Source organism: Actinoplanes sp. NPDC000266, assembly GCF_042899005.1.
Classification (GTDB): Bacteria; Actinomycetota; Actinomycetes; order Mycobacteriales; family Micromonosporaceae; genus Actinoplanes.
Map to the genome: position 1 here is coordinate 1 of NZ_JBIAZI010000004.1, position 56,249 is coordinate 56,249.

50 protein-coding genes (1 of these 50 running past the window's edge) are annotated in these 56,249 nt (G+C 69.6%); 19 read left to right on the top strand and 31 right to left on the bottom strand.

Going from position 1 to position 56,249, the window contains the following annotated elements:
• Positions 1-390: 390 nt before the first annotated feature.
• Complete coding sequence (gene tyrS, locus ACFY36_RS16455) at positions 391-1,647, bottom strand: tyrosine--tRNA ligase (RefSeq protein WP_499746815.1); 1,257 nt, start codon at positions 1,645-1,647, stop codon at positions 391-393.
• A gap of 77 nt (positions 1,648-1,724) precedes the next feature.
• On the opposite strand from tyrS, the gene ACFY36_RS16460 reads away from it, so the two are divergent.
• Positions 1,725-2,474, top strand: coding sequence for a polyphosphate kinase 2 family protein (locus ACFY36_RS16460; RefSeq protein ID WP_499746816.1), 750 nt, complete (start codon positions 1,725-1,727; stop codon positions 2,472-2,474).
• On the opposite strand, the gene ACFY36_RS16465 is transcribed toward ACFY36_RS16460, so the two are convergent.
• Entirely contained in the window at positions 2,462-3,367 is a 906-nt protein-coding gene (locus tag ACFY36_RS16465) for a LysR family transcriptional regulator (RefSeq protein WP_499746817.1), read from the bottom strand. The genes ACFY36_RS16460 and ACFY36_RS16465 overlap by 13 nt on opposite strands.
• 67 nt (positions 3,368-3,434) lie before the next feature.
• On the opposite strand from ACFY36_RS16465, the gene ACFY36_RS16470 reads away from it, so the two are divergent.
• Positions 3,435-4,820, top strand: a complete 1,386-nt coding sequence (locus ACFY36_RS16470) for an MFS transporter (RefSeq protein ID WP_499746818.1) — start codon at positions 3,435-3,437, stop codon at positions 4,818-4,820.
• Between the two features lie 11 nt (positions 4,821-4,831).
• Here ACFY36_RS16470 and ACFY36_RS16475 read toward each other — a convergent pair whose 3' ends face one another.
• Genes ACFY36_RS16475 through ACFY36_RS16485 form a run of 3 tightly spaced genes read right to left on the bottom strand, consistent with a single transcriptional unit; the run spans position 4,832 to position 6,593 of the window.
• A complete protein-coding gene (locus ACFY36_RS16475) occupies positions 4,832-5,485 on the bottom strand; it encodes an adenylate kinase family protein (protein ID WP_499746819.1) in 654 nt (217 codons plus the stop codon).
• Between the two features lies 1 nt (position 5,486).
• Entirely contained in the window at positions 5,487-6,092 is a 606-nt protein-coding gene (locus ACFY36_RS16480) for a hypothetical protein (protein ID WP_499746820.1), read from the bottom strand.
• A gap of 24 nt (positions 6,093-6,116) precedes the next feature.
• Positions 6,117-6,593 (bottom strand): type II toxin-antitoxin system PemK/MazF family toxin, encoded by a 477-nt coding sequence (locus tag ACFY36_RS16485; RefSeq protein WP_499747543.1) that lies wholly within the window; start codon positions 6,591-6,593, stop codon positions 6,117-6,119.
• A 31-nt stretch (positions 6,594-6,624) separates the two neighbouring features.
• Here ACFY36_RS16485 and ACFY36_RS16490 point away from each other — a divergent pair, with 31 nt between their 5' ends.
• Positions 6,625-7,212 carry a nucleotidyltransferase domain-containing protein gene (locus ACFY36_RS16490; protein WP_499746821.1) on the top strand — a complete coding sequence of 196 codons (588 nt, stop codon included), beginning with the start codon at positions 6,625-6,627 and terminating at the stop codon, positions 7,210-7,212.
• On the opposite strand, the gene ACFY36_RS16495 is transcribed toward ACFY36_RS16490, so the two are convergent.
• The 3 genes from ACFY36_RS16495 to ACFY36_RS16505 form a co-directional block, all read right to left on the bottom strand.
• Entirely contained in the window at positions 7,209-7,976 is a 768-nt protein-coding gene (locus ACFY36_RS16495) for a CAP domain-containing protein (RefSeq protein WP_499747544.1), read from the bottom strand. The genes ACFY36_RS16490 and ACFY36_RS16495 overlap by 4 nt on opposite strands.
• A 113-nt stretch (positions 7,977-8,089) precedes the next feature.
• Positions 8,090-8,293: a DUF397 domain-containing protein gene (locus ACFY36_RS16500; RefSeq protein ID WP_499746822.1), complete on the bottom strand. Its 204-nt coding sequence runs from the start codon at positions 8,291-8,293 to the stop codon at positions 8,090-8,092.
• Positions 8,286-9,161, bottom strand: coding sequence for a helix-turn-helix domain-containing protein (locus ACFY36_RS16505; protein WP_499746823.1), 876 nt, complete (start codon positions 9,159-9,161; stop codon positions 8,286-8,288). Before ACFY36_RS16505 ends, ACFY36_RS16500 begins: the two co-directional genes overlap by 8 nt.
• A gap of 154 nt (positions 9,162-9,315) precedes the next feature.
• On the opposite strand from ACFY36_RS16505, the gene ACFY36_RS16510 reads away from it, so the two are divergent.
• A complete protein-coding gene (locus ACFY36_RS16510) occupies positions 9,316-9,528 on the top strand; it encodes a hypothetical protein (RefSeq protein ID WP_499746824.1) in 213 nt (70 codons plus the stop codon).
• Between the two features lie 13 nt (positions 9,529-9,541).
• Positions 9,542-10,336 (top strand): SAM-dependent methyltransferase, encoded by a 795-nt coding sequence (locus ACFY36_RS16515; protein WP_499746825.1) that lies wholly within the window; start codon positions 9,542-9,544, stop codon positions 10,334-10,336.
• On the opposite strand, the gene ACFY36_RS16520 is transcribed toward ACFY36_RS16515, so the two are convergent.
• Complete coding sequence (locus ACFY36_RS16520) at positions 10,305-11,063, bottom strand: hypothetical protein (RefSeq protein ID WP_499746826.1); 759 nt, start codon at positions 11,061-11,063, stop codon at positions 10,305-10,307. The two genes, ACFY36_RS16515 and ACFY36_RS16520, sit on opposite strands and share 32 nt — an antisense overlap.
• A gap of 32 nt (positions 11,064-11,095) precedes the next feature.
• Between ACFY36_RS16520 and ACFY36_RS16525 the strand changes: the two genes are divergently transcribed.
• Entirely contained in the window at positions 11,096-11,698 is a 603-nt protein-coding gene (locus ACFY36_RS16525; RefSeq protein ID WP_499746827.1) for a DNA-3-methyladenine glycosylase, read from the top strand.
• 20 nt (positions 11,699-11,718) lie between these two features.
• A complete protein-coding gene (locus ACFY36_RS16530; RefSeq protein ID WP_499746828.1) occupies positions 11,719-12,474 on the top strand; it encodes a RibD family protein in 756 nt (251 codons plus the stop codon).
• Here ACFY36_RS16530 and ACFY36_RS16535 read toward each other — a convergent pair.
• Complete coding sequence (locus ACFY36_RS16535) at positions 12,424-12,876, bottom strand: hypothetical protein (RefSeq protein WP_499746829.1); 453 nt, start codon at positions 12,874-12,876, stop codon at positions 12,424-12,426. The two genes, ACFY36_RS16530 and ACFY36_RS16535, sit on opposite strands and share 51 nt — an antisense overlap.
• A 92-nt stretch (positions 12,877-12,968) precedes the next feature.
• Here ACFY36_RS16535 and ACFY36_RS16540 point away from each other — a divergent pair, with 92 nt between their 5' ends.
• Both ACFY36_RS16540 and ACFY36_RS16545 read left to right on the top strand, forming a co-directional pair.
• Positions 12,969-13,523, top strand: a complete 555-nt coding sequence (locus tag ACFY36_RS16540; RefSeq protein ID WP_499746830.1) for a hypothetical protein — start codon at positions 12,969-12,971, stop codon at positions 13,521-13,523.
• A gap of 122 nt (positions 13,524-13,645) precedes the next feature.
• Complete coding sequence (locus tag ACFY36_RS16545) at positions 13,646-14,308, top strand: MBL fold metallo-hydrolase (RefSeq protein WP_499746831.1); 663 nt, start codon at positions 13,646-13,648, stop codon at positions 14,306-14,308.
• Positions 14,309-14,314: 6 nt separating this feature from the next.
• Here the strand turns inward: ACFY36_RS16545 and ACFY36_RS16550 are convergent, their stop codons facing one another.
• The 6 genes from ACFY36_RS16550 to ACFY36_RS16575 all read right to left on the bottom strand — a co-directional run bounded on the left by ACFY36_RS16550 (position 14,315) and on the right by ACFY36_RS16575 (position 19,943).
• Positions 14,315-14,731, bottom strand: coding sequence for a MarR family winged helix-turn-helix transcriptional regulator (locus tag ACFY36_RS16550; protein WP_499746832.1), 417 nt, complete (start codon positions 14,729-14,731; stop codon positions 14,315-14,317).
• A 76-nt stretch (positions 14,732-14,807) separates the two neighbouring features.
• Positions 14,808-15,581: an ABC transporter permease gene (locus ACFY36_RS16555; protein ID WP_499746833.1), complete on the bottom strand. Its 774-nt coding sequence runs from the start codon at positions 15,579-15,581 to the stop codon at positions 14,808-14,810.
• A 38-nt stretch (positions 15,582-15,619) separates the two neighbouring features.
• Positions 15,620-16,459 (bottom strand): ABC transporter permease, encoded by an 840-nt coding sequence (locus ACFY36_RS16560; protein ID WP_499746834.1) that lies wholly within the window; start codon positions 16,457-16,459, stop codon positions 15,620-15,622.
• A 1-nt stretch (position 16,460) separates the two neighbouring features.
• Positions 16,461-17,654 (bottom strand): ABC transporter substrate-binding protein, encoded by a 1,194-nt coding sequence (locus ACFY36_RS16565; RefSeq protein WP_499746835.1) that lies wholly within the window; start codon positions 17,652-17,654, stop codon positions 16,461-16,463.
• A complete protein-coding gene (locus ACFY36_RS16570) occupies positions 17,644-18,669 on the bottom strand; it encodes an ABC transporter ATP-binding protein (protein WP_499746836.1) in 1,026 nt (341 codons plus the stop codon). Before ACFY36_RS16570 ends, ACFY36_RS16565 begins: the two co-directional genes overlap by 11 nt.
• A complete protein-coding gene (locus tag ACFY36_RS16575; RefSeq protein WP_499746837.1) occupies positions 18,666-19,943 on the bottom strand; it encodes an aldehyde dehydrogenase family protein in 1,278 nt (425 codons plus the stop codon). Before ACFY36_RS16575 ends, ACFY36_RS16570 begins: the two co-directional genes overlap by 4 nt.
• A gap of 126 nt (positions 19,944-20,069) precedes the next feature.
• Between ACFY36_RS16575 and ACFY36_RS16580 the strand changes: the two genes are divergently transcribed.
• Positions 20,070-21,560 carry a PucR family transcriptional regulator gene (locus ACFY36_RS16580; RefSeq protein ID WP_499746838.1) on the top strand — a complete coding sequence of 497 codons (1,491 nt, stop codon included), beginning with the start codon at positions 20,070-20,072 and terminating at the stop codon, positions 21,558-21,560.
• Positions 21,561-22,557: 997 nt separating this feature from the next.
• On the opposite strand, the gene ACFY36_RS16585 is transcribed toward ACFY36_RS16580, so the two are convergent.
• On the bottom strand, positions 22,558-24,405 hold the full coding sequence (locus tag ACFY36_RS16585) for a hybrid sensor histidine kinase/response regulator (RefSeq protein WP_499746839.1): 1,848 nt from the start codon (positions 24,403-24,405) through the stop codon (positions 22,558-22,560).
• Between the two features lie 103 nt (positions 24,406-24,508).
• Between ACFY36_RS16585 and ACFY36_RS16590 the strand changes: the two genes are divergently transcribed.
• The 4 genes from ACFY36_RS16590 to ACFY36_RS16605 all read left to right on the top strand — a co-directional run bounded on the left by ACFY36_RS16590 (position 24,509) and on the right by ACFY36_RS16605 (position 30,645).
• Positions 24,509-25,912 (top strand): MFS transporter, encoded by a 1,404-nt coding sequence (locus ACFY36_RS16590; RefSeq protein ID WP_499746840.1) that lies wholly within the window; start codon positions 24,509-24,511, stop codon positions 25,910-25,912.
• 128 nt (positions 25,913-26,040) lie between these two features.
• A complete protein-coding gene (locus tag ACFY36_RS16595; protein WP_499746841.1) occupies positions 26,041-28,437 on the top strand; it encodes a GTP-binding protein in 2,397 nt (798 codons plus the stop codon).
• 39 nt (positions 28,438-28,476) lie between these two features.
• Positions 28,477-29,070: a TetR/AcrR family transcriptional regulator gene (locus ACFY36_RS16600; RefSeq protein WP_499746842.1), complete on the top strand. Its 594-nt coding sequence runs from the start codon at positions 28,477-28,479 to the stop codon at positions 29,068-29,070.
• 144 nt (positions 29,071-29,214) lie between these two features.
• The gene (locus ACFY36_RS16605; protein ID WP_499746843.1) at positions 29,215-30,645 is read left to right on the top strand and encodes an MFS transporter; all 1,431 of its coding nucleotides are present in this window, start codon (positions 29,215-29,217) and stop codon (positions 30,643-30,645) included.
• A gap of 7 nt (positions 30,646-30,652) precedes the next feature.
• On the opposite strand, the gene ACFY36_RS16610 is transcribed toward ACFY36_RS16605, so the two are convergent.
• From ACFY36_RS16610 to ACFY36_RS16620, 3 genes are read right to left on the bottom strand one after another with little or no spacing between them, the layout of a single operon-like run.
• Positions 30,653-32,269, bottom strand: a complete 1,617-nt coding sequence (locus tag ACFY36_RS16610; RefSeq protein WP_499746844.1) for a RecQ family ATP-dependent DNA helicase — start codon at positions 32,267-32,269, stop codon at positions 30,653-30,655.
• A gap of 11 nt (positions 32,270-32,280) precedes the next feature.
• Positions 32,281-33,174: a helix-turn-helix domain-containing protein gene (locus tag ACFY36_RS16615; RefSeq protein WP_499746845.1), complete on the bottom strand. Its 894-nt coding sequence runs from the start codon at positions 33,172-33,174 to the stop codon at positions 32,281-32,283.
• A gap of 34 nt (positions 33,175-33,208) precedes the next feature.
• Positions 33,209-33,448: a hypothetical protein gene (locus ACFY36_RS16620; RefSeq protein WP_499746846.1), complete on the bottom strand. Its 240-nt coding sequence runs from the start codon at positions 33,446-33,448 to the stop codon at positions 33,209-33,211.
• A 341-nt stretch (positions 33,449-33,789) separates the two neighbouring features.
• On the opposite strand from ACFY36_RS16620, the gene ACFY36_RS16625 reads away from it, so the two are divergent.
• On the top strand, positions 33,790-34,116 hold the full coding sequence (locus tag ACFY36_RS16625) for a hypothetical protein (protein WP_499746847.1): 327 nt from the start codon (positions 33,790-33,792) through the stop codon (positions 34,114-34,116).
• Between the two features lie 7 nt (positions 34,117-34,123).
• Here the strand turns inward: ACFY36_RS16625 and ACFY36_RS16630 are convergent, their stop codons facing one another.
• The 5 genes from ACFY36_RS16630 to ACFY36_RS16650 all read right to left on the bottom strand — a co-directional run bounded on the left by ACFY36_RS16630 (position 34,124) and on the right by ACFY36_RS16650 (position 37,547).
• Positions 34,124-35,104: a permease prefix domain 1-containing protein gene (locus ACFY36_RS16630; protein WP_499746848.1), complete on the bottom strand. Its 981-nt coding sequence runs from the start codon at positions 35,102-35,104 to the stop codon at positions 34,124-34,126.
• Complete coding sequence (locus tag ACFY36_RS16635; protein WP_498653690.1) at positions 35,101-35,451, bottom strand: PadR family transcriptional regulator; 351 nt, start codon at positions 35,449-35,451, stop codon at positions 35,101-35,103. The genes ACFY36_RS16630 and ACFY36_RS16635 overlap by 4 nt, the downstream gene beginning before the upstream one ends.
• Positions 35,452-35,569: 118 nt before the next feature.
• Complete coding sequence (locus tag ACFY36_RS16640) at positions 35,570-35,983, bottom strand: CBS domain-containing protein (RefSeq protein ID WP_499746849.1); 414 nt, start codon at positions 35,981-35,983, stop codon at positions 35,570-35,572.
• A gap of 51 nt (positions 35,984-36,034) precedes the next feature.
• Entirely contained in the window at positions 36,035-36,847 is an 813-nt protein-coding gene (locus ACFY36_RS16645) for an NAD(P)H-hydrate dehydratase (RefSeq protein ID WP_499746850.1), read from the bottom strand.
• Complete coding sequence (locus tag ACFY36_RS16650) at positions 36,822-37,547, bottom strand: histidine phosphatase family protein (RefSeq protein ID WP_499746851.1); 726 nt, start codon at positions 37,545-37,547, stop codon at positions 36,822-36,824. The genes ACFY36_RS16645 and ACFY36_RS16650 overlap by 26 nt, the downstream gene beginning before the upstream one ends.
• 779 nt (positions 37,548-38,326) lie before the next feature.
• Here ACFY36_RS16650 and ACFY36_RS16655 point away from each other — a divergent pair.
• Both ACFY36_RS16655 and ACFY36_RS16660 read left to right on the top strand, forming a co-directional pair.
• Positions 38,327-39,259, top strand: coding sequence for a sulfite exporter TauE/SafE family protein (locus ACFY36_RS16655; RefSeq protein ID WP_499746852.1), 933 nt, complete (start codon positions 38,327-38,329; stop codon positions 39,257-39,259).
• 18 nt (positions 39,260-39,277) lie between these two features.
• Complete coding sequence (locus ACFY36_RS16660) at positions 39,278-41,668, top strand: putative bifunctional diguanylate cyclase/phosphodiesterase (RefSeq protein WP_499746853.1); 2,391 nt, start codon at positions 39,278-39,280, stop codon at positions 41,666-41,668.
• Here ACFY36_RS16660 and pulA read toward each other — a convergent pair.
• The 5 genes from pulA to ACFY36_RS16685 are packed head-to-tail and all read right to left on the bottom strand — an operon-like array spanning position 41,625 to position 52,411.
• Complete coding sequence (gene pulA, locus ACFY36_RS16665) at positions 41,625-46,961, bottom strand: pullulanase-type alpha-1,6-glucosidase (protein ID WP_499746854.1); 5,337 nt, start codon at positions 46,959-46,961, stop codon at positions 41,625-41,627. The two genes, ACFY36_RS16660 and pulA, sit on opposite strands and share 44 nt — an antisense overlap.
• A 10-nt stretch (positions 46,962-46,971) precedes the next feature.
• Positions 46,972-48,690, bottom strand: coding sequence for a glycoside hydrolase family 13 protein (locus ACFY36_RS16670; protein WP_499746855.1), 1,719 nt, complete (start codon positions 48,688-48,690; stop codon positions 46,972-46,974).
• Between the two features lie 32 nt (positions 48,691-48,722).
• Positions 48,723-49,565: a sugar ABC transporter permease gene (locus ACFY36_RS16675; RefSeq protein WP_499746856.1), complete on the bottom strand. Its 843-nt coding sequence runs from the start codon at positions 49,563-49,565 to the stop codon at positions 48,723-48,725.
• Positions 49,562-51,139: an ABC transporter permease subunit gene (locus tag ACFY36_RS16680; RefSeq protein WP_499746857.1), complete on the bottom strand. Its 1,578-nt coding sequence runs from the start codon at positions 51,137-51,139 to the stop codon at positions 49,562-49,564. Before ACFY36_RS16680 ends, ACFY36_RS16675 begins: the two co-directional genes overlap by 4 nt.
• Positions 51,140-52,411: a sugar ABC transporter substrate-binding protein gene (locus tag ACFY36_RS16685; RefSeq protein ID WP_499746858.1), complete on the bottom strand. Its 1,272-nt coding sequence runs from the start codon at positions 52,409-52,411 to the stop codon at positions 51,140-51,142. It abuts the gene before it with no gap.
• Between the two features lie 217 nt (positions 52,412-52,628).
• Here ACFY36_RS16685 and ACFY36_RS16690 point away from each other — a divergent pair, with 217 nt between their 5' ends.
• Complete coding sequence (locus ACFY36_RS16690) at positions 52,629-53,678, top strand: LacI family DNA-binding transcriptional regulator (protein WP_499746859.1); 1,050 nt, start codon at positions 52,629-52,631, stop codon at positions 53,676-53,678.
• 840 nt (positions 53,679-54,518) lie between these two features.
• Here ACFY36_RS16690 and ACFY36_RS16695 read toward each other — a convergent pair.
• Positions 54,519-55,529, bottom strand: a complete 1,011-nt coding sequence (locus tag ACFY36_RS16695; RefSeq protein ID WP_499746860.1) for a GNAT family N-acetyltransferase — start codon at positions 55,527-55,529, stop codon at positions 54,519-54,521.
• 148 nt (positions 55,530-55,677) lie between these two features.
• On the opposite strand from ACFY36_RS16695, the gene ACFY36_RS16700 reads away from it, so the two are divergent.
• On the top strand, positions 55,678-56,249 hold the 5' portion of the coding sequence (locus ACFY36_RS16700; protein ID WP_499746861.1) for a polysaccharide deacetylase family protein. It continues 199 nt past the right edge of the window; only the first 572 of its 771 coding nucleotides appear in the window; it begins with the start codon at positions 55,678-55,680; the stop codon falls past the right edge of the window.

Sequence of the window (56,249 nt, forward strand, 5' to 3'; positions counted from 1 at the left end):
CACCGACATCCAAAGACGCCGGCCGGGGTATTACTTAATTGGCACTGGCTTATCAAGCACCCTGTTGAGTTCTCAAAGAACAACCGCTACCCGGTCAATCACCCCGGGGCACTCGCTCAACTTTACTCTCGCTTTTCCGCTTCGTCAACTCCCGGAAATTTTCCGGTAATCGACCAAACAAATCGCTCGAGCCCCGAGAAATTAGCACGGCTATTCGCCGAGCGAATTTCAGGGGTTCCTCCAGGACGGCCGCGCCGGGCCTCTGAAGAGTCCCGCTCGCTCGCCCGTCTCCCTGGCGGCTTGGAAAACATTACAGGCGTCTGAACCCGGATGCCAAATCGGCCCCCTGCGACACCAGTCACAGGAGGCCGATCATGGAAAAACCTAAGGTCAGGCGTCGTACGAGACCCCCGCGAACGACTTCTTCCCCCGGCGAAGCACGAGGAACCGCCCGTGCAACAGCGAGGAAACCGCCGGCACGGCCTCGCCATCGGTGATCCGCTCGTTGTTCACGTACGCCCCGCCCTCGTTGATCGTGCGCCGGGCCTCGTTGGCCGACGCCACGAGACCGGACTCCTTCAGCAGGGTCGTGTACGAGGGCAGCTCCCCCCGGAACGACTGCATCCCCGCCTCGGACAGCGCCGCCTCCAAGGTCGACGGCGACAGCTCCTCCAGCGAGCCCCGCCCGAAGAGCGCCTGCGACGCCGCGATGGCCTGCGACGCCTCCTCCTCACCGTGCACGAGGGCAGTGATCTCCTGTGCCAGAGCACGCTGGGCCAGCCGGGCCTGTGGCCTTTCCGCCGTCGCCTTTTCCAGCTCCTCCAGCTCCTCTCGGCTCTTGAAGCTGAAGTAGCGCAGGTAGTTGTTGACGTCGCGGTCGTCCGAGTTGATCCAGAACTGGTAGAAGGCGTACGGCGTCGTCATCTCCGGGTCGAGCCAGACCGCCCCGCCCTCGGTCTTCCCGAATTTGGTGCCGTCGGCTTTCAGGACCAGCGGCGTCACGAACGCGTGGACCGGGCCGGCCCCGCGCCGGCGTACGAAATCGACTCCGGCCGTGATGTTGCCCCACTGGTCGGAACCGCCGAATTGCAGCGCACAGTCATGACGCACGTGCAATTGGTAGAAGTCGTTGGACTGGAGTAGCTGGTACGCGAACTCGGTGAAGCTGATGCCGCTCTCGAGCCTGTTCTTCACCACGTCGCGGGCGAGCATCTTGTTGATCGGGAAATGCTTGCCGACGTCGCGCAGGAACTCGATGACCGAGGTCGGCCCGGTCCAGTCGAGGTTGTTGACCAGGGTCGCGGCGCTGTCTCCCTCGTACGTCACGAAGGGTGAGAGCTGCGCGCGGATGCGCTCGACCCAGCCCTGCACCACCTCGGGCGGGTTGAGGCTGCGCTCGCTGGACTCCCGCGGGTCGCCGATCTGGCCGGTGGCGCCACCCACCAGCAGCAGCGGCCTGTGCCCGGCCATCTGGAGCCGGCGGGCGGTCATGACCTGCATGAGGTGACCGACGTGCAGGGACGCCGCGGTCGGGTCGAAGCCCACATAGAACGTGATGGACCCGCCGGTCAGTGCGGCGGCCAGGGCGGCCGGGTCGGTCGAGTCCTGAATCAGTCCACGCCACGTCAGGTCGTCTACGAGAGTCACCTCGGCATTGTCCCCCACACGGCGGGCGCGATCACACTGGGTTTCCCTGGCGAAGCGGCACGGGTAGAACTCAAGGAATGAGTCGCCTGGGTAGCGGTGAGCCGCCGATCGAGATCTCCAAGAAGAAGGCTGTGGCCCGGCTGGAGGAGGCGCAGCAGCGTCTGTTGCGCCTGCGTCTGATCCTGGGCGGCCAGATCGGCGAGAAGAAGATCGGACCCCCGCTGACCTGCGTGTTCGAGGGCTGGGACGCGTCCGGTAAGGGCGGCGCCATCAAGCGGCTCGTCGCTCCGCTCGATCCCCGGTTCGTGCGGGTCTCGCAGTTCGCGGCGCCGACGTACGACGAGAAGCGCCACCATTTCCTCTGGCGTTTCTGGCCGAAGCTTCCGGGCTGGGGCGGCATGGCGGTGTTCGACCGTTCCTGGTACGGCCGGGTGCTGGTCGAGCGGGTCGAGGGCTTCGCCACCAAGGAGCAGTGGCAGAGGGCGTACAACGAGATCGTCGAATTTGAAAGGACCCTGACCGCCGAGGGCATGATCATGGTCAAGTTCTGGATGCACGTCTCCTCGGACGAGCAGGCGCGCCGGTTCGAGGACCGGGCGGGTGATCCGTTGCGGCAGTGGAAGCTGACCGACGAGGACTGGCGCAACCGGGAGAAGCGTCCCGCGTACGAGGCCGCGGTGAGCGAGATGCTCGAGCGCTGCGACCCGACCTGGGCCCCGTGGCACGTCATCCAGGGCGACGACAAGCATTACGCCCGCTTCGCCGTGGTCGAGAAGGTGTGCGAGGCCATCGAGGCCGAGCTCACCAAACGCGGCTACGCCTTCTGATCAAAGTCAGACACCGTTTTCCGTACGCGGTCACGAAGCCATCCGTGCTCGCCGTCCGCGTCGTAGCGCTGGTGCCAGGACATGCTGATCGGGATGGGCGGCAGGTCCATCGGCGGATCGAGCGCGACCAGGCCCAGCGCCGCGATGGTGTCACCGCCGAGCCGCCGCGGCATGAGCCCCACCAGGTCGGTGCGGGCCACCACGAACATCGCGGCCGAGAACGTGGGCACGGCCATGGCCACCGACCGCCGCAGCCCGTGCGCGGCGAGGTCGTCGTCGACCGGCCCGGTGAGATGGCCCCGGCGTGACGCGCTGACGTGCTCGGCGGCGGCGAACCGCTCCCTGGTCAGCGGGCCCGGGGCCAGCGGGTGCCCGGGCCTGACCACGGCCACCACGTGGTCGGTGAGCAGCGGTTCGACCCTGATCTCGGGCGGCGTCCGGCCGGCCACTCCGATGTCGAGGTCGGCCACGCCGTCGCGCAGCTCGGAACCCTCGGTGCCCGACCCCTCCCCCAGGAACCGCAGCGCCACGTGCGGCGCCTCGGCCCGCACGCGCGCCAGCAGGGCCGGCCCGATCGAGATGGCGACGTCCGAGGCGAGCAGCGTGAAGGCGCGTTCCAGCGTCGACAGGTCGGGCGCTCCCGGCGGCGTGAAGAGGGCCTGGGCGCGCTCCACGAGAGCGTGCACCTCCGTACGGATGGCCTGGGCCCGGGGTGTGGGAACCATCGACCGGCCGGAGCGGACCAGGATCGGGTCGCCGGTGGCGGCCCGGATCCGGCCCAGGGCGCGGCTGGTGGCCGGCTCGGAGAGATGAAGCCGCCGGGCGGCCCCACCGACGCTGCCCTCCTCGAGCAGCGCGTCCAGCGCGACCAGCAGATTCAGATCCAACTGCATCAGACGCAACTCTCTCTTGCAAAGCTTGCATTTGACGTTAGGTTAGGTCATTTCTACCGTCGAATCCATGCTCAAGAACAAGACTCTGCTGCTCATGTGCGCCGCCGCGGTGACGCTGCAGGCGCTGGTGGCCGGGATCAACCTGGCGCTGCCGCAGCTCGCGGCGAGCGATCTGCACCCCTCCGGGGGCCAGCTCGTCTGGATCGTCGACACGTACGTCATCGTCTTCGCGGCGCTGCTGATCCCGGCCGGCGCGCTCGGCGACCGCTTCGGCCGCAAGGGGGTGCTGATCGCCGGCCTGGTCCTGTTCGCGGTCGCGAACCTGGTCAGCGCGCTCGCCCCGAACGTGGCCGTGCTGGAGGCCGGCCGCGCGCTGTCCGGTGTGGCGGCCGCGCTGGCCCAGCCGGCCACCCTGGCCCTGCTGGTCCACGCGACCGAGCCGAAGCGGCGCCCGCAGGCGATCGCCGTCTGGACGGCGGCGATGGGCATGGGCGGCATGGCCGGCAACCTGATCGCCGGTGTGGTGCTGCGCTGGGCCGGCTGGGCGTCGTTGTTCGCGTTCTTCGTGCCGGTGGCGCTGCTGCTGGCGGCGGGGGTCGCCGCCTTCGTGCCCAAGGCGCCGCGGCACCACGCGAGCCTCGACCCGATCGGCGCCGCGCTGCTCACGGGCGGGGTGTTCGCGCTGCTCTTCGGCATCATCGAGGGGCCGGGGCGCGGGTGGGGCGACGCCGCCGTGCTCGGCGGGTTCGGCCTCGGCCTGCTTCTGGTGACGGTCTTCATCACGTACGCCATGAAGGCCCGTGACCCTCTGCTCGACCCGCGGGTGTTCCGGATCCCGGCGGTTCGCGCGGGCGCCCTGGGTGTGTGCTTCGGGTTCCTGGTGCTCTTCGGGCTGTTCTACGTCAACGCGCAGTTCCTTCAGGACGTCAAGGGCTACTCGGTGCTGGTGACCGGGCTCGCGATCGCGCCGCTGGCGGTCGGCATGGGCCTGGTGACGCGGCGGGCGGTGCCGCTGGCCGAGCGCTTCGGGGCGCGGTGGATCGTCGGGGCCGGGCTCGGGATGATCGCTCTCGGTCTCGCCGCGCTGTCAACGGCGACGGCATCGACGCCGTACGTCATCTATGCGCTCTACTTGCTGATCATGGCGGCCGGCATGGGGCTGTGCACGCCGGCGCTCACCCACGGCATCATGACCGGCCTGCCGCCCGCCCGGGCCGGCCTCGGCGCGGGCGTCAACTCGTCGGCCCGGGAGATCGGGGCCGCGCTCGGCGTCGCGATCATCGGCACGGTGCTCAACTCGCACCACGCGCTGCGCTCGACCGCCGACTTCACGGCCGGCATGCACTTCGGATATCGCCTGCTGGCCGGCGGCCTGGCCGTGACCGCGGTGATCGTCGTGGCCATGTGGCGCGCGCCGGCCGCCGAGCGCGACCTTCAGCTCGCCGGCTCGTGAGCAGCGTGCGGTCAGCTCGTGGGCTTGTGGTCGGGCAGGCCCAGGGCCGTGCGGATGGACTGCTGCACCTCGTCGGCGGAGGGGCTGGCGTCGATGTCGTGGACGAACTCCTTGCGGCGGAACAGCTCGAGGACCGGGCGGGTCTTCTCGTTGTAGTCGCGCAGGCGGGCGTCGAGAGCCTCGGGCGTGTCGTCGGCGCGGGTGATCAGCTCGTGGCCGCAGATGTCGCACCGGCCCTCGACCTGGGGACGGTCGGCGATGAGGTTGTAGTCCATGCCGCAGTTGGGGCACAGGCGGCGGCTGAGCACCCGGCGCCGCACCTCGGCCTCGGCCAGCTCGAGGTGGATCACGCCGTCGATGTCGAAGCTCTCCATGAAGAACTCGGCCTGCCGGCCGTTGCGGGGAAAGCCGTCGATGACGAAGCCGTAGTTCCAGTCGTGCCCGTCCAGGCGCTCGCGCACGATCTTCTCGACCAGGTCGTCGCCGACCAGGTCGCCCGCGTTCATCGTGCGGCGCACCTGGGCGCCGATCTTGGTGTGGTTCTTGACGTGCCAGCGGAAGATGTCACCGACCGCGATGTGCACGAGGTCGAGGTCGTCGCAGAGCAGCTGCGACTGGGTGCCCTTGCCGCTGCCCTGCACTCCCATGATCACGTACTTGCGCATGTCAGCCCTCTCGGTCGGCGGCGCCGATTCGCAGCGGTCCCGGCGCGGGTCGCCCGGACAGCGTGGTCGGATCAATGCTCCAGGCATCGGCCACGGCGAGCACGTCTTTTTCACCGACCAGGACGGTGGTCTCCTCGGTCAGCTCGCCCGGCAGGCCGGCCGCGCGTTCGGCCGAGTCGGGTTCCCCGCTCCATGAGGTGACGTCGCCGGTCTGCCCCACATATCCGAACGCGCGGATCAACCCGCCCTCGGCGGCCCGCTGCCAGCGGTGGAGCTCGGTGACCCGGTGGGTGGCGAAGAACTGCACCTCGGTGCCGAGCTCGGCCGAGAGGGCGACCACGTCGACCGGGGTGCCGGGGCGGATCAGCCAGCGGCCGGCCACCAGCACCCACGCGGTGTCGCGGGCGCCCGGCAGCGGCGGCGTCACGGCGACCCGGTCGTCGGTCAGGTGGGCCAGGTCGATGCCGTCGCGCCACGGCGACGAGCCCAGGTCGCGCAGGCCGAGCGCGTCGATGACCCGGCCCGGGTCGCGGTCGGCGCCCAGCTCGCTGCGGACGGCCAGCCATGCCTGCTTGCCGCCGAATCCGACCATTACCTCGTTCTGCATGGCGTCAACGCTATCCGGCCCGCCTCAGCGCCATCCGTAGTCCTGGCGCAGCTTCGCCGCGACCCGGTCGAAACGGGTGCGGTCGAGCACGGCGCCCTCGCGGCGGATGCCGTCGTGGTCGACCTCGATCACCCGATCGAGGCGGATCCAGCTCGGGCGATCTTCCTTGTCCCAGCTGCCGGCGCCCAGGCTCATCCAGTTGCGCTGACCGTCACGGTCGCTCTGGGAGGAGAGCATCAGGCCGAGCACCGTACGGCCGGAGCGCCCGACCACGAGCACAGGGCGGTCCTTGCCCTGCGACGGGTCGTCCTCGTAGGGGACCCAGGTCCACACGACCTCACCGGGGTCGGCGTCACCGTCGAGGTTGGGCGAGTATTCGACGTGGCGGCCACGCTCGTGGGTGGGTACGTGCCGCACCGGCTTCGGCTGCTGCTGCGGGGAGCGCGGCGCGGGCGCCGGGGTCGCCTTGCCGGTGATCCGGCGGAGAAGGGTCTTGAGAATCTTGGCCACGGCTGCACTCTAGGCTGCCGGTATGACACCGGACATCGAAGCCTGGCAGTCGTGGCACCCGTCGCTGGTCGCCTCGCGGCTGGCCGGTGTCGAAGCCCCCTGGTGCGTGGCCGGCGGCTGGGCCATCGACCTGCACCTCGGCGGTGACCTGCGCGAGCACGAGGACACCGAGATCGCCGTGCCCGAGAGCCGCTTCGCCGAGATCGCCGGGCGCTTCCCCGAGCTGGCCTTCTACGCGCCGGCCGGTGAGGGCGTGCTCGTGCCGGCCACGCCCGGGGCGCTGGCCGAGCATCATCAGACGTGGGCGCTGGATCCGAGCGCCGAGGTGTGGCGGCTCGACGTGTTCCGGGAGCCGCACGACGGCGACATCTGGATCTCGCGACGGCACGAGAGCCTGCGCCGCCCGTACAGCGAAATCATCCTCCGGACCCCGGACGGCATCCCCTACCTCAGCCCCGACGTGGTGTTGCTCTTCAAGGCCAAGCACGCCCGCGAGAAGGACCAGCAGGACTACGACGCGGCCGCGCCCCACCTGACCTCAGCCGAGCGGGACTGGCTCGACCGGGCGCTCGATCTCGTGCACCCCGGCCACGCCTGGCGCTCCCACTAACCCACGAAATCCTGGGTCATCCAGGTGATGCCCTTGCTGTCGCGGACGATGCTCAGGCCGATGCGCTTGAAGCTCGTGCTGAGCAGGTTCTTGCGGTGGCCGTCGTTGGGCGGGGTCTCGGCCAGCATGCTGTCGGTGAGGCCGTTGGCCGCGTTCACCTTGGCCGAGTCGCTGGAGCCGCTCGAGCCGAAGCCGATGTTCTCGCCGGCCGACGACCACTTGACGCCCTGCGCGCTGAACCGGGTGCCGATGCCGCCCTCGCCCGGGCACTGGTGGGACAGGCCGCAGCCGTCGATCATCAGCTGGTTGTGCAGGGCGGCGGCCTTCGAGAGGTCCTCATCGAGGGTGAGAGCGGCCAGGCCCTCGTCCTCGCGGGCCGCGTTGATGTGCGCGAGGACCTGCTCGACGACCGAGCCGCTGGTCGGCGGCGCCGTGGTCTTCGTCTTCGCCGGCGTCGGGACGGCCTGAGCCGTCTTCTTCTTCGACTTCGTGGGGCTCGGCGTGGGCCTGGTGGTGGCGCGGGTCTTCGAGGGGGTGGCCGACGGGGACGGCGACGCGGAGGTGGTCGTGGGAACCGGGGCCGCGGGCTCGCTCGTCCCGGCGCTCTCCGTCGTGGGCGGCACGAGGGGCTGCTCGGCGGCGCTCGGCACCGTCGTCTCGGCTCCCGCATCCCTGCTCAGGCCCACGAAGGTGAAGCCCGAGCCGATGACGACAGAGGTGACTCCGGCCACCAACGTGTAGCGCAGACGGGCGGCGGCATTCATCGACACGGAACCAGGTCACCTTCGGGTCGTGGGGGACGGCTACCCCACTCTGGGGCATCCGCCGCCGTTGTTCCCGTCGGCTAATGAGCGCTTAAGAATCGGCACACGGAGATCTAAAGGTCGAACTCCCCGTCGCGTACGCCCGCGAGGAAAGCCACCCACTCGGCGTCCGTGAAGATCAGAGCCGCGCCCTCGCGGTCCTTGGTGTCGCGGACCGCGACGATCCCCGGCAGGTTGACCGCGACCTCGACGCAGTCGCCACCGTTGCCGCCGCTGCGTGTGCTCTTGTGCCAGACGGCACCGGTCAGGTCAGTCATCGCTCTCCTTGATGATCGTCGCGATGAGATCGTCGGAGTCGGCCTGCCCCAGAGCAACCGACTCCAGTTCCCCCCAGATCGATTCATATGTCTCTACTTCAGCGAGCTTATCCAGATAGAGCGCGCCGGTGAGGTTCTCGCAATAGATCGTTGTCGGCTCCGGGGACGCGGTTCCGACGGCCGGGAACTCGAGGATCGTGAACTGCCCGGAGCTGGCCGCCTTGTGCGGCCCGGCGGCGAACGGAATGACCCGCACACTGACGTTGGGCTGGGTCGAGACGTTCACCAGATGGGCGAGTTGCCGCTGCATACCGAGGGTGTCCGGTACGGCTCGGCGCAGCACTCCCTCGTCGATCAGCACGTCGAGCCGGGGCGCGCCGGGATGGGCGCGGGTCAGCAGCGACTGCCGTTCCAGGCGCATGCCGACCGCGTTCCGCACGGCCGGCTCGTCGTCGCCGATCCATTTCCGGAAGATCCAGTCGGCGTACTCACTGGTCTGGAGAAGGCCCGGAATGACGCTGGGCGCGAAGGATCGCAGGCGGCTCGCGGCCTGCTCCATGCCGACATAGAGCTCGAACCAGGCGGGAACGACATCGCCGTACGCATGCCACCAGCCCTTGGCCTTGGACTCGTGGGCCAGGCCGATGAGCACCTCGGTCATCCGGGGTGTGGCCCGGTAGACGCCGCACATGGCGATGACGTCGTGCTTGCGGACGGCGACCTCGCCTTTCTCGATGCGGTACATGCGGGCCCGGGAGAACTCCAGCTCCTCGGCGGCGCCCATCAGGGACACACCGGCCTGCTCACGGAGCTGTTTCAGCAGGCGACCGACCTGGCGTCTCGGAACGGTCGAACCCGTCTCGGTCATCGATCACTCTCTTTCGGTGTTCCGTTCGAGACAGTCCGACCGTCGCGAACGAGACGGCGAGAATCCATTTGCGGGAATCTCGCCGTGAACCGTTGAGCAATCAGCGTAAGCCATCGAGACTGCTCTCTGTAAGAGATCGAACGCAGGGAGTAGCGTGACCGAACATGTCGGCTCGCGGCCGGCCTGGGAATGTGTGGTCTGCGGCCAGGACTGGCCGTGCGCACCGGCCAAGGTGGAGTTATCCGAGGAATATCGAGGTCAGCAGCCCGCGCTCGGGTTCTATCTGAGGTCGTGCATGCTGTCGGCGATCGACGACTGCACGGCGGGGGATCTCTATGAGAGGTTCCTCGGATGGGCCCCCGCATGATCCAATCAGGAGCGTGACCGACAAGTTCGACACCGGAGTCCCCCACCCGGCACGGCGGTACAACTACTGGCTGGGCGGCAAGGACAACTTCGCCGCCGACCGCGAGTCCGGCGACCTGCTCGCGAAGTCGTACCCGGCCGCGCGCATCGCGGCCCGGGCCAACCGGGCCTTCCTCGGCCGGGCCGTACGCTACGTGGCCGCCGACGCCGGGGTGCGGCAGTTCCTCGACATCGGCACGGGCCTGCCCACGGCCGACAACACCCACGAGGTGGCGCAGCGCGCCGCGCCGAGCTCCAAGATCGTGTACGTCGACAACGACCCGATGGTGATGGCCCACGCGAGGGCGCTGCTGACCAGCACGCCGGACGGCGAGACCCGCTATCTCGAGGAGGACCTGCGCAACCCGGCGAAGATCCTCGAGCAGGCGGGTCAGGTGCTCGACTTCTCGCGGCCGGTCGGGCTGATCCTGGTCGCGGTGGTGCACTTCCTGCCGTCGCAGGAGGAGTCGCTGTCGATCGTGCGTACGCTGCTGGACTCGCTCGCGCCGGGCAGCCACCTGATCGCCTCGATGGCCACGACCGACCTGCTGACCCCTTCGCTGAAACAGGCGTGGGACGAGTCGCTGCGCACGGGACGGTCGGACGTCCACCCGCGCACTCGCAGCGAATTCGAGGCCCATTTCTCCGGCTTGTCGCTGGTCGCACCCGGGATCGCGCCGGTGGCGGACTGGCGGCCCGACCCCTCGGCGGCCGAACACCCGAGCCCGGTCGAGGCCTCTATCTTCGGCGCAGCAGGCCGGAAGAGCTGATCAGGAGCTCCGCCGCGCGCCGGGCGCGGACCGCCTGCTCCACCAGCTCGGCGGCGGCGTCCCGGGCGATCCGGGAGCGCTGGACCAGTTCGAGCTTTCCGGTGGCCTTCATCGCGGCGCGCGGGCGGCGCCCTCGGCTGCCGCTGGGGCGCCGCTCGATGCCGTACCGGATGAGAAGCTCCCGGACCGACTCGGGGCTGACCCCGGTCCGCTCGGCGATCCGGGGGCAGGAGAGGCCGTCGTGGACGTAGAGACGGGTCAGCGAATCGGGCGTGAGGATGCCGCTCAGCCGTGGGCGCGGGCCGGGACGGCCGGGCGACAGACGGTACCGGGCCAGGCGGTAGCGGACCTGCCGAGGGGTGGTGCCGGTGAGCGCGGCGACCTGGGCGACCGTGTAGCCGTCGCGGAGCATCCAGTCGCGCAGCAGCGCCTCGGGGAGCGGGTCGTCGGGCGCGCCGACGTGGAAGTAGCTGCGGTCGGCGACCAGGACGGACGCGGTGACCAGCCGCTCGCGGACCGCCTCGGGCGGCAGGCCGGCGTCACGGCCCGACCGCCACAACTCGATCAGGTGGTCCTGCCCGAGGAAGGGCCGGCCGGCGGAGATCGCGTAGCGGCTCAGCCAGGAATAGCCGGCGGCGCGGCTCAGGCCCAGACGGGGGCCGACCTCGGCGGCGGGCACGCCCTCGAGCACGACCCACCGCTGGAGCAGGTCGGGATCGGGACGCATGCCCACATGATCCCGTGTGATTGGCTGGGCCGGTGAGTTTTCCATGGCTGGACCTGCCGGCGGGTGAGGTCGACGAGGCGGCCCGGCAGTTGCTGGGCTGGCAGCTGACCGCCAACGGGGTGACCGTGCGGCTCACCGAGGTGGAGGCGTACAGCGGGCTGGGCGAGGACCCGGCCAGCCACGCCCACCGCGGGATGACGGCCCGCAACGAGGTGATGTTCGGCCCGGCCGGCACGTTGTACGTCTACCAGATCTACGGAATGCACTTCTGCGCCAACATCGTCTGCGGCGAGGAGGGCCGGGCGGCGGCGGTGCTGCTCCGGGCCGGCTCGGTGGTTTCGGGCCTTCCACTCGCCCGTTCGCGCCGACGGGCCACTCGACGCGACAGTGATCTGGCGGCCGGGCCGGCGAAGCTGATGCAGGTGCTGGCCCTGGACCGCTCGGCCAACGGCTCGTCGGTGATCGACGGGACGGGCCCGTTGACTGTCTCTCCCCCGGCGGCGGCGGTCGGTGCGGTCGCCGCGGGTCCGCGGGTCGGTGTCACCTCCGCGCACGACGTGCCCTGGCGTTTCTGGATCTCGGGCGATCCGAGCGTGAGCGTCTATCGGCGGCACACGCCCCGGAAAGTGTCGTAGGTGGCTGGTAAGCCTTCAGCATGACTTCTCTTCGGCCTCGGGTCGTGGTGTCGGCGCAGATGTCGCTCGACGGGCGGATCACGCTGCATCGTGATCATCTGCTGATGACGTCGCCGGAGGTGTGGGCGTCGTTGCGGCCGCCGAGCGCCGACGCGGTGGAGGCGGCGCGGTCGGCCCAGATCGCGTCCCTTCACCAGCCGACGGCGATGCTGGAGGGCAGCGGGTCACTGGTGACCTCCACGGCGGAGCCGATGCCGGGCCCACCGGCCGGGCCGTGCGACGACTTCGTCATTCCGGCCGCCAAGTGGTTCACGGTGGTGGACCGCCGGGGGCGGGTGCGCTGGACGATGAAGGAGAACGACGGCTATCACCTGCTCGTTCTCGTCTCCCCGGCGACACCGGCGGCCTATCTGTCCTACCTGCGCGACGAGAGGATCTCCTACCTCGTCGCCCAGGACCTCCGCGAAGCCCTGGAGAAGATGAGGTCGCGGCTCGGGGTCACGTGCGTCGTGTCGACGGCGGGCGGCGGGGTGAACGGGGCGCTGCTGCGGGCCGGGCTGGTCGACGAGGTGCAGGTGGTGATCTATCCGGCGCTGATCGGGGGCGCGGACACGCCGTCGCTGTTCGACGGGGAGCCGCTGGGGCCGGGCGAGCTCCCGGCGTCGATGCGATTGCTGAGTACGCACGCCGAGCCGGACGGCACGGTCTGGCTCCGCTACGAGGTCCTAGACGTGGATCAGGATCTGCTTGACGGGGTGGCCGAGGAGGATGGCTAGCTCGGCCAGCTCGTCCTCGGTGAACGAGGGGTCGTCACGGTCGGGGTTGAGGATGGCGATCTCGAACCGGGCGAAACCGCACGGCCAGTCGAAGCCGAGGGTGTCGAGCCGCACCTGAGCGTTGCAGCAGGGCACGACGATGCCGAGGTCGTCGAACTCGCCCTCGGATTCCTCGGTGAGCTCGGCCCACCACTCGAGGGGAATGTCGGCGCCGCAGTTCGAGCAGGTGATCCGGGAAAGATTCTCACCGGCGTCGACAACCGTGATCCGGTCGTAGAACTCGGACGTGACCTCCTGGCTGACGCCGACGCTGCGCACGTAGTCCTCGGCACGCTCGGCGGCCTCGCCCTCCGGCTGCCAGGTGGGGTCGGTGGGGATCACGCAGGCATAGGAATCGCTCATCTCGCGCCAGATCATACGACCGTTCCGGTCGCGGCGGACGTACCGGCGGAAACCGCCGCACGACAGGGCCGGGGCGGCTAGCGTCCGCAATGATGGTTCCCCAGCGGTGGTTGATCGTGTGCAGCGCGATGTGCTCCGCCGGCCTGATGTGGTCGGCCGTGCTCATCGGCGCCCTGCTGGCCGGGGTACGTCTGCTCCCCACCCCGGCGGCGGTGGGCGTGGCGGCGATCCTGGCCGTGCCCGGTGTGATCGCGGGCGTGATCGGCAACCGCTGGTACTACCGGACGACCCGCCCCCGCCGAGCCTGGAGCCTGACGGCGTGGGTGCCGCCGCACGTGCCGCACTGGGCGAGCATGCTGGCCGGCGTCATGTTCTTCGCCTTCTGGCTGTCGGTGGTGCTGGCCTTCGCCGGCCTGGACGGCGACACCGAGATCCGCAACGGCCAGTACGTGCTGAACGACAACGGCCGCTTGACGGTGGTGAACGAGGCGGACTACGAACGCCAGCACGACTTGGAACAGCAGATCTCACTGGGGATCCTGGGCGCTCTGGCCGTGGGCGGCACCTTCATGACAGGCGCGGTCCTGACGCACAACGCCGCCCCCGTCCCCACGGAGACCCAGTCGGCCGGCCAGCCCCTCGCCTGACCGTGCCACCTCTCCTGCTCAGCGCGCTTCACCCTTCGCCCGGTCGGTGGCGCCCGGCACTCAGTCTTGCCGGAGAAGTACAGCAAGACTGTACAGTTGCGCTGTACCTGAGGAGGTCGCCGATGAAGCTCACGAAGTACGACCACGCCTGCGTGACTCTGACCAAGGACGGGCGCACGATCCTGGTCGACCCGGGAACCTTCACCCCGGACGCGCCGCGGCTTGCCGGTGAGGCCGACGCTGTGCTCGTCACGCATGAGCACTTCGACCACCTTGACGACGGCGTCGTGCTGGCCGCCATGCGAGAACGGCCTGGTCTGCACGTCTACGGGCCGGCGGCGGTCACCGCGAAACTCGCCGGGCAGATCCCGCCCGAGGCGGATCCGGGTGAGCGGCTGGTCACCGTGCGGGCGGGCGACACCTTCGAGGTTGCCGGATTCTCGGTTACGGCGCACGGCGGTGAGCACGCCCTGATCCACCGTGACATCCCGCAGGTCGACAACGTCGGCTACCTGGTCGACGGCTCCGTCTACCACCCCGGCGACGCTTACTTCGCTCCCGGCGTTCCGGTGCCCACCCTGCTGCTGCCGACCAGCGGGCCGTGGACGAAATTCGGCGAGGCCGCCGACTTTGTCCGGGCGGTTCGCCCTGAGCGCGTCGTCCAGATCCATGAGCTCATGCTCAGCGACCTGGGCCAGAACTCGGCCGCCATGCTCCTGGGTGAGAACGGGCTGACCGGGCTTCCCCTGCACCGCCTGCCGGCCGGTGAAAGCCTCGACGCCTGACCGGCCTTATCGGCGGGGCCGCAGTTTGCCGAGGATCTCGGGGATCCGGTCCACGATCGCGCGCTCCTCGTCGTCCAGGTCGAGGCGGATCGCCTCGGCTATGCCGGAAGCCCGATGGCGCCGCTCCTCGGCCAGGGCGGTCCGGCCCTCGTCCGAGATCGCCACGACCACCTGGCGCCGATCGGTGCCGTGCGGCTTCAGGTCGACGAGGCTCTGATCGTGCAGCAGATGAACGGTCCGCGTCATCGACTGGTGCCGCACCTGCTCCCGGCGCGCCAGCTCGGCGATCGAGACCGCTCCGCCCCGATCGAGATGACCGAGCACCGCGGCCTGCCCCGGCGGCATCCGGTCCCCCGCCCTGGCGCGCCGGACGAAGTCGCCGACTGCCGCCCGCAGCGCTTCCGCCAGCTCCGTCTCAGTCACGCGCCAAACCTACAGCAAGGCTGTATAGCTCGCCGCCGGAAAGGGGATGGCGGCCGGCGAAACGTCGCAGCGAGGGTCAAGTGCGGCTGGCGCCTGCTTCGGGGCCGGCCAAGCGCTGGGCCAGCCAGACCGGCAGTACTGAGAGGACTATCAGGGCGGCTGCGACGACGTTGACCACGGGGGCCTGGTTGGGGCGGAACAGATTGTTGAAAATCCAGATCGGCAACGTGGTTACGCCTGGGCCCGCCGTGAATGTGGTGACGATGATTTCGTCGAACGACAGGGCGAAAGCCAGCAGACCGCCGGCCAGCAACGCTGACCTCATCAACGGGAACGTGATGTAGCGGAACGTCTGGAAAGAGGAAGCGCCCAGGTCCGAGGAGGCCTCCTCGAAATTGACGCCGCTGCGCCGGAGGCGGGCCAGGACGTTGTTGTAGACCGTGACCACGCAGAATGTCGCGTGGCCGACGATCACTGAGAACAAGCCCTTGCCCAGGCCCAGTGGGGCGATCACCGAGCGCCACGCGCTGTCCAGGGCTATGCCCGTGACAATTCCGGGCAGGGCTATCGGCAGGACTATCAGCAACGACACGGTGTCGCGGCCGAAGAACTTGAAGCGCTGTACGGCGAAAGCCACCATCGTGCCCAGCACCAGCGCTATCGCGGTGGCTCCCAAACCCGCCTTCACCGAGGTCAACAGGGCATCCCGGGCTCCCGCGTTGTCCCAGGCGGCGGACCACCAGCGGGTCGTCCAGTCGTGTGGGGGCCAGGCGAAGGTGCGGTCGCCGTTGAAGGAATTGACCAGCACCAGGAGCAGGGGCACGTAGATGAACGTCAGCCCCACGGCCATGAACGCTCGCAACGCCCAACGCGACCAGGGTGACAGGGTCACAGTTCCTCCAGGGCGCCCGAGCGGCGGACCGCGACCAGGTAGATGACCATCACCAGGACGGGGATGGTGGCGATCGCCGCGGCGAACGGAAGATTGTTGGCGGCGCCTATGTTGGCGTACACCAAATTGCCCAGAAGCTGGGTTTTGCCGCCGACGATCTGGACGGTGATGTAGTCGCCCAGGGACAGCGAAAAAGTGAAGATCGAGCCGGCGAAAAGGGACGGCACGATCAGCGGCAGCACCACTGCCCGGAATGTTCGGCCGGGGCGGGCGCCCAAATCGCCCGAGGCTTCCAACAGCGACGTGGGCATGCGTTCGAGGCCGGCGTAGATGGGCAGGATCATGTACGGCAGCCACAGGTACGACAGCACGATGATGGTCGCGAGGAGACCGTACCCGGGACCGTGCCCTAGAAAGAGCCAGTCGATCGGGCCGTCGTTGGCCAGCAGGACGCGCCATGCGTACGCCTTGACCAGGTAGGACGCCCACAGCGGGGTCAGGATGGCGATCACCAGCCAGTGCCGTGAGCGGGGTGAGGCGACCTTGGCCATGAAGAACGCCATGGGCAGGGCCAGCACCGCGCAGATGACCGTGACCGACGCGGCCACGCCCAGGCTGCGCAAGGTGACGTTGCGGTAGACCTCCTCGGTGACAAGGGTCCGGAAGTTCGCCAGAGTGAACTCCCGGACCACCTCGCCGGTGAACCCGTTGACGGTCCAGAAGGCCGAGACCAGCAGCACGGCGAGCGCGCCGAGATAGGCGACGACCAGCCACAACAGGGGCGCCGAGAGCAGCGCGGCCAGGCGCAGCCGCGGATGCCGGTGAAAGACGGTCACGCTATCCCTTGATCGTCGTCCAGGCCTGGGTCCAAGCCGCGTAGTCCTTGCAGGTCACATCCGTACGGCCGTCCACGCACTGCGCGAGCGGCGTTGTCCAGGACCAGACCTGCTCGAAGTAGGCCTCGTCCTCGGCGTGGAAGGTCGCGCAGTGGTTCTTGTCGGCCGTCTCGGCGCAGGACAGCTTGTTGGCCGGCGCCTCGCCGAACCACTCGGCCACGCCGGCGTTCGCCTTGGGCGAGATGATGTGGTTCATCCACAGGTAGCCGCAGTTCGGGTGCTTGGCCTTGGACGAGATCATCCAGGTGTCGGACCAGCCGGTCGCGCCCTCGGTGGGCAGGATCGCCTCGACCGGGGCCTTGTCGGCCTTGGCCAGGTTGGCGATGACCTGCCAGGTGGTGCCGAGCACGGAGTCGCCGGACTTGAAGGCCTGCACCTCCTTGGTGTAGTCCGACCAGTACTCGCCGATCAGCTTGTTCTGCTCGGTCAGCAGGTCGGTCGCCGCTTTGAACTGGGTGTCGTCCAGGGCGTACGGGTTCTTGATGCCCAGGTCCGGCTTGGTCTTCATGAGATAGAGGGCGGCGTCGGCGATGTAGATCGGCGAGTCGTACGCCGTGATCTTGCCCTTGTACGGGGAGTTGGGGTCGAAGACGGCGCTCCACGAGGTGGGGGCCGGCTTGACCGTGTCGGTGCGGTACATGAGCAGGTTGGCGCCTCGGCCGTGCGGGACGCCGTACGGCTGCCCGTCCACCGAGTTCCACTGCTTGTTCTTCAGGCCCTCGAAGACGTCCTTGTAATTGCCGATCAGGTCGGTGTTCACGGGGGCCACGTCGCCGCCGTAGATCAGGCGCAACGACGCGTCGCCGGAGGCGGACACCACGTCGTACTCGCCGGTCTTCATCAACGCGACCATCTCGTCCGACGTACCCGCGACCTTGGTGTTGACCTGGCAGCCGGTCTCCTTCTCGAAGCCGGTGACCCAGTCGACCTTGGGGTCGGTCGAACCGTCCTCGACGTATCCGGCCCAGGCGATGACGTTGACCGAGCCCTCGCCGGCGCCGAGCGCCGCCATCTTGTCGACCTTGGGGACGCTCAGGCCGCCCGGGCCGGAGCCGCTTTCGTTGTCGGAGCTACCACATCCAGCGAGCGCGAGCGCCAGCGCGCCCACAGCCAGAAAAGTGACTTTATGCCGCATCAGCGTTCTCCTTTATCGAGATGACGTGCTCCGCGTGCCAGGTCAGGCGAACCCTCTTCCCCCGCATCTCCCCCAGCGCGGCCGTTCCGGTGCGCCGGTTCTGCTCGACGACGGTCACCCGCGCGCCCGCGTCCAGGTCGACGACGAACCTGGTCACCGGTCCCGCGTAGATCACTTCGGCCACGGTCCCGGGCACGCCGGCTTCGCCGTCGCCATTCAAGGTCAACTTCTCCGGCCGTACGGCGTAAGCACCGTCCCGCCCGAAGACCGAGCGCGCCGCTTCACCGGTGAGCAGATTGGACGTACCGACGAATCCCGCGACGAACGGCGTAGCGGGCCGTTCGTAGACCTCCTCGGGCGTGCCGACCTGCGCCACCCGGCCGTCGTCGAAGACGGCGACCCGGTCGCTCATGGTCAGCGCCTCGTCCTGGTCGTGGGTGACGAAGACGAAGGTGATGCCGACGTCGCGCTGGATCTGCTTGAGCTCCACCTGCATCTGCTCGCGCAGTTTGAGGTCGAGGGCGCCCAGAGGCTCGTCGAGCAGAAGCACCTTGGGCCGGTTGACCAGGGCGCGGGCCAGCGCCACCCGCTGCCGCTGCCCGCCGGACATCTCGCGCGGCCGCCGCTGGCCGAAGCCGTCGAGGCGCACCGAGGCGAGCGCCTGCTCGGCCCGCTCCCGGCGCTGCTTGCGGGGAACCTTGCGGACCTTGAGGCCGTACTCGACGTTCTCGATGACGCTCAGGTGAGGGAAGAGCGCGTAATCCTGGAAGACGGTGTTGACGTCCCGTTCGAAGGGCGCCAGGCGGGTGACGTCGCGGCCGCTGAGCTCGACCCGGCCGGCGGTCGGCAGCTCGAAGCCGGCGATCATCCGCAGCACGGTCGTCTTGCCCGAGCCGGACGGGCCCAGCATGGAGAAGAACTCGCCGTCGGCGATCTCCAGGTCGATGCCGGCCACGGCCTCGACCGCTCCGAACGACTTCTTCAGACCGGTCAGCTTGATCGCCGGCTCGCTCATGGGGTCACCACCACCGTCTTGAGATCGGTCAGGTCCGCCACGGAAACGGGCAGCGGAAACGTGGGCACCTCGTTGACCAGGACGGCGGCGAAGCGCAACTCGCGGGCCGCGAGCAGGGCGGCGCCGAGGTCGGAGGTGAAGATCGCGGCTTGGGTTCCGGGGCCGCTTTCGTCGGCTTCGTTGGCTTCGTTGGCCAGGCGAATGGCTTCGGTCAGTCCAGCGAACGGCTTCACCGCGACGGCGGGGATGGCGTCGGTCGCCTCGTCGAGGGGATCGCCTGTCCTGCGCGCCGCGATCGCGTCATGGAGCTCGGCGACCAGACGGTCGTGGAGCGCCTGGTCGACATAGAGCGAAATATCGCCCCGAAGCGCGGTGACCACGCGGCCGGGATCGGCATCGGCGCCGACGATCACGGGAAGGGGCGCCTCGAAGGCGAGGAGCAGCCGCTTGCCCGCGGCGGCCTCCCGCAGGCGCGGCCCGGCGCCGGCGGCGCCGTTGAAGAACAGAACGGCCGGCTCCGGGTGCAGGAGCAGGGGCGTCTCCGCCGCCGGCCCGGTGACCACCGAGATCCAGTCGCCGGGCAGCCCCGCCTCCACCAGGAGCTCGGCCAGCCGAATCGCCGTGACCGGCGTCCGGTCCGAGGGCTTGAGCACCACCGGGCAGCCGGCCGCGATCGCCGGCCCGAGCACATGAGCCACCAGTGGAAACCGCCCCGACGAGACCACCGCGACCACGCCGGCCGGCCGCCGGAGCGTGAACCCCAGCCGCTCTTCCACGCCCCCACCTGGCCCGGGCGCGAATCGGCCGCCCTCCCCACCATTCGGCGCAGACGCGAACCGGCCGACCACCTTTCCGCCCGGCGCGGCCGGCCGGGCAGTCGCTGAACGATCGGGCGGAGCGGCGAACAGGCCGGTCAGGGGGAACATGTCGCCGGTCAGGTGGCGGGCCTCGGAGGCGGCGTGGCGCAGCGTCGCGGCGGCCTGGGTGGCTCCGGCTCGGGCGGTGCGGATCGGGTGGGCGGACTCGCGGGCGATCGTGACCGCGAACTCCCCGGCGCGCTCGGCCAGCAAGCCGGCCGCTCGTTCCAGGACCTCGGCGCGGCGATGCCACGGGAAGTCGTCGCGGTGCAGGGCCGCCCCGGCGGCCGCCACCGCCGAGGCGACGTGATCGGGGCCGAGCGCCGGCACCCGGGCCACGGGCGAGCCGTCGTACGGGCTCAGCACCTCGATCCACTCGGCCGAGGTGGCCGGGCGGCCGCCGATTCGGGGCGTCACCTGCATCAACGCGGCGCCCCCTCCCGAAGTGTGTTGCAGGACACCGTAGAGCGACGTGCTGATGTCGGTAAATGGACGAGGGCACAGTCCTTACGCGACGCCGTTGTGCGCCCGTACAGTCCCGCCATGACGCTGCGTCTGTCCGACGTGCTCGCCGACCCCGACCTCAGCCTCCGGCTGGCCGACGGCGATCCGGCCGCGCTGCACCAGCCGGTGCGGTGGTGCGCGGTGACCGAGCTGGCCGACCCGCGGCCGTTCCTCGGCGGCGGCGAGCTGGTGCTGACCACCGGGCTCAGCCAGCTCGACGACGGCGCTCAACGGCAGTTCGTGGAGCGGGTGGCCCAGGGGCGGGCGGTGGGTCTCGGCTTCGGGATCGGTTTGACCCACGAACGGATTCCGGAGGGGACACTCACGGAAGCGCGCGAGCATCGGCTGCCGGTGCTGGAGATTCCGTACGAGACGCCGTTCATCGCCGTCGACCGTTTCGTGGCCGACCGGATCCTGGAGGAGCAGTACGGCCGGTTCGCCGACCTGCTCGACGAGCACGACACGCTGGCCAAGGCGCTGCTGTCGGGGCGCGGGCTGGGCGCGCTGGTCGACTCGCTGCATCAGATCCTGGGCGCGCCGGCGATGGTTCTCGACCTGTACGGGCGGGTGCTGGCCACGGCGCCGGCCAGTGCCTCGTGGCCGGTCGAGCAGATCCTGTCCACGGCCCGGGGCCGGGCCGGCGGCGACCTGCCGATGGCGGTGCCGGTGAGTGTGGAGGACGCCGTGGTGGCGTACCTCTGCTGTCGTCGTCCTCGCCGTTCGGCGGACGTGGTGCCGTACGCGGTCTCGCTGGTCGGTCTGGAACTGGCCCGCCGTCAGGCGGAGCTGGCCGGGAAGCGGCGGCTGGCCGGGCAGGTGCTGGAGGATCTGGTGCGCGGGACGATCGGTGCGCCCGAGGCCGAGCGGAGGCTGTCGCCGTTCGGCATCCGGGCGAGCGACGAACACGCGCTGCTGGTGGCCACGGTGGACGCCGCCGGCGATCCGCGGCGCAAGCTGGTGAGCAGCCCGCCGCTGGCCGGGGCCACCACGGCCGTCCTCGACGACTGCCTGCTGGCCGTGCTGGAGCCGGGTCAGTCCGCCCGCGAGGCCGCGCTGCTGCTCAGCGCCCACCTGTCCCGCCACAGCGACTCCCGTAACGGTTACGAGGTGCGGGTCGGCATCGGCGGCTGGTACGCGGGCATGACCGGCCTGAGGTGGAGCTACTACGAGGCGCACGAGGCGATGACGCGCGGGCCGGGCATCAACGAGCGCCAGCAGATGAGCCTGTCCGGCCTGCTGCTGGCCAGCGAGGACGTGCCGCTGCGCGACCTGGCCCGCGACGTGCTGCGCCCGCTGCGCGAGTTCGACGCCGCCCACAACGGCTCATTGGTGGCGACGCTACGCGCCTACCTGGACGCGGACGGCTCGGTGGCGGTGGTCGCCGACCGCCTCATCGTCCACCGCAATACGGTCCGCTACCGGGTCGACCAGATAGAACGCCTGACCGGCCGCTGCCTGACCACGACGGCCGACCGGGTGCAGTTGTGGCTCGCCCTGGCCGCGTCCACGCTGGGCGACTCGGCCGCGTGAGAGCCGAGCAAATCTGTGCGTCGCGGCCTCGCGGATGCCCCAGTGCTCGATCGCAGCATGAGAAGGAAACGCGCTTCTCCGCATTATTTTGATTGGCGTGATCGTTTCTTTGCTGTCGATCTTCGGGGTGCGGGATAATGGTTCATGACGCAGTTGGAGTTCTTTTCCAGGTCAGTTATTGCTGCTATGCGGGATTGGTCGGGCGTGCCGAGTCATTCGCCGGAGATGGTGGAGTTCCGGCGCGATGCGGCGGAACGGCGGCAATGGGGGCTGAAACGGCGTCATGCGCTGAAGTTGTGTCAGTTGCACGGTTGTTCGCGGCTGTGTGGGGAGTTGGGTCTGCATGATTCGACCGAGCGGATACCGCCGCTGGTCTGGGATGAGGAGGTCAGCTGGGTGCGGCGTCCATGTCGGCCCGTTGAGCAGGCGATGGCCGCTTCCGGTCCGGACGGTGTGCCGCAGGCTGCGCGGGTCAGTTGCGCAGAGAGGCCGGTCGAGGCCTGCACGGTGGTGCGGGCCGAGTCGGCCGCCCAAGCCGAGCAAGCAGCCCTGGCCGAGCCGGCCATGCAGGCTGAGCAGGCAGTTCGGGTGGAGTCGGCCACCGAGGCCGAGCAGGTAGTCCGGGTAGAGGCGGGTGTGCTTGCCGAGCCGACCGTTGAGGCCGAGACGACAATGCGGCCCGGATCGACGGTTCGGGCTCAGATGGTGGCGCGGGTTGAGGCGGTGACGCCGGACCGGTCGGCGGGTCAGGCGAAAGCCACCGCGCGGGCCGAGTCCACCGGGCTGGGTGGATCCTTGCGCGTCGCCCGTAGGCGCCGGCCGGGCCATTCGGGATCGGACGTTTCGCATGACTCTGGCCGGCGGTGCGCAATTGCGGCAGCACACGTATCAGTGCCACCGGAATGGCGACCGGGACTATCTCCGCCGTCGACTGAAAGGTGCCGCTGACGGCGCCACTCGAGGGACGCCGGCCTGGCTGGAGTTGGAACACCGCCCCTCAATCTCGGTGGCAGGGCAGGCGGACTGTGACCTTTGTGCCGGCCGCCTCCTGGGACGCCAATGTGATCGAGCCGTGGTGGCGTTCGACCACCACGCGGCACAGGGCCAGGCCCAGACCCGCGCCGGGGATGCCCGTGTGGCGGGCGTTGCCGCCCCGGTAGAGGCGGCGGAACAAGCGGGCCTGTTCGCTCGGGGCCACTCCGACGCCGTGGTCGGTCACGGTCAGCACCACCGCGTCGCCGTGCTCGTCGGTCAATGCCACTGTGACCGTGGAGTCGCTGCCGCTGAACTTCACCGCGTTGCCCAGCAGGGCGTCGGCCACCTGGCGCAGGCGTTCCCGGTCGCCCGGGACCATCAGCTCGCCGGGCATGTCGGCCTCTATCGTGATCCGGCGCTCGGCCGCGCTCGGGGCGATCGCCGCCACCGCCTCGGCCACCACGGCGGTCAAGTTGACCGGGACGATCGTCAGCTGGGCGTGGCCGGACTCCAGGGCGGCCAGGTCCAGCAGCTTCTCGACCAGGTCGCGCAGGCGTACGTTGTTGCGCTGCACCACGTCCAGCATCTCGCGGACCTCGCCCATCGGGGTCTCGTCGGGCGACTCGGCGATCAGGTCGACGTAGGCGCCGATCGAGGTCAGCGGGGTGCGCAACTCGTGGCCGACCAGCGCTATGTACTCGTCCGTGGCCGCCGCCAGGTGCAAGGCCAGCACCTCGGCCCGGCGCTGCTCCAGGAACGCCCCGATCAGGCCGGCCACGCCGGTCAACAGCACCGTCAGGGCCGGGTCGGGTTCCTGCTGGACGTACGTGAAGAAGCTCAGCACCCCGATGACCCGGTCACCGCTGCGGACCGGCACCGCGCCGCCGGCCTGGAAGGCGCTCTCCGAGGCCACGTACGGAAGGACCGGCGAGTCGCGCGCGTGGATGTCCGGCACCCACAGCGACTCGACCTTGGCCCAGCACGAACCGGCCAGGCCGGATCCGCGGGACATGCTGGCCGGGGTGGGCAGCGAACGCTCGCCCGGCGCGGTGTAGTTGCCGGCCGGGCGCAGCACGTCGGTCACCTCGTCGACCAGCCACAGCCTTACGTACGGCCAGCCCAGCGTGGAGCCGATCGCGTGCAGGATGCGGTCGGTGGCGTCGATGGCGTGCGTGTGGTCGGCCAGCACGCGCAGCACCTCGGTCTCGCACTGCTGATATTCGCGGGAGCGGTGCTCGTAGGTGCGATCGTGGAAGGCGGCCACGGCACCGGCGATCGTGCCGTCCGCCGCGAGGATCGGGGCGGCGTTGACGGCGTACCACCGGTCCCGGTCGACGATCTCCAACCCGCGGAATCTCTCACCGGAGAGAGCTTGGGACAAAATTTGCTCGTACGCCGAAGGAAGCGCCGCGTTGGCGGCGGTGACCCGCCCCTCGGCGTCGCAGATCACCACTCCCGCTTCGAGCGTGCCGAGCAGCGCCTTCACCGTCACGTCGTCCGGTTTGTCCAAATTGTCGAGCACTAAACCCAGCCGCCGCGTCAGATCGGGCACGCCGAACGGCTTGCCGATGACGTCGAGGGCGCCGGCGCCCTCCAGACGCTGATCGCCGGGAAGCAGATAGGCGGTGATCAACACGACCGGTGTCGCCGCCAGCGCCGGGTCGCGCCGCAGCGAGCGGCACAGCTCCAGCCCGTCCATCTCCGGCATGTCGACGTCGGCCACCAGCAGCGCCGGCCGATGCTCGGCGACCGCGGCCAGCCCGGCCCGCCCGTCGCCGGCCACCACCACCTCATGACCGAGACGGCGGATGACCTGCGCGATCACCCTCTGGTGATCAAGATTGTCCTCGGCCACGACAACAAGCGCCACGAGTGACCACGCTAGGCACGCGCGGTTTCATTCCGGGGTGATACAGCACTCTTCTCCCCCGCCCGGGTGTGCGCCACGCCACGAGCGGGGGTAGACGATCAGGGTGGTAAACAATGTTGGACTGCGGTCCGAGCGCGGTCCCGTCCTCGGCGCCGTCATGCTCTCCACCGCGCTGATCGCGATCGACTCGACGATTCTCGCGACCGCGGTGCCCTCGATCGTCGACGACATCGGCGGCTTCACCGAGTTCCCCTGGCTGTTCACGGTCTACCTGCTGGCTCAGGCCGTCTCGGTGCCCATCTACGGCAAGCTCAACGATCTCTTCGGCCGCAAGCCGGTGATCCTCTGGGGCATCGGGCTGTTCCTGCTCGGCTCGATCCTGTGCGGTCTGGCCTGGGGCATGCTCCCGCTGATCATCTTCCGGATCGTGCAGGGCCTCGGCGCCGGCGCCATCGCGCCCACGACCATCACCATCGTGGGCGACCTCTACTCCGTACAGGAGAGGGCCAAGGTCCAGGGTTATGTGGCCAGCGTGTGGGGCGTCGCGTCGGTCGTCGGCCCCACGCTGGGCGGCGTGTTCAGCGAATGGATCGACTGGCGGTGGATCTTCTGGGTGAACATCCCGCTCTGCGTCGCGGCCGGCGCGGTGATGTTCCGCCGCTTCCACGAGCGGGTCGAACGCGGCCGCCCGGTGATCGACTATCGCGGCGCCACCCTGCTCACGGCGGGCCTCACGCTGCTGGTCCTCGGCGTGCTGGAGGGCGGGCAGGCCTGGGCCTGGGACTCGGTCACGAGCTTCGCGGTGCTCGGGCTCGGCGTGATCCTTCTGGTGATCTTCGGGTTCGTGGAGCGTACGGCGCCGGCGCCCATCCTGCCGCTGTGGGTGTTCCGCCGGCGGCTGCTGGTCACGAGCGGCCAACTCGCGGTCGGTGTCGGGGCGATCCTTCTGGGGCTTTCGTCGTACGTCCCCACGTACGCCCAGGACGTGCTGGGCACCGGGCCCCTGGTGGCGGGGTTCGCGCTGGCCGCACTGACCCTGGGCTGGCCGATCTCGGCCAGCCAGGCCGGCAAGGTCTATCTGCGCCTCGGGTTCCGAACGTGCGCGCTGATCGGCACGTCGCTCGTGCTGGCCGGCTCGGCCCTGCTGTTGCTGCTGAACGAGACATCGTCGATCTGGGCGGTCGGCGCGTACTGCCTGATCATCGGTGTCGGCATGGGCCTGACGGCGGCGCCGACGCTGATCGCGGCCCAGTCGTCGGTCGGCTGGTCGGAGCGGGGCGTGGTGACGGCCAACAACATCTTCCTGCGCTCGCTGGGCAGCGCCCTGGGCGCGGCGGTGTTCGGCGCGCTGGCCAACGCGGTGATCGGCTCGGGTGACGTGGTCGACCCGGCCAAGCTGACCGAGGCGGTCCACCGCATCTTCATCGGCATGGTGCTGGTCGCGATCGTGATGGTGGGGCTGGCGGCGCTCATCCCGAAGGCGGCCGACGAGGCGACCCGGTCGTAAATGGGCTGCGCCCCGTCTCGGGGCGGCGCTAGCGTACGGGGTCAGGTTCTTGTTCTGAGGAGGAACGATGCGCGGTTTCCGGTCCCACCCGACGCCCATCGTTGCCGCCTCGAAGGACCTGACTCCGCGTGCCCTTTCTCAACCTCGGCGTCGTCGCGCATGTCGACGCCGGTAAGACCAGCCTGACCGAACGCCTGCTCCACGCGGGCGGTGTCACCGACCACGTCGGCAGCGTCGACGCCGGCGACACCCAGACGGATTCGCTCGACCTCGAACGCCGCCGCGGCATCACCATCAAGACGGCCGTGGCGTCGTTCCCGCTGGGCGACATCACGGTCAACCTCATCGACACCCCCGGCCACCCGGACTTCATCGCCGAGGTGGAACGGGCGCTGCGCATCCTCGACGGCGCCGTGCTGGTGGTGTCGGCGGTCGAGGGCGTACAGGCGCAGACCCGCATCCTGATGCGCACCCTGCGCCGCCTCGGCGTCCCCACCCTGATCTTCGTGAACAAGATCGACCGCCCGGGCGCCCGCGAGCAGTCCCTGCTGCGCGACTTGGCCACCCGCCTGACCCCGGACATCATCCCGATGGCCACGGTGATCGCCTCCGGCACGCCGAACGCCACGATCCGCCCACTGGACCGCCCCGATCGTCCAGCCGGCACCACGATCCGCCCGACCGGCACCAGCTCCACCACCGATCCCGCCCGCGCCGCCGTCGCGGACTTCATCGCCCGGCTCGTGGACATTTCGGGCGACCCGCGCGTGCTCTCGGATTGGGTGCGGAACGAGCGATCCGTGTCGTACGGCCGGTTGCGCGATGTCCTCACGGCCCGGACCCGCGGCGGGCTTCTGCATCCGGTGTTCTTCGGCTCCGCGGTGACCGGCGCCGGCGTGGACGAGCTGATGGCCGCCCTGCCCACACTGCTCCCGGCAACCACCGGAACCGCGGACGGCCCACTGAGCGGCACCATCTTCAAGGTCGACCGCGACGACCAGGGCCGGCGGGTGGCCTACGTCCGCATGTTCTCCGGCGCCCTGCACCTCCGCGACCGGGTGCCGGTCGGCGACCCCACCTCCGCCCCGCCCATCGCCCGCGGAAGTGGCGCCCAGGCGGCAACCACTACCAACCCCACCGCCGCCACCGGGAACAGCGCCCAGGCGACAACCACCACCAACCCCACCCCCACCACCGGGAACAGCGCCCAGGCGACAACCACCACCAACCCCACCCCCGCCACCGGCCGCGAGAACGGCGGAAAGGGTGAGGTCGGCCGCGAAAACCACGGAAGGAGTGAGGTCGACCGCGAGAACGGCGCGGGGAGAGAGGCCGGCCGCGAGAACGGCGCAGGGAGAGAGGCCGGCCGCGAAAACGGCACAGGGAGAGAGGCCGGCCGCGAGAACGGCGCAGGGAGAGAGGCCGGCCGCGAAAACCACGGAAGGAGTGGGGCCGGCCGCGAGAACGGCGCAGGGGGTGAGGCCGGCCGCGGAAACGGCGGGCTGGTGGTGATCACCGGGATTGAGGTGATCGAGGGTGGGGCCGGTGTGCGGCGAGGTGCTCTCGTGGCGGGGCAGATCGGGAAGGTGCACGGGCTTCGGGAGGCTCGGATCGGGCAGGCGATCGGGGCCGCTGGGCCGGGCGGCGGGCGGATCTTCGCGCCGCCGGCGCTCGAGTCCGTGGTGCGGCCCCGGGATCCGGCCGATGGGCGGCGGCTTCACGTGGCGTTGAGTGAGCTCGCGGGGCAGGATCCGCTGATCAATCTGCGGCAGGACGGGGCCGAGTTGTCCGTGTCCCTCTACGGCGAAGTGCAGAAGGAGGTCATCGCGGCCACGCTCGCCGAGACGTACGGCGTCGAAGTTGTTTTTGAAGAGACCCGGACGATCCACATCGAGCGGCCGGCGGGTGTCGGCTGTGCGGGGAAAACGCTCGGCAAGGACGGGAATCCGACGCTGGCCACGTTGGAGCTGCGGGTGGAGCCCGGCTCGGGGGTGACGTTCGCCCTGGAGGTGCCGGTGGAGCAGGTGCCGATTCACGTGTTCAAGGCGGTCGAACTCTTCCGGGAGTCGCTCACGGCGTACGTCGAAGAGTCCTTGACCCTGGGTCTTCGCGGTTGGCGGGTGACCGATGTGCATGTGACCGCGACCCGGACCGGCTTCGTCTCGCCGGCGACGCGGGCCGCCGATTTTCGCAAGCTTGTGCCGCTGGTGCTGCGCGAGGCGCTGGAGCGGGCCGGGACCGTGGTGTGCGAGCCGATCTCCCGCTTCCGGCTCGATGTGCCCGAGTCCACGCTGGGCGCGGTGCTGGCGGCGCTCGGGAGGTACGGCGCCGTTCCGGAGAGTTCGGCCCCGCTCGAAGGACTCGTGCCGACGGCGCGGGTCCGGGCGCTGGAGCAGGCGATTCCGGGTCTCACGCACGGCGAAGGTGTGCTGGAGACGACCTTCGAGCGGTACGACCCTCGGCCTCGCACGTCGGCTGCGTCACAATCGCCTTCGGAGATCGCTTCAGTTGAGCGGGAGGCGTAGTGTACGAAACAGTTTCGTTTCGCGAAGGGGGTGACCGCCGTGGCTGACCAGGCTGGGCGCGCCCGCAAACTCGACCAGGAACGGGAGCAGGCGATCCTGCGCGCGACCTACGAGTTGCTCGGCGAGACGGGCTATCAAGGGCTTCGGGTGGACGCGGTGGCCGCCCGGGCCCAGGCGAGCAAGGCCACCCTCTATCGTCACTGGCCCACCAAGGCGGAGCTGGTGACGGATGCCGTACGGGTGTGCAAGGCCGTCGACAAGCCGCTTCCCGACACCGGGACGCTGCGCGGCGACCTGGCGGCCTGGTTCTGCGACATGGCGACCATGATCAGCAGTGACCAGGGGCCGATCCTCGCCGGCCTGTTCATGGCCCTGCACACCGAGCCCGAGCTCGCGGTCCAGCTGCGCCAGATGCAGGAGTCCAAGCTGCCGCTCGCGGAATCCATCTGCGAGCGGGCCGTGGCCCGGGGCGAGCTCCGGCCCGGTTACGACGCCCGGCTCATCGAGGAGATCGTGCCGGCCATGGTCTTCATGCGGCGGTTCGCGCTGGGCGAGCCGCTCGACCAGGCCTTCATCGACCACCTCGTCGACGACATCGTCCTGCCGCTGCTCTCCCGGGAGCCGCGGCCCTAATCCTCCTCCTCAGCTCCTTCCACACCCTCGCCTACCGCGCCTGGGTGGATCTCCGCGTGCCCTGAAAGGGGACCCCTCGTGTCCATTACGACTTCTGACGCTCACCGTACGCCGGATATATCGCCTAAATCACGATCGAGGTGGTTGGCGCTGGCCGTGATCGCGGTGTCGCAGCTGCTCATCGTGCTCGATGCCACGATCGTCAACATCGCCCTCCCCACGGCGCAGCAGGCGCTGCACATCAGCGACGCCGACCGGCAGTGGATGATCACGGCGTACACCCTGGCCTTCGGCGGTCTTCTGCTGCTGGGCGGCCGGATCGCCGACTTCACCGGTCGCAAGCGGGCGTTCATCATCGGCCTGCTCGGCTTCGCCGCCGCCTCGGCGCTGGGCGGCCTCGCCACCAACGCGTTCATGCTCTTCTCGGCCCGGGCCCTGCAGGGCGCCTTCGGAGCGCTCATGGCCCCGGCCGCGTTGTCGCTGCTCACGGTGACCTTCACCGAGCCTCGCGAACGGGCCCGCGCCTTCGGTGTCTACGGCGCCATCGCCGGTGGCGGCGGCGCGGTCGGCCTGCTCATGGGCGGCCTTCTCACCGAGTACGCCTCCTGGCGCTGGACCCTGCTGGTCAGCACCCCGATCGCCATCATCGCGGCCGCGGCCGCGGTCCGCTTCGTCGGCGAGAGCCGGGCCGAGGGCAACACCCGCTACGACCTGCCCGGCGCCCTCACCTCCACGGCCGGCCTGGTCGCCCTGGTCTACGGCTTCACGAAGGCGGCCGAGGACGGCTGGGACTCGGCGACCACGATCGGCTTCCTCGTCGCCGCCGTCGCGCTGCTCGTCGCGTTCGTCGTCATCGAGCTCCGCTCGTCACACCCGCTGCTGCCGATGCGGGTGATCCTCGACCGCAACCGCGGCGGCTCGTTCCTGACGGCCCTGCTGATCGGCGCCGGCCTGTTCGGCATGTTCCTGTTCCTGACCTTCTACCTGCAGATCACCCTGGGCTACTCGGCCCTGATGTCCGGTGTGGCGTTCCTGCCGTTCACCGTCGGCATCATCGTCGGCGCCGGCATCTCGGCCCAGGTGCAGACCCGGGTCGGCCCGCGCGTGCTGATGGTCGCCGGCCTCGTCCTGGCCACGATCGGCATGGTCCTGCTGACCCAGATCGGCGTGGACACCGGCTTCTGGAGCCACGTCTTCCCGGCCGAGCTGGTCCTCAGCCTCGGCCTCGGCATCACCTTCGGCCCGATGTCGAACACGGCCCTGGTCGGCGTGGCCGACCACGACGCCGGGGTGGCCAGCGCCCTGATCAACACCACCCAGCAGATCGGTGGCTCCCTGGGCACGGCCCTGCTGAACACCATCTTCACATCGGCGGTGGCCGCCTACATCGTCGACCACCAAGCCACCGCCTCGGACCCGGCATCACTGACAGCGGCGGCCACCGTCCACAGCTACACGGTGGCGTTCTGGTGGAGCGCGGCCCTGATCGGTCTTGCCGCCATCATCGCCCTGGTCCTGATCAAGGCGGGCCGGGAGGAGGCCAACGCCAAAGCGGGAGCCGCGGTGATGGTCTGACGGCCCGTCATTCCCTCGTCAGCAGGCCGTTGGTCAGCGCCGCCGCGGTCAGATGGCGATAGCCGACGGCGTCGAAGGCGACCACCAGTTCGTGATCGTCCCGGCTCAGCAGCGTGCCCGGTCCCCACAGCCGGTGCCGGACACGCTGCTGGGTCCCGGGGCCGGCGCTCCGGTCGTCGCTTCGCGGGGTGGCCGCGTATTTGTCGTTGTCGCAGCTGCCGCAGGGCGCGTCGTACTGCTCGCCGAAATAGCCGAGCAGGTCGGCGCGGCGGCAGTGGGTGGTCTCGGCGTAGCCCCGGGCGGCGTCGATGCGGGAACGCAGGATCGTCTGCCGGCGGTCGCCGGCCGCGGTGACCTGCCGGAAGGCGTCACCCATGTGCGCGGCCAGCACGGCGTCGTTGCCGTCGGGGCGCACCAGGCCGAGCTCCAGGAGCTCGTCGACCACCCGCTCGGCGGCGGCCCGGCCCACACCGGCCGCCTCGGCCAGGTCCTTGACGGTCGTCCGGCCCTCGGCCGCCTCGATGGCGTCGATGACCGCGTGGACCGAGGCGGCGCCCATGCGCGAGCGGGCGGCCAGCAGGCGGGGAATCCGTACGGTCCGAGGGTCGTAGACGAGCACGGCGGTGGCCGGCTCGCCGTCGCGGCCGGCCCGCCCGATCTCCTGGTAGTACTCGTCGAGGCTCCCCGGCACGCCGGCGTGCACCACGGTCCGTACATCCGGTTTGTCGATGCCCATGCCGAAGGCGCTGGTCGCCACGACGACATCGAGCCGGCCGGCGAAGAAGGCGTCCTGGATCTCGCTGCGCCGCGCGGCGGGAAGACCGGCGTGGTACGGCTCGGCCCGGTAGGCGTCGAGACGGAGCCGCTCGGCGAGGCTTTCGCAGCGGGCGTGGCTGAGCGCGTAGACCAGGGCCGGGCCGTCGTGGGCGAGGACCACTTCGACCGTACGATCGTCGATCGCCTGACCTTCGGGCAGATCGTGCCGGGCCCGTCGCACCGAGAGCGAGATGTTCGGCCGATCGAAGTCGGCCACGACGACGCGGGGTTCCCGCATCCTCAGCTGCCGGGTGATGTCGGCCTGCACGGGAGGCGAGGCGGTGGCGGTGAGGGCCAGAACGGGCGGCCGCCCGGCGGCGGCGACGACGTCGGCCAGCCGAAGATATTCGGGCCGGAAGTCGTGGCCCCACTCGCTGACCAGGTGAGCTTCGTCGACCGCGACAAGGGTGACGGGCCGGGGGCCGCCGCTGATCGCGGCCATGGTCTCGGTGTTGGCGAGCTGCTCGGGCCCGAGCATGACGAAATCGACGAGCCCGTCGCCCAGCGCACCGAGAGCGTGCACCCGATCGGCGTGATGTTGCGACGAGTTGAGCATGACGGCCCGCACGGACCCCCGCGCCGTCATGGACCTGAGCTGGTCACGCTGAAGCGCGATGAGAGGCGACACGACAACGGTGAGCCCACCGAGCGCGAGCCCGCCGACCTGGTAGATAGCGCTCTTGCCACTACCGGTGGGCAGCACGGCCAGCGTGTCACCGTGCCCGGTGAGGGCGTCGAGAGCCCGCCGCTGAGCCGGCCGAAGGCTGATTCCGAGCACCTCGGCGGAAATCCGATCAAGCGTGTCCATCCCGCCGAATGCTAGTCGAAGGTGTGACCAGCGATTTCACTCGCTTGTTCCTGGCCGGTCTGCTCCTGGGCGCGGCGCAGATAGATCAGGCGACATCGGTCCAGGGTCTCCTCGACGTCGGCGGTCGCGGCGCTCGCGAGAAGGTCGAAGACCCGGCGGTAACGGCGCACCGCCGCCGGCTCCGACAGGATCCGGACATCGTCGATCAGATCGATGACGACCCGGCTGTCGTCCAGAATGGTGAAGCCGTGCACGGGCGGGTACGGCCAACGTATGTCCATGTCGGCCACCTGGATCTTCACATTGTCCCGGCGGTTGACCTCACGGAGACGAAACAGCTGAGCGAGCATGCCGTCCGCCGGCATCAACCGGGTCATCAGCGTGGTTTCCGGGAGCACGAAATGAAAGCGCCGGTGCTGGTCGCCGAGAATGATCTGCCGACTCAGGCGGGTGACGATCGCCTTCTGCGTGTCGCCCTCGGCGAGGTCGGTGACCAACCCGAGCACGGCTCTCGCATACTCATCCGTCTGCAGCAGGCCAGGAATGGCGCCGGGCTGGAAGGTGCGGTATTCCCTGGCAGCGGTTTCGAGCGCGCCGACATCCCGCTGCCAACCCACCACACGATCGGCGGAGACCGCGCCCGCCGGCAGCCGTTCGGCCGTACTCACCAACCGCTCGATCTCGTCCGGCTGGGCGTCCAGCGCCTCGGCGAAGCGCCTGACCTCCGCTCCGGACGGCCACATGGCACCCGTCTCGATCTTGGAAAGCTTCGACTGGCTCATCCCGATCCGCCGGCCCAGATCCCGTCCCGTCACGTGTTGCGCGCGGCGCATCCGGGCCAGCTGGACACCGATAGGTTCACCGGCGAGCCGAGGTGGCGGCACATCCTGGGAGTCGGGCTCCATGTGCGCCACCTCCCCGGTCACCTGTCGGCGAGAATCAGGCTCCCGCCGCTGAAACCTGCTCGAGGCGGGCGAACAGCTCGGCCGGGACCTTGACGAGGCTCTCACCCGGCGGCACGTTGATTCCGAGTTCAGTGGAATCAACTGTATAACCCTGGATCACATATTCACCGTCGCCCGCATCAAAAATCTTGGGGCAGTCACCGTGCGTACACCACGCCGCGACCAGGCGTAACGTCGATGCGTCGGGTTCAGAAACATTCGGCATACCTGTCATAACTGAAAGTAGATCACCAAGTTAGCAGGTGAATGAGTCAAATAGTCGACAGGCGCATGCCCGCTGAGCGTCGGAGATCCATCTCCAGATGGCGCTTAAGTGCTTTCGAGTGCTTACGAAGCGTAAGACGTGGAATATATTCTTGATATTCCTCGGCCGAACCAACATACGAATCAGCGACAGCGTCGTCGTCCTATCGGCTTTCCCGTCGAGATCCGGCTGCGGCATTGGCCCTGCTCGCCCTTGGCGCGAGCTTCGCCCTGCTGACGGCTGCACTTCTCGGCTACTGATGCGCGGCCGCGTCGTCAGGCGTCGATCGGGAGGTATTCATGGATTCCATCGTGGTCGTTCTGGTGCTGATCTGCCTGATCGGCGTGGTCGTCATGGTCGAGCTCGCCGCGGCGGTGGTGCCTTTGCTCGTCGTGGTCTCGCTGGTGCCGCCCGAGCAGCGAACCGAACTGGCCGAACTCCTCGCCGCCGCGGACAGCTCCCGCCGTCTCCGATTCTGGCGAGCGTTACGTGTGGCGGTCCTGTCGCGCCGCCGGAGGCGGGCAGCCGCTCCCCACAGAGTGGCCGGGTGCGCTTGTGCGGCTTTCGATCCCGAAACCTCCGGCCCGACGACGGCACCGCGCCCCGGCAGCTCTCGGCCGCGGGGCGCGGTGCGCTGAGGCGAGCTCAGCCGAACTTGTAGGTGTTGCCGGAGCCGGGGACCTTGGTGGGGAGGCCCCGGCGGGCGCGCTCGCCCCGGATGGTGATGTCGGCGATGTCCCACAGGGTGCCCAGGACCGTTACCGCGATGGCGGCGGGGGTGATCCAGGACAGCAGGTCGGTGCCGTTGTCGGTGGTCCAGTCGAAGGCCGGGTTGAAGAAGCGGTCGGAGGCCAGCAGCCACACCAGGTAGGCGCCGGTCGCCACGGCCAGGACGGCGTTGGCGACGATGACGGGCCTCGTCCAGCCACCCTGGCGGTAGAGCCAGACCGCCCACACGGCCTTGAGGGCGATCAAGGCGATCAGCAGCGGCCACCAGAGCGACCAGCCGGCCGGGTCGAGCACGGGGGTGTCGGTCAGGGTGAACTGCTGGACGACGATCACGGCGATCAGGATCACCGGCCACACGACGTACGTGACCATCTGGCCGAGGCTGATGGCGCGTGGTTCGTACTTGGGAAGGTCCTTCAAAGACCATGGGCCGCCGCGGAGTTCGGCCTTGCCCAGGCCGGTCCGCTCGATGACGGCGAAGGTCAGGGTGGTCCAGAAGGCCAGGTGGGCGCCGACGGTCAGGACGCTTCCGATGGCGCCGCCGATGATGTCGCCGGCCCGCGGGTCGTCGCCGAACAGCGCCACGACGACGTTGACCACGACCACGATCGGCAGGACGGTCGTGAACAACATGAGCATGAAGCGGCGCCAGACGCCGTACAACTCCGGGCCTATCAAGAAGTTGGGTCTGTTGGCGTAAGCGTCGGCGAGCTTGTCTGGGTCGCCCAGCTCGAGCAGCGCGTTCTCGACGGCGGTGTCGAGCGGCTCACCGGAGTCGACGCGGGCGTCGACCGCGTCGTCGATGGAGGCGCGCAGCTCACGGTCGATGTCGGCGCGCTGCTGCTCGGGGATGCGGCGGAGGGCGGTGAACACGTAACGGTCGACGAGGCTGGTCATTTGTCGCTCCCGGGGTGGGTGAAGGAAAGGTCGTTGATGGCGCGGTCGATGCGGGTCCACTCACCGCGCAGGGTCTCGGCGACGGCGTCGCCGTGCTCGGTGGTGCGGTAGAACTTGCGCGGCCGGGCCTCGTCGGTGTTCCACTCGCTGACCAGCAGGCCCTGGGACTCGAGCCGGCGCAGCAGCGGGTAGAGCGTGTTGGCCTCGACGTCGAAGCCGGCCTCACTGAGCGTCTCCAGCAGCGAGTAGCCGTACCCCGGCGTGCGAAGAGCGATGAGGCTGGCGACGACGACCGTTCCCCTGCGCAGCTCCTGCAGGTGGCTGGCGAGCGTCGCTTCCGTTGTCATGTCACTCACGATACTGTGCGACGCACACTATCGCAACGGGTTACACCAAAGTGCTCTGCACATTGAAGCGCCCCGCTCGGCACGAGGCCGAACGGGGCGCGTCTTACTGAGGAAGCGGTTACTCGCTGATGGCGTCGATCAGGTCGCCCACCGGGCGGTCCGGGAGGGCGCGGGCCACGTCGGCGACCGCGACGATGCCGATCAGCTGGTGACCGTCGATGACGGGCAGCCGCCGGACCTTGTGCTGGGACATCGTGCGCAGGATCTCTGCCGTGTCGTCCTCGGCGCCGACCGTGACCGGCTTGCCCTCGCCGAGCTCACCGGCCGTCACATCGCTCGGGTTGCGGCCCTTGGCCAGGGCCTTCACCACGATGTCGCGGTCGGTGACCATGCCCTTGAGGCGGTTGTCCTCGCCGCAGATGGGCAGCGAGCCGACGCCCAGGTCGGCCATCTTGCGGGCGGCGTCCGCGAGCGTCTCCTTCTCCCCCACGCAGGTGACGTCGGGAGTCATGATCTCGCGAGCGGTGGTCATGGGTTGTTCCTCCCGTTCTGTATACGAGTGGTCACAGAAGGGGTACCCGTATCAAAGCGTCGCAATCGTGTGGGCCACCTCGTCGACGAGTTCCCTGGCCAGGAAGCCGGTGCGGCCGTGGCGCGGGGTCAGGCGCTGCCCGCTCACCGAATGGACGTAGGCGGCCCAGCACGCGGCCTGCGCCGGATCGGCGCCCCGGGCCAGCAGGCCGGCGACGATGCCGGCCCGCGCGTCACCGCTGCCGGACGTCCCGAGGCCGACGTCGCCGCTCTCCTCGACCCAGCGCCGCCCGTCCGGGGCCGCGATGTGGCCGTAGAGCGAGACGACCGCGCCGTACTTCTCGGCGAGCTCGACCGACGCGGCGGCCGGATCGTCGCCGGGCGAACGGCCCAGCAGATGTTCGGCCTCCACCATGTTCGGCGTCAGCACCGCGCGTTCCGGTGACGGGAGAAGGCCGGCGTCCTTGCTGAGCGCGCCCAGGGCGTACGCGTCCAGAACCACCGCCGTCTCGGGGCGGGCCTCACCCAGCACCTCACGCATCAGCGTGGTCGTCTCGTCGATGTCGTCGAGGCCCGGACCGAGCGCGATCACGTCGGCCTCGCCGGCCAGTCCGGTGCCGGGCAGGCCGACCACCTTGGCCTCGGGCACGGCGATGCTGAGCGCGATGGTCGTCTCCTCGGCGACCGCCAGTTGAAGGCGGCCGGCGCCGGCCCGGAGCGCGGCCACCCCGGCGAGAAGAACGGCGCCGGGGGTGAACTTGGAGCCGCCGACGACGAGCACTGTGCCGCGGGATTCCTTGCCCCCTTGGGGATCGGGAAGCGGCCATTCGCGCAGGACTTTAGGGGTGATTACTCGCTGCGGCATTGACATCCTCCTGCCTGGTCGGCCGCGTGCCCTCGCGGTGCAGGTGATCGACAGCGTTGAAAGCCTCCGGCACCAGAAGGTCGCCCTCGCGCCGCCAGCTGCTGATCGAACAGTTGGCGATGGTGGTGCGGTGCGCGATCCCCATGAGCTCGGCTTCGTCGAGCCGCTCGGCGAGATAGCGGACAAGAAGCACGGTCGCCTCATGGGCGAAGAGCACCACGCGGCCCTCCGGGTAGTCCTCGCGCAGCTCACGAAGAAGCGCCCGGAGCCGCAGAAGCACATCGGCCCAGGATTCGCCGCCCGGCGGCCGGTAGTAGAACTTGCCGAGCCGGCTGCGCCGCCGAGCCTCGTCCGGGAGCCGCACTTGCACGCCACGCCCGGTGAGCAGGTCGAGGATCCCGAGTTCACGGTCGCGCAGCCGCTCATCGACGATCAACGGCACACCCCGGTCACCCAGCGCCAGCTGGGCGGTCTGCCGGGTCCGGAGGTACGGCGACACGACAGCTACATCCGGCGTGTCGCGGCCGAGATGCTCGCCGACGGCGGCGGCTTGCTCACGCCCGAGGTCCGACAGCGGAACGTCGGCATCCCGTTCCGGGATCTCGATAACCTCGGCCCCGCCTTCTTCAGCGGCTTGCGCGGTGACATTGCCGGTGCTCTGCCCGTGCCGAACCACGGCGAGCCACTGGAGCTCCTTCATGCCGACGCCATACCCCACGGCCAGATCGGTAATCCCACCCCGCCCGCCCCGGCATCGCCCCGCCTCGCCAGGGCCCACCCCGCCTTGCCACGCCCGGCCTCCCAGCGCCCGGCCCCGCCCCGCCCCGCCCGCCACGCCCGGCGTCCCAGCGCACGACCCCGCCTGCCACGCCCGGCCTCCCAGCGCACGACCCCGCCCCGCCCCCGCCCGCCACGCCCGGCCTCCCAGCGCACGACCCCGTCCCGCCTGCCATGGCCCGCGCTGCCATGGCCCGCCCTGCGACGCCCTGGCTCGGGCCGCCCGGCTTGGCCCAGCTCCAAGGAAGGAGGCGAGGCCGCCCACGGACAGAGACCGCGGCGCACGGAAACGGTCGGCGCACGAAAGCGCAAGGGAACGGGAGCGGGCGGCACGGCGTGGATCGTGGTGGTCTCGCGCGGCTCGCGGAAGGCGCAGATCGGGCTCGGCGTGCCGAAGTGCAGCGCATGTAAGAGGCAACGCATGCAAGAACAGCGCATCCAAGACGCGGCGCGGCACGCGGACGACGCGGCGCAGGCCGACACGCCGAAGCGCAACGCATGCAAGACACAACACATGCAAGAACAGCGCATCCAAGACGCGACGCGGCACGCGGGACGGGAGGAAGGGCCGTCGAAGAGGTCGCGGTCGGCAAGGAGAGGGTGACACGGGTGGGTGAACGAGGACGTTCCAGCAGGCGGGAAAGTCGATAAAGTCCACCGAATTAGTGGACAAGGTGGGGGATCGTTTCGGAGACTCGTCCGATGGATCTCACGCTTGCGCTGGCTGGGCTCGGCGTCGGTGTCGTCGTCGGGCTCACCGGGATGGGTGGCGGAGCGCTGATGACGCCGATCCTGGTGCTTGTGTTCGGGGTGCCGCCGGTGGCCGCCGTCTCCAGCGACCTGGCGGCCAGTGCTGTGATGAAGCCGTTCGGCGGAGCTGTGCATGCCCGCCGCGGGACCGTGAACTGGGCGCTCGTTCGGTGGCTGTGTGTCGGCAGCGTGCCGGCCGCCTTTGCCGGGGTGCTGTTGTTGCGGCTGCTCGGGGACGACGAGACGGTGCAGCGGGCGATCCGGATCGCGCTCGGGGTGGCTCTGCTGCTCGCGGCGGGTGGGCTGGTGCTGAAGTCGTGGGCGGCCCGGCGGCGTGGGGGCGACGGCGGGCCGGCGGAGCCGATCACGGTCAAGCCGCTGCCGACGGTGCTGCTGGGGGCCGCGGGTGGGCTCGTGGTCGGGCTCACCTCGGTCGGGTCGGGGTCGCTGATCATCGTGGCGCTGTTGGCCATGTATCCCACGTTGCGCGCCAATGACCTGGTCGGGACCGATCTCGTGCAGGCGATCCCGCTGGTCACCTCGGCCGCGCTCGGGCATGCGCTCTTCGGCGATCTTCAGCTCGACCTGGCCGGCGCCGTGCTGCTCGGCTCGATTCCCGGTGTTCTCATCGGGTCGCGCATCTCGTCGCGGGCGCCGGCCGGGCTGGTGCGGGCCGCGCTGGTGATCGTTCTGCTGGCCAGCGCGCTCAAGCTCTTCGACCTTCCCACGGCCGTGGTCGGCATCGCCGCGGCCGCCGCCGTGGTGGTGGCCATCGCCCTGAGCGTGCGGCGCCGCCCGGGGCCCTCCGACGACGGCACAATCCCAGAGACCACCCCGGTAACCGTGGGCTCAAGGGGCACGGAAAGGCTCACTCCGGGACGTTAGTGGCCGAACAGATGAGGGATGAACGTTCGGCAGAAGCTGCAAGGCTGCTTCCTTGCCGTGGCCGCTCTGGTCGCCGCGATGGTGGGCTTTGTGCTGCACGCCGACGCCGAGTCGACTCGCAAGGCCGCCATCAGTGAGGCCGAGCAGGTCGCGCGCGGTGTGGCCAAGGACATCGCCTACGGGCTGACCGCCGAGATGGCGCCTCTCTACGACCAGCCGGAGATGCTGGCCGCCTACATCGCGCGGCTGCACGAGCTCCAGGCCCGCGACATCGTCGTGGTCGACATCGGCCAGCGGATCCTGGCCGACGCCACGCCGGCGAACGTGGGCACGACCTACGACGCGGACCCCGGCAACGTGATCGCCCGGACCATCGCCGACCACCAGGCGCGAGTCTTCATCGAAGCCGAAGCCGGAGTCGAAGCCGACGCCGGAGTCGAGGCCGAAGCCGGCGCCGGCATCCGCCAGGTGGTGGTGCCGATCATCGACGACAAGGACGTCACGCTCGGGGCCGTCGTGCTGGAGTACACGCCTCTCTACGAGCACATGAAGGCCGCCACCGCCTACACCGAGCAGCTCATCGTCGTCGCCGGCGCCCTCTGCATCGGGCTCATCCTCCTGCTCGGGATCCTGACCGGTGAGTCGATCACCCGCCGGATCCAGCGGCTGACCCGGGCCGTCGAGCGCATCCGCGACGGCGACTACGTGCAGCGCGTCGACGTCGGGCAGCGCGACGAGATCTCCCGGCTCGGCGGCGCCTTCAACGACATGGCCGAACGCCTCGAGCGGTCCGCCCGCGAGATTCTGGCCAAGGAGTACACCGACAGCATCCTGGCCAACGCCGGCGAGGGCATCTGCGGCCTCGACGCCAACCACCGGATCACCTTCGCCAACGAGGCCGCCGGGCGCATCACCGGCTTCGGCGTCGACGGCCTCCTCCAGAAGGACGCCTACACCTTGCTTCCCCGGCAGGGCGGCGAGGCGACGCTGCCGCGGCCGGACGGCACGTCCGTCCGGGTCGCCTTCACGGTCAGCCCGATCGCCAAGGGCGGCGGGGCCGTCATCGTGCTGCGCGACGTCAGCCGGCAGCGCCGCCTCGAGCACGATCTACGCCATCAGGCCCTGCACGACGCCCTGACCGGCCTGCCCAACCGCAAACTCTTCCACGACCGGCTGGAACTGGCGCTGGGCAAGGCCGACGTCGCGGTTCTCTATCTCGACCTCGACGGCTTCAAGCGCGTCAACGACAGCCTCGGCCACAATGCCGGAGACCTTCTCTTGCGTACGGCGGCGGAGCGCCTCATCGCGGTACTACGCCCGGCCGACGTTCTCGCGCGGCTCGGCGGCGACGAATTCGCCGTCCTGTTGGAGAACGCCGGCCAGGACACGGCCGAGCGCCTCGCGGCGGCGTGCGTCGCCACGCTGGGCAACCCTCTGCTCCTGCACGGCCGGGAGGCCACCGTGTCGGTCAGCGTCGGCGTGGTGCCGGACGCGGGCCGCTACGCCGGCGCCGACGAGGTGCTGCGCAACGCCGACGTGGCCATGTACGCGGCCAAGGCCGAGGGCAAGGCCTGCTACCGCCTGTTCGAGACGCGCATGCACGAGCAGCTGCTGGACCGGATCGACAGCGAGGCCCGCCTGCGCGACGCCGTCCACCGCGGCGAGCTCCGGGTCGACCTCCAGCCGGTCATGGAGCTGCCGGAGCGGCGGCTCATCGGCGTGGAGGCGCTGGTGCGCTGGAACGATCCCGAGCGGGGCCTCCAGCCGCCGGGGTCGTTCATCCCGATGGCCGAGGAGACCGGCATGGTCACCGAGATCGACCGGTGGATGCTGAACGAGGCCTGCCGGCTGGTCAAGCAGTGGCGGGACGCCGAGCCGGACACGGCGCCGGGCTGGGTCAGCGTCAACCTGTCGGCGGCCGACCTCGAGGTGGCCGATCTGACCGACCGGGTGGCTCATGCCTTGAGCAGTACGGGGTTGTCGCCGCACCGCCTCGTGCTGGAGCTCACCGAGACGGTGCTCATGCGCAACGTCGCGGTCACCGTGGGGCGCATCGAGGAATTGCGCGAGCTGGGTGTGCGCATCGCGATCGACGATTTCGGCACGGGGTACTCGTCGCTGGGCTATCTGCGCGACATCCCGGTCGATGTGCTGAAGATGGACCGCTCGTTCATCACCGGCCTGGTCGGCAACGCCCGCCAGCAGGAGCTGGTCAGCGCGATCCTGCAGCTGGGCCACACCCTCGGCCTGCGGGTGGTGGCCGAGGGTGTGGAGACCGGTGACCAGCTCGATCTGCTGATCGCCATGGAGTGCCGGTACGCCCAGGGTTTCTTCCTGGGCGTACCGGCTCCGGCCGATCAGCTCATCACTTCTGTACGAACACCGCAGTCGTCCGCGCGGGGACGGTGAAAGTTCCCGTCGACGAGGCGAAAGCGGCTGTGCGCACCAGCGGGTCGGCCGACGCCCGCTGGACCGGGTGGAGCGCGACCGTCTTTCCGGCCAGGGCCGGAACGGTCTGGGTGGTAGCCGCCGAGGTGCCGTTGAAGACGACGGTCACCGACTTCCACTGGCGGTCGAGACCCCGTCCGTCCAGGGTCATGGTGATGACCCCCGGAGTCTCGCCCGTGCCGGAAAGCGGGAACGACAGTCGCTTCTGCACCTCGGCGGCGGTCGGCAGGCCGAAGACCGGCGAGGAGCCGCGGATCGCGAGCAGCTCCTTGTACCGGGCGTCGGCCAGGTTCACGGCCTCACACGAAGGCACCAGCGCGGGAGTGGCCAGCAGCGGTCGCGCGTAGTCCCACTTATCGGCGTTGTCGGCGGCCGGCGGCAGGCCACGGCCGAAACCGTTGCCCTGCGCGCAATCCCAGATGATCTGGTTGAACCAGTCACCGGAGTTGAACGAGTTGCGGTCGAGCGACTTCGATCGCAACCGCTCGCTGCCGAGCGCGAAGAACCCCACGCCCTGCCCCAGGGCGGTGGTGGACAGGGCCACCGACTGCAGCCGGGCCCGGTCGAGAGCCGGCGAAGAAGACGGCAACTTGTAGGCCAGGGCGTCGTACAGCACCTCGTTGTCGTGAGCGTCGACGTAGGTGATGGCCTCGCCCGGCGCCGCGTTGTATCCGGCCGGTGAGCCGTTGTAATCGACCTGCGCCCCTGTCACCGTCGAGCCGTTCGACGCCACAAAACGGTACGACGCCAGGTTGCCGCTCAGCCCCACCTTGATGAGGTCCTGATAGTGCGGCAGCCGGGTGGCCGCGTCCGCGTTCACCGCGTCCCCGTTCGGCGCCGACAGCAGCCCCGATCCGAAGCCCTGCACGCGTGGGTTGGCGTCGAACGGCCCACCACCGCGTACGGCGTCGCGGAGCCGGTCGTTGAACGTCCCGATCCCGGTGCCCGCCATGTTGGCCTGGGTCGCCTGCTCGAACCGCGCGTCACCCGCGACCTCGCCGAAGTCCCACCCCTCGCCGTACACATAGATGTTCTTGCCGTCGACGCCGTCCTTGGCCACCGTCAGCTTGTCGAGGGCGGCCCGCACGGCCAGGATGTTGGCCTTCGGGTGGTGGCCCATCAGATCGAAGCGGAAACCATCGACCTTGTACGCCTTGGCCCACGTCACGACCGAGTCGACGACCAGCTTGCCCATCATCGTGTTCTCCGGCGCCGTGTTGGCGCAGCAGGTGGAGTTCGCGACCGTCCCGTCGGCCAGCAGCCGCTGGTAGTAGCCCGGGACGATCTGGTCGAGCACCGAGTGCGGGTCGGTGCCGGCGGCCGACGTGTGGTTGTAGACGACGTCCAACACCACGCGCAGCCCGGCCTTGTTGACGCCGCCGACCATCTCGCGGAACTCGCGGGTGCGCTGCGCCGGATCGACCGCGTAGCCGCCTTCCGGAACGGTGTAGTGCAGCGGGTCGTAACCCCAGTTGTAGCCGTCGGTGGCCGCCACCGCCGCCACACATTCCTGCTGTTGCGAGGAGTCCGGCGGGAGCGCGGCCAGGTCGCAGGCGGGCTGCTGCTGGTCGGCCCGGTTCTCGGGAATCGTCGCGAAATCGAAGACCGGCAACAGATGCAGGTGGGTGACCCCGGCCGACGACAGCGCCCGCAGCTGCTTCATCCCGGCGGTCGACGGGTCGGTGAAGGCGCGATAGGTGCCCCGGGCCGCCGCGGGCACCGAGGAGTCCGCGGCCGAGAAGTCCCGCACGGACAGCTCCGCGATCTGGATCTTGGCAGGCGGGGTGGCCGCCGGCTTACGCAGTGACGACCAGCCGGAAGGCGCGGACGAGGAATCCGACAGGTCCACGATCCGGCTGAGCCGCGAATCGGTCGACAGCCCCAGGGAGTACGGATCGGTGACCGCCGCCGTGACGACCTTCTGCGCCGCCGGCTGCCACGCCGTCACCGAATACTTGTAGTACTTGCCTTTCCACGACGACGGCCCACGAACGGACCACACGCCCGTACGGTCGTCGCGCGCCATGGCCACTGTGGACGGAACGGCGCTCGTGGTGTCGTACAACAGAAGCGAGACCTTCTGCGCGGTCGGCGCCCACACCGACAGCGTGGTGCCGACCGGTCCCAGCGAGGCCGAGGCGGCCGCCGCGTAGACGTCGTCGAGCACCCCGGCCGTCTGCACGCCTGTGGCCGCGAGGAGTTTGCCCGCCGCGTCCCGCTCGGTGATGGTGACCTGTCCGCGCAGGAGGGCCTTCACGTCGACACCGGCCGGAAGCCGGAACGCGTCGTACTGCCACAGATGCGGGAACTTCGTGCGCTGCGCCTCGGTCAGGCCGTCACGCCGTACGGCCAATCGAATCGACGTGGAGGAGGCCGGATCCACCAGGTCGTAGACCTTGCCGTCGGTGTCGCCGCCCGGCTTCCAGGCCACCGTGGTCCGGTCGATCCAGACCGCCGACGACTTGGTCAGATCGACCACTCCCCCGGCTCCCACCTTCTTCACCACCGGCACGATCCGCGGCGACACGCCGGCCAGCAACCAGATCTCGCGGCCGCCCTCGGCGAACGTCAGCTTCTGGTCGTCCGGCAGATCCTTCGTATCTCCCTTGTGGATGATGTAGCTCAGCGCGGTGGCCCCGGCCGCCAGCGGCACCCGGAAGGTGGCCCCGAAGGCGTCGGTCGCCGCCGGTTGCAGCGGCGCGGCCCAGTCGGTCGGCGTGGCCGCACTGTCCCAGACGTGCAGGCCCCAGCCGTCGTAGTTCCCGTCGGCGCGACGGTAGTGGATGACGGCCGTGTTCTGGTCCTGCGGCGGGTCCGGCTCGCCGGTCGCCGCCTGGCGTGTCGGATGGACCGTGGCGTCGCCCTGTTTCAGCCACACCTCGGGCGTGGCCGACGGGTCGATGAAGCGGTCGGCGCCGACGTCCTTCACCCCGTCCTTGCCGACCACGATGAAGCCCATGTTCTTGGCGTTCGGCGCCAACTTCACAAAGGCGAAGCGGCCGTACGAGTCCTCGCCCGCGAACGGCTGCCCGGCCGGCCAGGTCGTCGTCATCGACGGGTCGACGTCACCGAAGACGTAGAGCCCCTGATCGTCGTAGCCGCCGGACGGCCGCTGGTAGTGCACGATCGCGTAGTCGGGGCTGGTCGCCACCTCGGGCGTGCCGACCTTGGTGCTGCTCGTGGCCGACGCCAGCCGGCCCTTGCCGTCGCGCACGACGGCCTTGTATTTCACCGGCGTTCCCCCGGCCAGGCCGGTCAGGTCGTGGAAAACGGTGTAGGGGGCGCGTGTCGCCGTTCCGACCGGCTTCCACGGCCCGTCGCCCACCTGCGCGGCGAACGTGACCGTGGACAGGGGATCCCCGGTCACCGTGGCGGTCAGCTCGGTGCGGGTGGGAACGAGGCCGGGCGTGTCGAGCGAGACGGCCGGGGCGGCCGCCGGCACGGCGATCGGCGTGTCGGCCCGCAGCGCCACCGACGACAGGGCGGGCACGGTGATGGTGAGCCTGCCGTCGGGCGCCGCGGCGGTGACCGCGTTCGTGCCGTAGACGCCGCGGAACTTCTTGCCGCCCGACCACGTGTCGAGGGTGACCGTCTGCGGGCTGGTGGCGCTGTTGGACGCGATGACGTACTCGTTGCGCCGCTGGGGATCGATGCGAGAGGCCGCGAAGACGCCCGCGCCCTCCGCCGCGTAACGCGTCACCTGAACGCCGTCGCGCAGCGCCGGATGCGCCTTGCGGAGAGCGCCGAGCGCGGCGATGGTGCGGTACAACGGATGCGCGGTGTTGTAGTTGTCCACCGCGTGGGTGCGGTCGGTGCCGATCAGGTCGTCGTCGAGATAGTCGGCGGTCTTCGAGGCGAACAGGTCCTGCCGCGCGTCCTTGTCGCCGCCGGGCCCGGTGAAGCCCTGCTCGTCGCCGGAGTAGACGACCGGCTGTCCCCGGGTCAGGAACATCAGCTCGTGCGCGAGCTGGTCGCGCCGCAGCTTGGCCGCGTCGTCACCGCCGGCCGCGGCGATGAACGAGCCGATCCGGCCCATGTCGTGGTTGCCCAGGAACGTCGGCAGGGCCGCGGCGGAGGTGTCCCGCGCGGTGTAGAGGTCGTCCTTGGCGTACAGGTCGGAAAGGGCCTTGGCCGAGCCGTTCCCGGCGACGAAGCCCTGCGCGGCGGCCTGGAAGGAGAAGTCGAGAGTGGCCGGGAGGCCGCCCTGGCGTACATAAGCCGACTCGATCTCCTGGTCGGCGCTGTAGACCTCGCCGAACATGAAGAAGTCCTTGTTGCCCGCGGCCTTCTCGATGCCGGCGGCGAACTGGGGCCAGAAGTCGAGGTTGACGTGCTTGACGGTGTCGAGGCGGTAGCCGTCGATGCCGGCGTAGCCGATCCAGTGGGCGTAGATGTCGGTGAGACCGCGCACCACGTCGGGCCGCTCGGTCCACAGGTCGTCGAGGCCGTAGAAGTCGCCGTACTCGCTGTTCTCACCGGCGAAGGTCGAGTTGCCGCGGTTGTGGTACATCGTCGGGTCGTTCAGCCACGCCGGAACCTTGGCGTTCCGATCGGAGGGAGCGACGACCGGCGTGTACGGGAACGAGGCCGTCGAGACACGCGGGAACCCGTTCCGCGAGTCGGCGTAATTGCGGTCCTCGAACGCACGGCCCCGCGAGTCCTCGTACGGGCTCGTGGTCTTGTCTATGTAGTCGTACTTCTCCTCGGCGTACTTGATCACGTCGGCCGTGTGGTTGGTGATGATGTCGAGGTAGACCTTCAGGCCGCGCTGATGGGCCAGCCGGACCAGCTTGCGCAGCTCCTCGTTGGTGCCGAAGTGCGGGTCGACCTGGGTGAAGTCGGTGATCCAGTAACCGTGGTAGCCGGCCGAGATGTCGGTGCCGCTGCCCTGCACGGGCCGGTTCTTGAAGACCGGCGCCAGCCAGATGGCGGTGGTGCCCAGGCCCTGGATGTAGTCGAGTTCGCTGATCACGCCGGCCAGGTCGCCGCCGTGGTAGAAGCCCTTGTCGGCCGGGTCGAGGCCGGTCTTCAGGCGGTCGCCGGTCAGCCCGCCCTTGTCGTTGGCGGCCGAGCCGTTGGCGAAGCGGTCGGGCAGCACGAAGTAGTACTGCTCGCCCGGGTTCACCGTGTCGGTGCCCCACTGCGCTATCAGGGAATCGGCCGGCGCGGCTGACGCCGGGCTCGGGGTGGCTATGAGGAGAGGAACGAGAAGCGACAGTACGGCGGCGAACAGCCCCCGGCGCTTTGAGACCACTACGTCTCCTTCAACTGCGGACGGACCAGACCTGGACGGTCGGGCCATAGCCATCGATGACGGTGGAACCATCGGGTTCGGTGTACAGCGGCCGCGCGCCGCCGTAAAGGTTCTCGGAGGTGGCGCCGGGCGGCAGACCGGCCAGCGTGAAGGGCTGGCCGCCGGACCGGCGGGCCAGGACCAGCAGGCTCTGCTCGGCGCTCTCGCGCAGGAACATCAGGCTGTCGCCGTCCGCGTGCACCCAGCGCAGCCCGCCCCGCCGCAGGGCCGGCGACGACCGGCGCAGCGCGATCAGGTCGCGGTAGAAGCCGAGAACCGGCGCGTCCCAGCGCATCGGCACGCGCGCCTGCTCGTTGTCGGCGCCGGTCAGCCCGAGCTCGTCGCCGGCGAAGAGCATGGGCGTGCCGGGCAGGGTGAAGAGCAGGCCGGCCGCCACCTCCTGGCGCTCGGCCGAGCCGACGACCGTGCGGATGCGGGGCGTGTCGTGCGAGCCGAGCAGCTGCCACGACGTCGTCCACGACCGCCACGACATCTGGGCCGCGAAGGCCGACATGGTCGCCGCCAGCGCGTCGGCGCCGGCCCGGGGCACCTCCTCGGGCACGCCCAGGAAGCTGTCGAAAGGCAGGTCGTCGGCGCGCAACCAGCTCCACACCGGACGGGTGAAGCCGGAGTAGTTCATCGTGCCGTGCCAGCCGTCGCGATCGAGGTCGCTGGACGCGTCGTGGGTGTGCTCGGCGATGAGCAGGCCGTCCGGGTGCACGTCGTGCATGGCCTGGCGGAGCAGGGCCGCGACCTCGTGGGTGAAGTCGTCGGCGCCGAGCCGGGCCGTCATGTTGGCCACGTCGATGCGCCAGCCGTCCAGCGCGTACGGCTCGGCCAGCCAGCGCCGCACGATCCGGGCGAACCGGCGGCGGAGCTCGTCACTGCCCCAGTTCAGCTTGGGCAGGGTCGGCTCGCCACGCCACGACTCGTAACCGCCGTCCGGGCGTACGTAATAAAAGTCTTTCTCTTGCGGGAACCATTCGTGGGCGTCCCCGGTGTGGTTGGTGGTGAGGTCGCCGAGCAGGCGCACGCCGCGCCGGTGGGCGGCGGCGGAGAGCCGCTCGAGCGCGGGGTCGCCGCCGAGCAGCGGGTCGACGTGGTCGAAGGTGGTGGCGTCGTAACGGTGGTTGGACCGGGCCGGGAAGAACGGCGTCAGATAGATGGTGTCGGCGCCGAGCCCGGTGATGTGGTCGAGGTGGTCCACGACGCCGTCGAGGTCGCCGCCGTAGAGGGTGCGCAGCGTGTCGGGGCCGCGCACCACCGGGTCGTCCCACTCGGCCCCGACGGCCCAGTCCGGCAGTTCCCGCCGCTGCGAGCGGGCGAAACGGTCGGGGAAGATCTGATAGACCACGGCGTCGCGGGCCCACGACGGCGGCGGCGGATAGGCGACCACGCGGAAGTCGGTGGCGTCGGGCACGTCGTGCGCGGTCAGGCCCATGCCGGTCAGCCAGCGCATGCCCCGCGTGGTGCCGAGCAGGAACCGATAGGCGGTGACGGGGTTGTGCACCGGCAAGTCGGCCCGCCACCACGTGTCGCCGCCCGGCCCGCGCCGGTCGACGACGGCCGAGGTGAACACCGGCTCGCCGTCGCGGACCCAGCGCATGTGCACGCGCGACACGCCGGTGCCGCGCGGCACCCGCACGAAGCTGCTGACCGTGTCGCCGAGCGCGGGCGCCAGATCGCTCACATACAGCTCGCTGCCGTCGTGGTGCGGCCTCATCATCCCTTGACCGCCCCCGCGGTCAGACCGTCGGTGATGTAGCGCTGCAACAGCTGGAAGACGAGGACGGTCGGGATCGCGGTGAGCAGGGTGCCGGCGCAGAACATGCCGAAGTTGGCGTCCCGCTCGCCGGCGACCAGGCCCCACAGCCCGATCGAGAGCGTCTTGGCCCCGGTGTCGGTCAGGAAGACGTTGGCGATGAGGAACTCGTTGATGGTGCCGATGAAGGCGAGCAGCCCGGTCACCGCGAGGATCGGCGCCACCAGCGGCAGCAGGATCCGGAAGAACACCTGCGGATGGCTGGCGCCGTCGATGGTGGCCGACTCGTCGAGCTCACGCGGCACGGTGTCGAAGAAACCCTTCATCAGCCAGGTGTTCACGCCCAGCGCCCCGCCCAGGTAGAGCAGGATCAGGCCCCACCACGTGTTGAAGCCGATCGCCGGCCAGTAGTCGGTGATCGTCGAGAACATCAGGAAGATGGCCACGATCGCCAGGAACTGCGGGAACATCTGGATCAGCAGCAGCGACAACAGCCCGACCCGCCGGCCGCGGAAACGGCGGCGGCTGAAGGCGTACGCGGCCAGAGCGCTCAGGAACACGGAGGCGCCCGACGCGGTGGCCGCGATGACCACCGAGTTGAGGAACCAGCTGCCGAAGGCGGTGTCGCCGAGGAGCCGGCTGAAGTTGCCGAAAGAGGCCCCGCTCGGCACCAGTTGCGACGATGAGAGCGTGCCGAGCGGATTCAGCGCGGCCGAGACCACGAAGACGATCGGCACCATCGCGAAGACCAGCATCAGGATCGCCACCCCGTGCCGCCACCCGACCTGCTTGAACCACGTCATGAGTAGACCTCCTCCTGGCGGCGGGTGCGCCGGAAGCTGACCGCCGAGACCACCGCGACGATGAGGAAGATGAATATCGATATGGCGGCCGCAAAGCCATACTGTGCGCCCGCGCCGCCGAACGCCAGACGGTATGTGTAGGTGATCAGCAGGTCGGTGGCGCCGTTGGCCGGGTTGTCGGCCGGGAAGGGCGCGCCCTCGGTGGTCAGGTAGATCGCGTTGAAGTTGTTGAAGTTGAACGCGAACGACGAGATCAGCAGCGGGGTGAGGGCGACCATCAGGAGCGGCAGCGTGATCTTCCGGAACGCCGCCCAGGCGCCGGCGCCGTCGATCCGCGACGCCTCGGTGAGCTCGCCCGGAATGGCCTGGAGGGCGCCGGTGGCGACCAGGAACATGTACGGATAGCCCAGCCACAACTGCACGAGGATCACCGCGAACCGGGCCGACGCCGACCCGCCGAACCAGTCCACGTCCGTGCCGAACAGGTTGTTGACGAGGCCGAAGTCGGTGTTGAACATGTCCCGCCAGACCAGCAACATCGCGAACGACGGCATGGCGTACGGGAGGATCAGCAGCACCCGGTAGAACGTGCGGCCCCGGACCCGCTTGGAGTGCAACGCGATCGCGCACAGCAACCCCAGCCCGAAAGTTCCACCAGTGGAAGCAATGGCAAAAGCAAAGTTCCAGACGAGCGTACGGAGGAAGGGCCCGGAAATCGCCGGATCGGTGAGCACCCGGGTGAAGTTGCTGAAGCCGACCGTCACCTTCCAGCCCTGCGCCAGGCGCTCGCCGTCGCCGGCCACGAACAGGCCCAGGCCCTCGTCGGCGCGCCACGACTTGCCGGTCGTGGTGTCCCGCACGCAGTCGCAGGACGCGTCGTAGACCCGGCCGGCCATGCCCTCGTACGCCCGGGAAAGCCCCGACGAGCGGATGGCGCCACCGGCGGTGGGCACGGCCAGGGCGGTGATGTCCTTGCTGCGCAGGCTCGCCTGGCCGGTGGTGAGGATGGTGTAGCCGCTCGCCGCCGTGACCCGGCCGGCGCTGTTGGTCGTGGCCTCGATCGGGGTGAGGCCGTTCGCGTCTCCGGCGGAAACTTCTTTCGTGGCCGGGTCGGTGATCAGGAAGACGAGAGGCCCGGTGGCTGCGTCGCCGGTGGTCGCGACCGTCAGGGCGTACTGAATGGAACCCGGCACCTGCGTGACCGACGCGGTCTGAATGGCCACGACGGCCTCGGCCTTGGTGCCGCGATGGCCGTCGCCGAAGTTGGTGAAGGCGGTGCTCGCGGTGTAGAGGACCGGGAAGATCTGGAAGGCGATGAGCAGGATGGTGCCGGGGGCCAGATATTTCGCGGGGATGTGGCGCGGGGTCAGGTAGAGGTAGAGCAGGCCGGCGGTCGTCGCGATCAGGATGGTGAGGCCGATCCACGCTTCATTGTCGATGAGCGGGAAGGCGGCCCAGATCGCGATCGCGGTGGTGAGTCCCAGCAGGATGATCTTCAGGAACGGCCGCGACTTCGTCTCCTCGGCGGGGTGGGCCTGCTCGTCGATGGCAGGCCCGTCGAGCTGCATGACCATTTACTTGATCGCTGCTTCGATCGTCTTGCCGGCGCTGGTGATCGTCTTGGCCGGGTCGGCGCCGCCGACCACAGCGGCCTCGGCCTTGCCGAACGGGTCCCAGATCGCGGCCATCTCGGGGATCGCCGGCAGCGGGATGCCGTTCTTGCCGGCGTCGATGAACTTCTGCAGGTCGGCGTCGCCGCCCTTGACCTGGTCGAAGGCGGCGGTCAGGGCCGGCGGGCGGGGCTCGGCCTCATAGAGGGCGACGGCCAGCTCGGGGGTGGTCACGTAGTTGGTGACGAACTCCTGGGCGAGGGCCTTGTTCTTGCCCTTCGAGGCGACGTAGAAGGTCTGTACGCCGAGGAACGGCTGGGCCGGCTTGCCACCCGCGAAGCCGGGAACCGGGCTGATGTCGTACTTGATGTTGGCCTTTTTGACGTCGGTGATCGCCCAGGGGCCGGAGATCAAGTAGGCGCACTTCTTCGAGGTGAAGGTCGCGATCGAGTTCTCGGGGGTGATCGAGCGCTTCAGGGCTCCGCTGCCCTTCTCACCGAGCGTGGCGATCTTCTTGAACGCGGCGACCGACTCGGGCTTGCCGACGCCCAGGTCCTTGGGGTCGTAGTCGCCGCTCGCGGTCGTGCCGAACAGGTAGCCGCCGGCGCTCGAGTACAGCGGGTAGAGGTGGTAGGCGTCGCCGTTCTGGCCGACCTGGACGCAGAGCTTCTCGGTGGCCTTCGTCTTGGTGGCCACCAACTCCTCGATGGTCGCGGGCGCCTTCGGCGCCAGGTCGGTGTTGCGGATGAGGGCGAGATTCTCCATGGCGTACGGCACCCCGTAGGTCTGCCCGTTGAAGGTGACCGCCTTCAGGGCGTTGGGGGCGAGGCCGGCGGTCTGCTCGGCGCTCAGCTGTACGGGGTCGACGGCGCCGTTCTGGACCAGGTTGCCGATCCAGTCGTGGGCGCCGACCATCACGTCCGGGCCGCTGCCCTGCTGGGAGGCGGTGACGAAGGTGGTCTGCTGATCCTTGGAGATGGCCTGGACCTTGACGGTCACGCCGTTCTCGGCCCCGAACTTGTCGGCGAAGGGCTTGAGGGCGGCCGAACGCTTGTCGTCGGCCCAGATGACGAGCTCGCCGCTCGCTCCCGCCTTCGCCGCTTCCCCCGCCCCCGCTTCTCCTGCCCCCGCCGACGGCTTCCCGCCGGCCGCGTCCGTCTTATCCGCTCCGCCACAGCCCGCTGCGAGAAGGGCGCAGGTCATGGCGGCGGCTACACCCACTGCACGGATGCGCATGGTGGTCTCCCTTTGAAGGTTCTTGCGTCAACTGCAAGCCAACATCGCAAGGGCTTGCAGCGCGGTTGATCGTCAGCTACGAATAAGCACTGCTCATGGCGCTTGGCCAGACATCGGCCTGTGTCGCTGGTGTTGCGGGGACGTTAGCAAGTGCTTGCAATGAATGGAAGAGCTTGCAGGAACTCGCCGGCAACACGGCGGCACTAGAGTTGTCGCCATGCGTGCACGGATGGCCGACATCGCCCGTCAGGCCCAGGTCAGTGAGGCGACGGTCTCGCGTGTCATCAACGACCGCCCGGGGGTGTCACACGAGACCCGCCAGGCGGTGCTCACCGCTCTCGATGTCCTCGGCTACGAGCGGCCCGAGAGGCTGCGCAAACGCAGCGCCGGCCTGGTCGGCCTGGTCGTGCCCGAGCTCGACAACCCGATCTTCCCGGCCTTCGCCCAGGTGATCGAGTCGACGCTGGCCCAGCAGGGCTACACGCCGGTGCTCTGCACCCAGTCCCCCGGCGGCGTCACCGAGGACGAATACGTCGAGATGCTGCTCGACCGGCAGGTCTCCGGCATCGTGTTCGTCTCCGGCCTGTCGGCCGACACGACCGCCGACCACGCCCGATATCAGCGCCTGCTCGACCGGCCGCTGCCCATCGTGCTGGTCAACGGATACGCGGAGGGCATCGAGGCGCCGTTCGTCTCCTGCGACGACCGCCTGGCCGGCGACCTGGCGGTGACCCACCTGGTGACGCTGGGCCACACGCGGATCGGCATGATCTCGGGCCCGCACCGCTTCATCTCCACCCAGCGCAAGCTGGCCGGCTACCGCCAGGCTATGCAGCGCGAGCTGGGCGTGGCCGACACGGCGGTGGACCCGCTGGTGTCGCTGACGTTGTTCGGCGTCGAGGGAGGAGAGGTGGCAGCCGACCGCCTGCTGGCGATGGGCGTGACCGGCCTGGTCTGCGGCTCGGACCTGATGGCGCTGGGTGCGATCAGGGCGGCCCGCCGCCGGGGCTTGTCGGTGCCGGGCGACGTGTCGGTGATCGGCTTCGACGACTCACCGTTGATCGCCTTCACCGACCCACCATTGACCACACTGCGCCAGCCGGTCACGGCTATGGCGGTGGCAGCGGTCCGCTCCTTGATGGACGAGATCAACGGCCACGGAGCCCCCCACTCGGAATACCTGTTCCGCCCCGAACTGGTAGTCCGCGACTCCTCGGCGATCGCCCCCAAACGTCGCACGATCCCCGCCAACACTCCAGCCGCCTGACCGCACACGGCTCGAGGAGCCGCCGGGAGGCGCGGTCCGCCGGCCAACACCGCGCCGCCCGGCACCGCTCCTGACGACACCCGGCCTCCCGGTGCCTTCTGCTACCGGATCGGTGCAAGTTCTTTCAGAGTCTGCTGAATTTCTCACCGAGCAGATGAAGGACCGAGTTCGTACGTGCGCCGTTGGACGCTGAGCCGCCACACCGGGTGGGCGAACCGCGACACGGCGAGGCTCGGCAAGAAAGTGACCGCCATTGGCTGGAAAACCGGATCGTCCTACTGGATGGGGCCGCGAGACCCGATCCGGGCGTGCCTCGCCGGAGACCGAGCGGCCGTCGACCCTGGGGCGGCGGTCTTCCACCCGGGGGCGGCGGCCTTCCCACCCGTGAGCGGCGGCCTTCCACCCGGGGGCGACGGCCTTCCACCCGGGGGCGGCGGTCTTCCACCCGGGGGCGGCGGTCTTCCACCCGGGGGCGACGGCCTTCCACCCGGGGGCGACGGTCTTCCGCCCGTGAGCGGGCGAACCGCAAGCCTGCAAACCGCGGCGCGGGAACCGAGCCGATGCTCGTGCTGGGCAGTTGGCAGACGAACCGCAGGCAGACGAACTCGGCACGGCGAGAGCACGCGAGAAGTGCCTACCCGGGCACCCACTCGTCAGGGCGCTCGGGCACACCGTCGCGCTCGAGGTTTTTCTTCAGCTGCGATGGCGGCGGTTCGGCACCGAGGAGAGCGTGGCCCGGATGGCGATTCCTGTGATGGCACGCCGATTCGGAAGCGGGGTGAAGCAGCGGCCGGCGGACCGGTGGGCAGAAGTGTCGCTTGTCGTGACCCGTCAGGCTGGTTAGCGGGCTCGGGTCAGGCGGGCTGTGGCTCGCTGTTTGAAGGCGAAGCCCTGTTTCGCGGCGTCTCGTAGGCCCGCCACCAAAGAGGAGCGGGAGCGGCGGGCCCATGGGACCGGGACCTCAGCCGTGCCGTATTTCGCCTTGTATGTGTTGCCGCCTACGAAGTCGAACTCTGTCAAAGCCCGCTTGCGGGCCCAGCGCAGCGCGTGCCAGATGAGGGCCTCGTTGGGGCGGGACAGCTGGTCGGCTCGGTAGCTCGCGCCGCCCCAGAAGTACATGGTTCGGTGGTGCCACGGCAGGATCGCGGTGGCTATGCATCGGCCGGCGGCGTCCCGGGCTCGCAGGAGCAACAGGTTTCCGGACGGGCCTACGCATGACATTAATGATCGGACGCGGTCAATGGGATATGTGGGCACCAGATTCTGTTTGGCGAATACGTCGCGGAGCTGATCGTAGAATTCAGCGGCGAATGACGGGTCGTCGGGGGGAACCTCCTCGATGACGACGCCGGATTTCGTGGCCTTGCGGATATTGCGGCGGCAAGCGCTCGCCATCGCGGCGAACAGGTCGTCCTCGGGTGGGGCCAGGGAGATCACCGCGGTCGGGGCCGTGTCCCACTGGAGGCCCAGGCCTCCCAGGTCGTCCACGGTCAGGTGGCGGTCGCGGATCTCCAGGTGGGCGCAGCCCAGGTCGTCGAAGGCGAACGGCATCAACGCCTCGAGGGCCTCTCGGCGGGGCACGCCGGGGCGGAGCATGAAACCGGCGTACGACGTGGTCCAGCCGGCCATCGGGCTGCCCAGGATGCGCAGGCCGAAGCGCCTGCTCACCAGGCCGGTGAAGTGGCCGACGGTCCCGTGGCCGTCCTCGGCCACGGCCAGCACCGGGGTCGCACCCTGGGCCTCGGCCACGAAGCGCAACCAGGGCCGCGTGTGGAAGATCAGGCGGTCGTCGTACGTGGCCCGGTCGGCCCAGAGCGCGGCCGTCGGCTCCACCCGTCGCAATCGCAGCATGGAAATCACCATGCGCTCGGGTTCAATGACAAATCAAGGGCGTGAAGGATTCTCACGTTCTTGATGACAAATGCTACTGACGCCCCCGGACGGCCATTTGGGAAGGTCGAAGTCATTCCCGGTCGACGATCATTTACGGGAGGGTCCGATGCAGACGCCGACCACCCTCAAACGGCGCCTGAACGAGCTCGAACTGCGCCGGCGGCTGCGGGCACGGCCCCGGCTCCAAGGGCGGATCCTCGCGCCGGCCGGCCTGTTCAAGCGGCTGCCGGACACGGCCGGACTCTATTTTCCCTTCTACCACGACGTTCCGGCCGAGTTCGCCGGTGACCTGCGCCGCCACCTGCGCGCCTTCCGGCGGTGCGGTCCGATGGTGAGCTGGGACGACGCGCTGGAGATCCTCGCCGGGCGCAAAGCCCTGGACGGCCCGGTCTTCTGCCTCTCCTTCGACGACGGCCATCTGAGCTGGCGTGACGTCGTGGTGCCGATCCTCCTCGAGGAGCAGGCGCCGGCCACCTTCTTCCTCACCACCGGGCTGGTGGGCCGGCCCGGCAACCTCACCTGGTCGGACTGCCGGGGCATCGCGGCCGCCGGCTTCGCCTTCGGCTCGCACACCATCACCCACCATCGGCTCGCCGATCAGAGCGGGGCCGAGGTCGTACGGGAACTGACCGCCTCCAAACGCGAGATCGAGGATGAGCTTTCCGTGGAGGTGAAAGA

What these genes read in the sequence shown, in the direction of transcription:
- ACFY36_RS16690 (WP_499746859.1), top strand. Translation starts at nt 52,629, where the DNA reads ATGCGTGCACGGATGGCCGACATCGCCCGTCAGGCCCAGGTCAGTGAG.
- ACFY36_RS16685 (WP_499746858.1), bottom strand. Translation starts at nt 52,411, where the DNA reads ATGCGCATCCGTGCAGTGGGTGTAGCCGCCGCCATGACCTGCGCCCTT.
- ACFY36_RS16495 (WP_499747544.1), bottom strand. Translation starts at nt 7,976, where the DNA reads ATGAATGCCGCCGCCCGTCTGCGCTACACGTTGGTGGCCGGAGTCACC.
- ACFY36_RS16635 (WP_498653690.1), bottom strand. Translation starts at nt 35,451, where the DNA reads ATGACAACGGAAGCGACGCTCGCCAGCCACCTGCAGGAGCTGCGCAGG.
- ACFY36_RS16535 (WP_499746829.1), bottom strand. Translation starts at nt 12,876, where the DNA reads ATGAGCGATTCCTATGCCTGCGTGATCCCCACCGACCCCACCTGGCAG.
- ACFY36_RS16620 (WP_499746846.1), bottom strand. Translation starts at nt 33,448, where the DNA reads ATGACAGGTATGCCGAATGTTTCTGAACCCGACGCATCGACGTTACGC.
- ACFY36_RS16490 (WP_499746821.1), top strand. Translation starts at nt 6,625, where the DNA reads ATGACACCGGACATCGAAGCCTGGCAGTCGTGGCACCCGTCGCTGGTC.
- ACFY36_RS16500 (WP_499746822.1), bottom strand. Translation starts at nt 8,293, where the DNA reads ATGACTGACCTGACCGGTGCCGTCTGGCACAAGAGCACACGCAGCGGC.
- ACFY36_RS16530 (WP_499746828.1), top strand. Translation starts at nt 11,719, where the DNA reads ATGACTTCTCTTCGGCCTCGGGTCGTGGTGTCGGCGCAGATGTCGCTC.
- ACFY36_RS16615 (WP_499746845.1), bottom strand. Translation starts at nt 33,174, where the DNA reads ATGGAGCCCGACTCCCAGGATGTGCCGCCACCTCGGCTCGCCGGTGAA.
- ACFY36_RS16555 (WP_499746833.1), bottom strand. Translation starts at nt 15,581, where the DNA reads ATGGCCGTGGGGCTGACGTTCATCTACGTGCCCCTGCTCCTGGTGCTG.
- ACFY36_RS16640 (WP_499746849.1), bottom strand. Translation starts at nt 35,983, where the DNA reads ATGACCACCGCTCGCGAGATCATGACTCCCGACGTCACCTGCGTGGGG.
- ACFY36_RS16655 (WP_499746852.1), top strand. Translation starts at nt 38,327, where the DNA reads ATGGATCTCACGCTTGCGCTGGCTGGGCTCGGCGTCGGTGTCGTCGTC.
- ACFY36_RS16660 (WP_499746853.1), top strand. Translation starts at nt 39,278, where the DNA reads ATGAACGTTCGGCAGAAGCTGCAAGGCTGCTTCCTTGCCGTGGCCGCT.
- ACFY36_RS16695 (WP_499746860.1), bottom strand. Translation starts at nt 55,529, where the DNA reads ATGCTGCGATTGCGACGGGTGGAGCCGACGGCCGCGCTCTGGGCCGAC.
- ACFY36_RS16475 (WP_499746819.1), bottom strand. Translation starts at nt 5,485, where the DNA reads ATGCGCAAGTACGTGATCATGGGAGTGCAGGGCAGCGGCAAGGGCACC.
- ACFY36_RS16540 (WP_499746830.1), top strand. Translation starts at nt 12,969, where the DNA reads ATGGTTCCCCAGCGGTGGTTGATCGTGTGCAGCGCGATGTGCTCCGCC.
- ACFY36_RS16460 (WP_499746816.1), top strand. Translation starts at nt 1,725, where the DNA reads ATGAGTCGCCTGGGTAGCGGTGAGCCGCCGATCGAGATCTCCAAGAAG.
- ACFY36_RS16645 (WP_499746850.1), bottom strand. Translation starts at nt 36,847, where the DNA reads ATGCCGCAGCGAGTAATCACCCCTAAAGTCCTGCGCGAATGGCCGCTT.
- ACFY36_RS16570 (WP_499746836.1), bottom strand. Translation starts at nt 18,669, where the DNA reads ATGAGCGAGCCGGCGATCAAGCTGACCGGTCTGAAGAAGTCGTTCGGA.
- ACFY36_RS16580 (WP_499746838.1), top strand. Translation starts at nt 20,070, where the DNA reads ATGACGCTGCGTCTGTCCGACGTGCTCGCCGACCCCGACCTCAGCCTC.
- ACFY36_RS16610 (WP_499746844.1), bottom strand. Translation starts at nt 32,269, where the DNA reads ATGGACACGCTTGATCGGATTTCCGCCGAGGTGCTCGGAATCAGCCTT.
- ACFY36_RS16465 (WP_499746817.1), bottom strand. Translation starts at nt 3,367, where the DNA reads ATGCAGTTGGATCTGAATCTGCTGGTCGCGCTGGACGCGCTGCTCGAG.
- ACFY36_RS16680 (WP_499746857.1), bottom strand. Translation starts at nt 51,139, where the DNA reads ATGGTCATGCAGCTCGACGGGCCTGCCATCGACGAGCAGGCCCACCCC.
- ACFY36_RS16675 (WP_499746856.1), bottom strand. Translation starts at nt 49,565, where the DNA reads ATGACGTGGTTCAAGCAGGTCGGGTGGCGGCACGGGGTGGCGATCCTG.
- ACFY36_RS16565 (WP_499746835.1), bottom strand. Translation starts at nt 17,654, where the DNA reads ATGCGGCATAAAGTCACTTTTCTGGCTGTGGGCGCGCTGGCGCTCGCG.
- ACFY36_RS16480 (WP_499746820.1), bottom strand. Translation starts at nt 6,092, where the DNA reads ATGCAGAACGAGGTAATGGTCGGATTCGGCGGCAAGCAGGCATGGCTG.
- ACFY36_RS16545 (WP_499746831.1), top strand. Translation starts at nt 13,646, where the DNA reads ATGAAGCTCACGAAGTACGACCACGCCTGCGTGACTCTGACCAAGGAC.
- ACFY36_RS16505 (WP_499746823.1), bottom strand. Translation starts at nt 9,161, where the DNA reads ATGACCGAGACGGGTTCGACCGTTCCGAGACGCCAGGTCGGTCGCCTG.
- ACFY36_RS16650 (WP_499746851.1), bottom strand. Translation starts at nt 37,547, where the DNA reads ATGAAGGAGCTCCAGTGGCTCGCCGTGGTTCGGCACGGGCAGAGCACC.
- ACFY36_RS16470 (WP_499746818.1), top strand. Translation starts at nt 3,435, where the DNA reads ATGCTCAAGAACAAGACTCTGCTGCTCATGTGCGCCGCCGCGGTGACG.
- ACFY36_RS16520 (WP_499746826.1), bottom strand. Translation starts at nt 11,063, where the DNA reads ATGCGTCCCGATCCCGACCTGCTCCAGCGGTGGGTCGTGCTCGAGGGC.
- ACFY36_RS16630 (WP_499746848.1), bottom strand. Translation starts at nt 35,104, where the DNA reads ATGACCAGCCTCGTCGACCGTTACGTGTTCACCGCCCTCCGCCGCATC.